This window comes from Burkholderia sp. 4NA327C6, assembly GCF_005502655.1.
Classification (GTDB): Bacteria; Pseudomonadota; Gammaproteobacteria; order Burkholderiales; family Burkholderiaceae; genus Burkholderia; species Burkholderia contaminans.
On the sequence record NZ_SCNZ01000009.1, the window covers coordinates 112,602 to 169,327 of the forward strand.

A 56,726-nucleotide genomic window follows, 5' to 3' on the forward strand; every position below is an offset into this window, starting at 1 on the left:
GCGCACGTCCTTCGCAGCCAGCACGACTTCCGTCGCCTCTTCGCCGATCTTCTTCAGCACCGCGTCGTCGCCCTTGTGGAACAGGCGCGATACGTACGATTGATCGGGATCGCCGCCCTTGCGGCTATCGATCACGGCCGCGAGGCGCAGCAGCGTGTCTTCGGTCGATTGCGTCATTTGTAGATGTGTTCGGGATCTTTCAGCACCGGTTCGACCGCGACCCAGTCGCCGCTGTCGACGGTGCCTTCGAATTTCTGGAAGAAGCACGAATGCCGGCCGGTGTGGCACGCGATGCCCGACACCTGCTCGACCTTCAGCAGCACGACGTCCTCGTCGCAGTCGAGCCGCACCTCGTGCACGTGCTGCACGTAGCCCGACTCCTCGCCCTTGAACCACAGGCGCTTGCGCGAGCGCGAATAGTAGACCGCGCGCTGCGTCTCGATCGTCTTCGCCAGTGCCTCGCGGTTCATCCACGCGAACATCAGCACGTCGTTCGTCGACGCCTCCTGCGCGATCACCGGCACGAGGCCGTTGTCGTCCCAGCGGACCTTGTCGAGCCACGCGGGCAATGCATTCGTTTCCGTATTCATCACAGCCTCACCGGGATGCCCTGGTCGGCCATGAAGCGCTTCGCCTCGCCGACCGTGTGCTCGCCGTAGTGGAAGATGCTCGCGGCCAGCACCGCATCGGCGCGGCCGTCCTTGATGCCGTCCGCGAGATCCTGCAGGCAACCGACGCCGCCCGACGCGATCACCGGCACCGGCACTGCATCCGACACGCCGCGCGTGAGCGCGAGGTCGAAGCCGGACTTGGTGCCGTCGCGGTCCATGCTCGTGAGCAGGATCTCGCCCGCGCCGAGCTCGGCCATCTTGCGCGCCCATTCGATCGCGTCGAGGCCCGTGTTCTTGCGGCCGCCGTGCGTGAAGACTTCCCAGCGCGGCGTCTCGCCATCGGCCGACACGCGCTTCGCGTCGATCGCGACGACGATGCACTGCGAGCCGTACTTGTCGGCCGCGTCGCGCACGAGCTGCGGGTTCGCGACTGCAGACGAATTCATGCTGACCTTGTCCGCGCCCGCGTTCAGCAGGCGTCGCACGTCCTCGACGGCGCGCACGCCGCCGCCGACGGTCAGCGGAATGAAGACCTGCGACGCGACGGCCTCGATGATCGGCAGGATCAGGTCGCGCTGGTCGGACGTCGCGGTGATGTCGAGGAAGGTCAGTTCGTCGGCGCCCTGGTCGTCGTAGCGGCGCGCGATTTCGACGGGATCGCCGGCATCGCGCAGCTCGACGAAATTGACGCCCTTGACGACACGCCCGGCAGTCACGTCCAGGCAGGGGATGATGCGTTTAGCTAGAGCCATGATGTTGCGCCAAATGCCGCGCTGGGACGGCCGGTTACGGAAGCCTCGCGCGAGGCTTCCGGTGGAGCCGCCTGCAGGCAGCCCCGGCGAGCGGGACAACCGCGCTTACGCGTTGTCGAGTTCGCCGTTCAGTTCGTCCGCGCGCTTTTGCGCGGCCGCGAAATCGAGATCGCCGGAGTAGATCGCACGGCCGCAGATCACGCCTTCGACGCCGTGCTCTTCGACTTCGCACAGGTTCTCGATGTCCGTGAGGTTCGACAGGCCGCCGCTGGCGATCACCGGGATGCCGACCGCCTGCGCGAGCTTCACGGTCGCCTCGATGTTGATGCCCTGCAGCATCCCGTCGCGGCCGATGTCCGTGTAGACGATCGATTCGACGCCGTAGTCCTCGAACTTGCGCGCGAGATCGATCACTTCGTGGCCGGTCAGCTTGCTCCAGCCGTCAGTCGCGACCTTGCCGTCCTTCGCGTCCAGGCCGACGATGATGTTGCCGGAGAACGCGGTGCACGCGTCCTGCAGGAAGCCGGGGTTCTTCACGGCAGCCGTACCGATGATCACGTAGGACAGGCCGGCGTCGAGATACTTCTCGATCGTCTCGAGGCTGCGGATGCCGCCGCCGAGCTGTACGGGGATTTCATCGCCGACTTCGTCGAGGATCGCTTCGATCGCCTCGAGATTTTTCGGCTTGCCGGCGAATGCGCCGTTCAGGTCGACGAGATGGAGCCGCCGGGCGCCGAGATCGACCCACTTGCGGGCCATCGCCGCCGGGTCCTCGGAGAAAATCGTGGCCTGGTCCATATCGCCCTGTTTGAGGCGCACACACTGACCGTCTTTGAGGTCGATGGCCGGAATCAGCAACATAGCAATCGGGTGTCGTCGTGGAAAAAGAAAAGAATCCGGCGCGTACCGGCCAATCCGGTACCGCGCCGTCTCGCTAGTTTAGTACAACTCTTTCGGCACATAAGCGCGCAAGCCCCGCGCGACGGGCCTTGCCGGCCTGCCGACTGTGGTTCGCGCACCACGTTTACGGTTTCCAGTGTACGAAGTTGCGATACAGACGCAACCCGACCTCCGCGCTTTTCTCGGGGTGGAATTGGGTCGCGAAGAGGTTGTCCCGCGCGACCGCGGACGTAAACGGCGCGCCGTATGCCGTTTCGCCAACCGTATGCGCCGGGTTGTCCGGCGTCACGTAATAACTGTGCACGAAGTAGAAATACGCGTCGTCGGGCACGCCGTCCCACAGCGGGTGCGGCTGCGACTGGCGCACGCGGTTCCAGCCCATCTGCGGCACCTTGAAGCGCGAGCCGTCGTCCTGCAGGCGGCCGTCGAGCTCGAAACGCACGACCTTGCCGGGCAACAGGCCGAGGCCCTTCGTGTCGCCTTCCGCACTCCAGTCGAACAGCATCTGCTCGCCGACGCACACGCCGAGCAGCGGCTTCGTGCGCGAGGCCTCGATCACGGCCTCCTGCAGGCCCGATTCGCCGAGGCTGCGCATGCAGTCGGGCATCGCGCCCTGGCCGGGCAGCACGACACGGTCGGCCGCGCGGATCGCGGCCGGCGTGTCGACGATCGCCACGTCGGCGGCCGGTTCGGCCTTCTTGAGCGCCTGCGCGACCGAGCGCAGGTTGCCCATCCCATAATCCACAATCGCAATCGAAGTTTTCATCTCAGTGCAGGCAGTAGCGCCCTCAGTCCATTGACGATGAATTCCACCGCCAGCGCCGACAGCATCAGACCCATCAGCCGCGTGGCGATGTTGATGCCCGTGCGGCCGATCCAGTTCGCGATCGGCTCGGCGAGCCGCATCGCGACGAAACACAGAAAAGCCAGGACCGCGCCGATCGCGACCAGCCCGGCCCGCTCATACCAGTGATGCGAGTTCGCCGCATAGATGATCACCGTGCTGATCGAGCCGGGGCCCGTGAGCAGCGGAATCGCCAGCGGTACGACCGCGATGTTGTCCTTCAGCTCGGCCTCGTGGCGCTCCTCCGGCGTCGATCGCGTGTTGCCGATCTGCGCGTTCAGCATGTTGATCGCCATCAGCAGCATGATGATCCCGCCGCCCACTTCGAGCGAGCCGACCGAGATGCCGAAGAAGTCGATGATCTGCTGCCCGAGCAGCGTCGTCACCGTGATCACGCAGAACACCGATACCGACGCGATCCGGATCGTGCGCCGCCGCTCGGCATCCGTCTGCTGCGCCGTCAGGCTCAGGAAGAACGGCACCGCGCCGACCGGGTTGATCAGCGCCAGCAGCGAAATGAACGATTTGAGCAGATCCATCGCAAGCCGGCGCCGCGCGCCGAAGCCGTGAGGTTGTCCTTGACGCTCCGTCCGGTCAGTTCAGGTTCAGAGACTGCCCTTCGTCGACGGGATCTGCCCCGCCGCACGCTCGTCCAGCTCCACCGCTGCGCGCAGCGCACGGCCGAAGGCCTTGAACACCGTCTCGAGCTGATGGTGCGCGTTGATCCCGCGCAGGTTGTCGATGTGCAGCGTGACGCCCGCGTGGTTCACGAAACCGCGGAAGAATTCGATCGACAGGTCGACGTCGAACGTGCCGATCCGCGCCCGCGTGAACGGCACGTGGAATTCGAGGCCCGGCCGGCCGGAGAAGTCGATCACGACGCGCGACAGCGCCTCGTCGAGCGGCACGTACGAGTGGCCGTAGCGGCGGATGCCCTTGCGGTCGCCGATCGCCTTCGCGACAGCCTGCCCGAGCGTGATGCCGACATCTTCGACCGTGTGGTGGTCGTCGATATGCGTATCGCCATGCGCTTCAACCTCGAGATCGACCAGACCGTGTCGCGCGATCTGGTCGAGCATATGGTCGAGGAACGGCACGCCGGTGGCCAGCTTCTGCTGGCCCGTGCCGTCGAGATTGAGCTTCACACGGATCTGCGTTTCGCTGGTATTGCGAACGACTTCCGCCACACGCATGGCAATTCCTTGACTGAGTCGATGTAAATGGGGATTGATCGTTTCGCGCAGCGGCGACCAGAGGCTCAACCGGGCAGCGCGAGTTTCAAAGCGGCCAGCAGGCGCGCGTTTTCGTCGGGAGAACCGACGGTCAGCCGCACGCATTCAGCCAGCAACGGATGCATTTTACTCACGTTTTTGACCAAAACCCGCTCGGTGAGCAGCGCGTCGAACACGGCGGCCGCGTCCGGCACGCGCACCAGCAGGAAATTGCCAGCGCTCGGGAACACCGTCGTGCCCGGCAGCGCGGCCACTTCCTGTGCGAGACGCGTGCGTTCCGCCCGCAGGTCGGCCGCCTGCGCGTCGAGCACGTCGAGGTGGTCGAGCAGGAAATCGGCGGTCGCCTGGGTCAGCACGTTGATGTTGTACGGCGGGCGCACCTTGTCGAATTCGGTCAGCCACGCGGGCGAACCGACCAGATAGCCGAGGCGGATGCCCGCGAGGCCGAGCTTCGACACCGTGCGCATCACGACGACGTTGTCGAACTCGGCGGCGCGCGGCAGCCACGAGCGAACGGCGAACGGCTGGTACGCCTCGTCGATCACGACCAGGCTGTGCCGCGCGGCCGCGACGATCCGTTCGATGTCGGCATCGTCGTACAGCGTGCCGGTCGGGTTGTTCGGGTACGCGAGATAGACGAGCGCCGGACGATGCTCGGCGACAGCCGCGAGCATCGCGTCGACGTCGAGCGTCAGGTCGGCCTTCAGCGGCACGCCGACGAATTCGAGCTGCGCGAGCTTCGCGGACAGTTCGTACATCACGAAGCCCGGCACCGGCGCGAGCACCTTCGCGCCCGGCTTCGCACAGGCCATCGACATCATGCTGATGATTTCGTCCGAGCCGTTGCCGAGCAGCACGTCGCAGCCGGCCGGCACGCCCATCGCATGGCGCAGCTTGTCGAGCAACGCGGTCGGGCGCGGCGCCGGGTAGCGGTTCAGCGCGACCTGCGCGAGACGCTCGCCGAGCGCCGCGGCGAGCGGTTCGGGCAGCGGGTACGGGTTCTCCATCGCGTCGAGTTTCACGAACCCGCTCGCGTCCGGCACCGGGTAGCTCGTCATCGCGAGCACGTCGCGGCGGATGATGTCTTGTGGCGTCGTCATGGTCTCAAGCCGGCGTACGTCGCGCCGGCGTCAATGGGTCGGCAGGGCGGCGGCTGCCGCCCTGCACAGGTGTCTCCCGCCCCGGCCTTCGGGGGCCGGCCGGGCGGCACATCAGCGCCGGCTGCGGCCCCGCGCAGCGTGCGGTCAGTTCTTCATCCGGAACTCGGCGCTCTTCGCGTGCGCCTGCAGCCCTTCGCCGTACGCGAGCTCGGACGCGATCTCGCCGAGCGTCTGCGCGCCTTCCGCGCTGACCTCGATCACGCTCGAGCGCTTGATGAAGTCGTACACGCCGAGCGGCGACGAGAAGCGCGCGGTGCGCGACGTCGGCAGCACGTGGTTCGGGCCCGCGCAGTAGTCGCCGAGGCTTTCGCTCGTGTAGCGGCCGAGGAAGATCGCGCCCGCATGGCGGATCTGCTGGCCCCATTGCTGCGGCTCCAGCGCGGAAATTTCCAGGTGCTCGGGCGCGATGTCGTTCGCGATCCGGCACGCTTCGGCCATGTCGCGCACCTTGATCAGCGCGCCACGGCCTTCGAGCGACGCGCGAATCACGTCCCGGCGCGGCATCGACGGCAGCAGCTCGTCGATCGCCTTTTCGACGCGCTCGAGGAACGCACCGTCCGGGCACAGCAGGATCGATTGCGCGAGTTCATCGTGCTCCGCCTGCGAGAAAAGGTCCATCGCGACCCAGTTCGGATCGGTCGTGCCATCGCACAGCACGAGGATTTCCGACGGCCCGGCGATCATGTCGATGCCGACCGTGCCGAACACGCGGCGCTTCGCCGACGCGACGTACGCGTTGCCGGGGCCGCAGATCTTGTCGACGGCCGGCACCGTCGCCGTGCCGTACGCGAGCGCGCCGACCGCCTGCGCACCGCCGATCGTGAACACGCGATCGACGCCGCCGAGCAGCGCCGCGGCGAGCACGAGGTCGTTCTTCACGCCGTCCGGCGTCGGCACGACCATCACGATCTCGCCGACGCCCGCGACGCGCGCGGGAATCGCGTTCATCAGCACCGACGACGGATACGCGGCCTTGCCGCCCGGCACGTACAGGCCGACGCGGTCGAGCGGCGTGATCTTCTGGCCGAGCACCGTGCCGTCGCTTTCCGTGTACTGCCAGCTGTGCGTGCCGCACTCGATCTTCTGCTTCTCGTGGTACGCACGCACCCGCGCGGCAGCGGCTTCCAGCGCCGCGCGCGCCTTCGGCGCGAGGCCGTCGAGCGCCGTCTGCAGCGCGTCCTGCGGCAGCTCCAGCGCGGCGACGCTCGTCGCGTTCAGCCGGTCGAAGCGGTTCGTGTACTCGAGCACCGCGGCGTCGCCGCGCGACTTCACGTCGGCGAGGATCTGCGCGACCGATTGCTCGATCGCCGCATCTTCGCTCGCCTCGAACGCGAGCAGCGCGCGCAGCTCGGCGCCGAAGCCTTCGCTCGTCGAATCGAGCTTGCGGATGATGATGGACATGGGAGTTCCGTTACGGTGATGCGCTCAACCGCCATTCTGCGACGCGCGTTCGAACGCGTCGAGGATCGGCTTGAGCGCCGTGCGCTTCAACTTCAGCGCAGCCTGGTTCACGACGAGGCGCGACGAGATCGCCATGATCTCCTCGACCTCGACCAGATTGTTCGCCTTCAGCGTGCCGCCCGAGCTGACGAGGTCGACGATCGCGTCGGCCAGCCCGACCAGCGGCGCAAGCTCCATCGAGCCGTACAGCTTGATCAGGTCGACGTGCACGCCCTTCGCGGCAAAGTGTTCGCGTGCGGTTTCGACGTACTTCGTCGCGACGCGCAGGCGCGCGCCCTGGCGCACGGCGCTCGCATAGTCGAAACCGGCCGACACGGCCACCGACATCCGGCAGCGCGCAATGTTCAGATCGATCGGCTGGTACAGGCCCGAGCCGCCGTGCTCGACCAGCACGTCCTTGCCGGCCACGCCGAAATCGGCCGCACCGTATTCGACATAGGTCGGCACGTCGCTCGCGCGCACGATGATCACGCGCAGATCGGGGTTCGTCGTCGGCAGGATCAGCTTGCGCGACGTTTCCGGATCCTCGGTCACCTGCACGCCGGCCGCGGCCAGCAGCGGCAGGGTTTCCTCGAAAATCCGGCCCTTCGACAGGGCAAGGGTCAGCGGCGCGGTCATGCTTGGCTCCCGGAAAGGCGGCGCACGTTCGCGCCGACGGCGGTCAGTTTGGCTTCCATGCGGTCGTAGCCGCGGTCCAGATGATAGATGCGGTCGACCAGCGTTTCGCCGTCGGCACGCAGCCCGGCGATCACGAGGCTCGCCGACGCGCGCAGGTCGGTCGCCATCACGTTCGCGCCCGACAGTTTTTCGACCCCCGTCACGAGCGCGGTGTTGCCGTCGATCGTGATGTTCGCGCCGAGCCGGTTCAGCTCCTGCACGTGCATGAAACGGTTCTCGAAAATGGTTTCGACCACTTGCGCCGTGCCCGTCGCGACCGTATTGAGGGCCATGAACTGCGCCTGCATGTCGGTCGGGAACGCCGGGTATTCCGACGTGCGGATCGTCACCGCCGACGGCCGGCGGTCCATCTTCACGCGCAGCCAGCTGTCGCCTTCCTCGATCGACACGCCGGCTTCGCGCAGCTTGTCGATCACCGCGTCGAGGATGTGCGGGCGCACGCCCGTCAGCATCACGTCGCCGCCCGCCGCCGCGACCGCGCACAGGAACGTGCCAGCCTCGATGCGGTCGGGGATCACCGAATGGCGCGCGCCGTGCAGCCGCTCGACGCCCTGGATCACGAGGCGATCGGTGCCGATGCCGTCGATTTTCGCGCCCATCGCGACCAGCAAGTGTGCGAGATCGCTCACTTCCGGCTCGCGCGCGGCGTTTTCGATCACCGTCTCGCCGTCGGCGAGCGTCGCGGCCATCAGCAGGTTTTCCGTGCCCGTCACCGTGATCATGTCGGTCACGATGCGCGCGCCTTTCAGGCGCTTCGCGCGGGCTTCGATGAAGCCGTGCTCGATGCTGATCTCGGCGCCCATCGCCTGCAGGCCCTTGATGTGCTGGTCGACCGGACGCGCGCCGATTGCGCAGCCGCCCGGCAGCGACACCTTCGCCTCGCCGAAGCGCGCGAGCAGCGGCCCGAGCACGAGGATCGACGCGCGCATCGTCTTCACGAGCTCGTACGGCGCGACGAGGTTGTCGACGCGCGACGCGTCGAGCTGCACGCGGCAGCCGTCGGTCTCGCTCTTCACGCCCATCTGGTTCAGCACCTTCAGCGTGGTACGCACGTCCTTGAGATTCGGCACGTTGTCGAGATCGACCGGATCGGCGGTGAGAAGCCCCGCGCACAGGATCGGCAGCGCGGCATTCTTCGCGCCCGACACGACGATCTCGCCCGACAGGCGGCGGCCGCCTTCGATCACGAGCTTGTCCATCCCATGGCCATGCGCTTCCCCGTTGGCGGCCGGGTGTGCCGTGGCGACGCTCTGGACGGCGTCGCGCTCGTTGACGGTGACTTGCACTCAGTGATTTCCGGTTATGCGTTCTGCCATTCGGCGGGCGTCAGCGTCTTCATGCTGAGCGCGTGAATTTCCTGTTTCATGCGATCGCCGAGCGCCGCATAGACGAGCTGGTGCCGCTGGATCGGCCGCTTGCCTTCGAAGGCCGCCGACACGATCGTCGCGAAGAAATGCTGGCCGTCGCCTTCGACTTCCAGATGCGTGCAGGCGAGACCGCCGGCGATGTATTGCTTGACCTGTTCGGGAGTCGGCAACATGGTGTAAGGCTCCTGTCGGCGCGCGCCGCCCGGATGGCGGCCGCGGCCTGTCGATATCAATGACGCAGTTTGTAGCCGGTCGCGAGCAGCCGCATCGCGATCAGCGCGAGCAGCACGAAGAAACCGGTGACGATCGCGAGGCTCGCGAACGGGTTGATGTCGGACGCGCCGAAGAACCCGAAACGGAAGCCGTCGATCATGTAGAAAAACGGATTGAGACGCGAGATCTCGCGCCACACGGGCGGCAGCGAGTGCGTCGAATAGAACACGCCGGACAGGAACGTCAGCGGCATGATCAGGAAGTTCTGGAACGCGGCGAGCTGGTCGAACTTCTCGGCCCAGATCCCGGCGATCAGGCCGAGCGTGCCGAGGATCGCCGAGCCGAGCAGCGCGAACGCAATGATGAACAGCGGCGCCGCGAAATGCATCGGGACAAACCAGATCGTCACGACGAACACGCCCGCGCCGACCGCGAGCCCGCGCACCACGGACGCGAGCACGTACGCGCCGAAGATGTCGCGATACGACAGCGGCGGCAGCAGCATGAACACGAGATTGCCGGTGATCTTCGACTGGATCAACGACGACGAGCTGTTCGCGAACGCGTTCTGCAGCACGCTCATCATCACGAGGCCCGGTACGAGAAAGCTCACGTACTCGACGCCCGGATACACCTCGACGCGGCCAGACAGCGCGTGGCCGAAGATCGTCAGGTACAGCAGCGCCGTGACGATCGGTGCGCACACCGTCTGGAACGACACCTTCCAGAAACGCAGCAGTTCCTTGTAGAACAGCGTTTGAAAACCACTCATGCCAATCCCTCGATGACGTCTGCCCCGTTCATCACCTGGACGAACACATCCTCGAGGTCGGCCTTGCGGACCTCGATCTCGTCGAACGTGCAGCCCGCCGCGCGGCATTGCGCGAGGATACGCTCGACATCGTCATAGCTCGTCAGGCGCAGCAGGTGCTCGCCCGGCGCGCGGGCGGCCGGGTCGGACTCCAGCCCGCGCAGCTCGGACGGCAGCGCGCCGGTCGCGAGGCGCAGGTAGAGCTGCAGCCCCGCGAAGCGGCGCAGCAGCGCATCGGTGCGGTCGAGCGCGACCACTTCGCCACGGCGCAGCATCGCGATGCGGTCGCACAGCGACTCGGCTTCCTCGAGGTAATGGGTGGTCAGCACGATCGTGTGGCCTTCGCGGTTCAGGCGCGAGATGAATTTCCACAACGTCTGGCGCAATTCGACGTCGACACCGGCGGTCGGTTCGTCGAGCACGATCACGGGCGGCCGGTGCACGAGCGCCTGCGCGACCAGCACGCGGCGCTTCATCCCGCCCGACAGCGCGCGCATGTTCGCATCGGCCTTCTCGGTGAGGTCGAGATTGGCCATCACTTCGTCGATCCAGTCGTCGTTGCGGCGCAACCCGAAATAGCCGGACTGGATTCGCAGCGTCTCGCGGACGGTGAAGAACGGATCGAACACGAGTTCCTGCGGCACGACGCCGAGTGCGCGGCGCGCGCCACGGAAGTCCTTGACGACGTCGTGACCGCGCACCGAGATACTGCCTTCGTCGGCCCGGGCGAGCCCGGCGAGGATACTGATGAGCGTGGTCTTGCCTGCGCCGTTGGGGCCGAGCAGACCGAAAAACTCGCCTTCCTCGACCGACAGGCTGACGCCCTTGAGCGCCTGAAGCGACTTGTAGCGCTTCTTGACGTGACGGATTTCTATGGCTGACATGACTGTGCGCGACGCCAGGGCCGCGACGCCTATTCTGTGCTTGCTGCTAATGAAAATGGGGGCCGGACGCCGATTGGCTGCCCCGCAAAACGCTTGATTATAGGGCAAACCGGCTGGGGGAGCCGGTGCCGGCGGCACGCGGCCTGAAGCTTGCGCGCGCCGGGCGGCGCGGCAGGCTCCGGTCGGACAGCGTCAATGTCGCCCGGTGCCTTCGATGAGCGTGTCGACGCCGTAGGCGCGCGCGAGGCTGGCGAGCTTCGGGGGGAGATTGAGGATGTCGAGGGTCGCGCCGCGCGCTTTGGCGGCACGTTGCCATGCGAGCAGCACGGCGAGCGCGGACGAGTCGAACTGCGTCAGCGTCGCGCAATCGACGGCGGTCGCGCCGCCGCCGATGCGCGCGAGACCGTCCGCGAGCGCGGACTTCGCGCTCGCGACGGTCAGCGAGGAACCGGCTTCGAAGCCGCTCACGACGCTTGCTTGCCGGCGGCAAGTTGCTGGTTGCGCTGCGTGAGGAACTGGATCAGGCCGTCCACGCCGCTTTGCTGGATCTTCTCGTTGAACTGCTGCTGGTACGTCTGGATCAGCCATGCGCCGAGCACGTTCAGGTCATACACCTTCCAGCCGCCGGACGTCTTGTACAGGCGGTAATCGATCTGGACCGGCTGGCCGTTGTTCATCGCGACGGTCTTGACCACGACATCGGTATCGGCCGGATCGGCGCGGAACGGCGGGTACTGGATCTGCTGGTCCGGCTTCAGCTGCGCCAGCGCGCCCGAGTACGTGCGGATCAGCAGCAGCTTGAACTGCTCCTGAACCTGCTGCTGCTGCTCGGCCGTCGCGGTGCGCCAGTTGCGGCCCATCGCGAGCTGCGTGGTGCGGCGGAAATCGGTGTACGGCAGGATGTCCTTGTTGACGATCGTGATGATGCGGTTGGTGTCGCCCTGCTTGATCGTCTGCTGCTTGACTTCGTCGAGCACCTGCTGCGTCGCCGTCTTGATCAGCGCCTGCGGGTTCGACTGGTCGACTTGCGCGTGGGCTGCGCTGCCGAACGAGAACAGCGCCGCGAAAACGGGGATCAGGAACAGTTTTTTCATCATAGTGACCTGCATGAATGAGTCGATGCGGAGGTTGGAGCAGGTAGCTTACGCGCAAGTTCGCGCACGCTACCGACTGAATCGTTTCCGGCTGTAACGAATGTAAATCCGTCAGTGCAGCCGGATGCTCGGGAAGCGGAACCCGCCCGGCGACGGCGGTGCGACCTGCATCGCCGGCACGTTCGTCTCGCTGGCCGGGTTCGGCGATTCGGCCGTGCCCGAAGCCGGTGCGGCCACCGCCGCGCCCGATGCGCCTGCCGGCGCCGTTGCACCGCCCACCGCCGCTGCGCCCGCCGCACCGGCCGCACCGGCTGCCGCCGGTGCCGCGCCGTCGTCCGGCAGGTCGTACTTCGGCAGCGCATCGTTGCTCGACGTCGCGGCCGCCTCGCCGCGCGCGTTGCTGATCAGCATCTGGCGGCGTTGCAGGTACGCGTTACGGACGAACGAATACTTGTCGAGCGCCGCGGCATCCAGCACGTCGCCCGCCCCGAGCAGGTTCGAACGCGTGTTGACGAGGTTGACGCCGAACAGGCCCCAGCTCAGGCCATCCGGCTTCACGTAGGTCAGCGGGTTGCCGACGTAGTCGACGCCCAGGCCCGCCGTGTCGCGCAGCGTGCTCGGCCCGAGCAGCGGCAGCACGAGGTACGGGCCCGACGGCATGCCGTAGCGGCCCATCGTGATCCCGAAGTCGGCCGTGTGCTTCGGCAGCTTCGCGATCGTCGCGACGTCGAACAGGCCGCCGACGCCGAACACCGTGTTGATCACGACGCGCATGATGTCGCCGACGCCGTCGGCAATCCGCAGCTGCACGATGTTGTTCGCCGCGATGTAGACGTCGCCGATGTTCGAGAAGAAGTTGGTCACGCTGTCGCGCACCGGCTGCGGCACCACGTACTGGTAGCCCTTCGCGACCGGCTTCAGCGCATACGTGTCGACCGTGTCGTTGAACTTGTACATCGACCGGTTGAAGCCTTCGAGCGGATCGCCCTTGGTCGGCGTCTGCACGGTCGCGCAGCCGCTCAACGCGGCGACTGCCGCTACCGCCAGCGCGGCCTGCCTGATGCGGATCGTCTGCATGGTCATTCCCTCTTGTTTTCTCTCGTGTGGTTATTGGGCCGCCGAACCGGACGCGGCGGACACCGCCGACGCCGGCACCGCTACCGGTGCGGGTGCGGCCGGCGCACCGGCTGCAGGCTTCGCACCGCCCGCATCGGCGGCCTTGCTGTACAGGAACTGGCCGATCAGGTTCTCGAGCACGATCGCCGATTGCGTCATCGTGATCGTATCGCCCGACTTCAGCATTTCGGTGTCACCGCCCGGATCGAGGCCGATATATTGCTCGCCGAGCAGGCCCGACGTCAGGATCTTCGCCGACGAATCCTTCGGGAACTGATACTGGCCGTCGACATCGATCGTGACAAGTGCCTGGTACGTATTCGTGTCGAAGCCGATCGACTTCACGCGGCCGACCACGACGCCCGCGCTCTTCACGGCCGCGCGCGGCTTCAGCCCGCCGATATTGTCGAATTTCATCCTCACGGAATAGGTCGGCTGAAACGACAGCGAGCTCATGTTGCCGACCTTCAGGGCCAGGAACAGCACCGCAAGGAAGCCCACCACCACGAACAGGCCGACCCAGAAGTCGAGAGCAGTCTTTTTCATCGTCATCCCAAAATTTGGCTTGGCTGAGGCTTAGCTGAACATCAGCGCGGTCAGCAGGAAATCGAGGCCGAGTACGGCGAGCGACGCGAACACGACCGTCTTGGTGGTCGCGCGCGACACGCCCTCGGGCGTGGGCTTCGCTTCATACCCTTGAAACAGTGCAATGAAGGTCACGGCGAACCCGAACACGATGCTCTTGATCACGCCGTTGCCGACGTCGGCCCAGACTTCGACCCCGCCCTGCATCTGTGACCAGAACGCACCCGGATCGACGCCGATCAGCACGACGCCGACCACGTAACCGCCGAGCACGCCGACCGCGTTGAAGATCGCGGCCAGCAGCGGCATCGCGATGATGCCGGCCCACATGCGCGGCGCGATCACGTTCTTGATCGGATCCACCGCCATCATCTCGAGCGCGGTGAGCTGCTCGCCGGCTTTCATCAGACCGATCTCGGCCGTGAGCGACGTGCCCGCGCGGCCCGCGAACAGCAGCGCGGTGACGACCGGCCCGAGCTCACGCACGAGCGACAGCGCGACCAGCAGGCCGAGCGCCTGCTCGGAACCGTAGCGGTTCAGCGTGTAGTAGCCCTGCAGGCCGAGCACGAAGCCGACGAACAGCCCCGACACGGCAATGATCACGAACGAGTAGTTGCCGAGGAAGTGGATCTGCTTCGTGACCAGCCGCGGCCGGCGCAGCAGCGGGAAGAACTCCAGCACGAGGCGCACGAACAGCCGCGTGCCGTAGCCCGCGCGTTCGAGGCCGCCGATGACGTAACGTCCGATCGCGCTGATCATGCGCGCCCTCCGCCGAGCCCGAAATCCGCTGCGAGCGGCGGGCTCGTGTAATGAAATTTGAACGGGCCGTCCGGCGCGCCGTCGATGAACTGCCGCACGCTCGGATCGGTCGACGCGCGCAACTCGTCGGGCGTGCCCTGAGCGAGCACGCCGCCGTTGGCCAGGAAATACACGTAGTCGGCGATCGCGAATGATTCCGGCACGTCGTGCGTGACGAGGATCGACGTCGCGCCGAGCGCCTCGTTCAGCGTGCGGATCAGGTTCGCGGTGATGCCGAGCGAGATCGGATCCAGGCCCGCGAACGGCTCGTCGTACATGATGAGCTGCGGATCGAGCGCGATCGCGCGGGCCAGCGCGATACGGCGCGCCATCCCGCCCGATACCTCGGACGGCATCAGGTCGCGCGCGCCGCGCAGCCCGACCGCGTTGAGCTTCATCAGCACGAGGTCGCGGATCAGGTCTTCGGGCAGGTCGGTGTGCTCGCGCAGCGCGAACGCGACGTTCTCGAACACCGACATGTCGGTGAACAGCGCGCCGAACTGGAACAGCATGCCCATCTTGCGGCGCAGCGCGTACAGGCCGTCGCGAGTTTGCGCGCCGACATCGGCACCGTCGAACAGCACCTGGCCGCGGCGTGCGCGCACGAGGCCGCCGATCAGGCGCAGCACGGTCGTCTTGCCGCAACCCGACCCGCCCATGACCGCAACGACCTGCCCCCGCCCGAAGCGCAGGTTCAGGTTGGACAGGACGAGGCGGTCGCCGTAGCCAAAGTCGACGTCGCGAAGTTCCAGCAGTGACTCGGTAGGAGTGGGGCTCACGGAGCTGACAGTCCTTTTACGCAGAACGCCGAATTATAGGGCCTGCATTGGAATGATGTCGTGAAGCCGTTCCGGGCCCTGCGGTCAATGATTGTCAAATTGTCCGGGAAAACATTGCTGCAGCGCAGCAATAGCGGCCCGATAGTCGGTCGCGCCCGTCACCGCACTGACTACCGCGACACTGCCGACGCCCGTTGCCAGCACGCCCGGCAGCGCATCGAGCCCCACCCCGCCGATCGCGACGAGCGGCGCCCGGGCGCCCGCGAAGCGCGCATAGCGGGCGATCCGGACGAGGCCCTGTGGCGGCGCAGCAACGGCCTTGGTCGCCGTCGCATACACGGGGCCGAGCGCGAGGTAGCTCGGGCGCTCATGCAGCGCCCGCAACATTTCGTAATAACCGTGGCTCGAAAGTCCGAGCCGCAGGCCCGCGCGCGCGATCGCGGCCAGATCGGCCGTTTCGAGGTCTTCCTGGCCGAGATGAACGCCGTACGCACCCTCTTCTGCGGCGATCTGCCAGTGATCGTTGATGAACACGCGCGCATCGGGATAGCGGCGCCCGGCCGCGACCGTGCGGGCGACTTCCCGCCGCATCACGTCCGGCGTCGCGCCTTTCACACGCAGTTGCACGGTTCGCACGCCGCAATCGAGCACGCGCTCGACCCATTCGGCGTCCGGCACGACCGGATAGAGGCCGAGTTGCGCGGGGCACGGCGCGAATGCAGGTTCGGGTGCGGCCGGCAGCCCGGCAACACGCGGGAACTGTGCGGCGTCGACCGGCCACGCATCGGCGGCGCGCATTTCATCGCCGTCGCGCCAGGCCAGCGCCAGCACCAGCGCGTCGATCGGCGCGAAGCCGCAATCGAGGAACGCCGCGAGCGCGGCGATCCAGTCGTCTCCGAGCGGATGCGCGGCGTCGAGTGCGTAGCGCGCGCCCGCCGCGTGAAACACCGCGCCTTGCTCGTCGAATTCGATCGCGACCGCGCCCGGCGCCGCGGGCCGCGACGCAGCCGACGCGCGCGCCTGGGCGGCGCGGTCGCCTGCCGAAACGATCAGCACGTCGCCATCGGCCGGCACGTCGGGCACCGCGACGCAGAGCCGCCACGGCGCAGCACCGCGCGGCCAGTCGCCGAGCCGCGCGCGAATCCGTTCGGCCGCTTCGGCCAGTTCGTCGGCCGGCGGCCAGAATGCATCGGCGAAACGCGCGCTCATGCGCCGCCTCCGTCCTGGTGCCAGAACGGCATCCCGACGACCGGCGTGCTCGCATGCGCGGTCTCGCGCGCATCCATCGGCCCGGCGAGATAGGCGGCGCGGCCAGCCTCGACGCCCTGCGCAAATGCGCGCGCCATGATCTCGGGGTGCGTGGCCTGCGACACGGCGGTGTTCAGCAACACGCCGTCGAAGCCCCACTCCATCACCTGGCACGCATGCGACGGCACGCCGAGCCCCGCGTCGACGATCAGCGGCACGTCAGGCAGCCGCTCGCGCAGCACTCGCAGGCCGTACGGGTTCACGATGCCCTTGCCCGTGCCGATCGGCGCGCCCCACGGCATCAGCGCCTCGCAGCCGACGTCGAGCAGGCGCCGGCCGATCACCAGATCCTCGGTGCAGTACGGCAACACCTTGAAACCGTCCTTGACCAGTTGCGCGGCCGCTTCGATCAGGCCGACCGGATCGGGCTGCAGCGTGTAGTCGTCGCCGATCAGTTCGAGCTTGATCCAGTCGGTGCCGAAGACTTCGCGCGCCATGTGTGCGGTCGTCACGGCTTCGGCGACGGTCTGGCAGCCGGCCGTGTTCGGCAGCAGCGGCACCGCGTGACGCTTGAGCAGGTCGAAGAAGCCGGCTTCGGCCGTGCCGCCCGTCATCTGGCGGCGCAGCGCGACCGTCACCATCCCGGGACGCGACGCGGCGATCGAATCGGACAGCGACTGCAGCGACGGATAGCGCGACGTGCCGAGCAGCACGCGGCTTGCGAAGGTTTCGCCGTACAGCGTCAGCGCGTCGGCGGAGGTGAGGGACGTCATGTCGTTTTCCTGAAAGAGCGGGGACGAACCGGCGGCGCTCAGCCGCCCGCGACCGGGTGCACGACGTCGAGCTTGTCGCCCGCCGCGAGTGCGCGCGCCGCGTGCTGCGTGCGCGCGACGAAGTCGCCGTTCAGCGCGACCGCATACGGCGGACGCGCGCCGTACGCGGCGAGTGCGTCGGCCACCGTGGCGCCGTCGGGCAACGTCAGGTTCTGTTGATTGATCTGGATATCCATGAGGCTTCGTCGAATTCGGTCGGCAGCACGCGTCAGGCCGGCTGGCGCGCGTCGTTGCGGTGATGAAGGAGCGCCGGCCAGCGCTCGGCGTCGCGCCACGCGGCGAACGCATCGGCATCGCCGAACGCGCCGCCGAGCGCGGCTTCGGCGACTGCAACCGCCGCGTGCGCGACTTCCGGCGCGATCATGAAGCCGTGCCGGTACAGGCCGTTGACGGCGAGCGTCGACGCGCCGTCCCAGATCACCGCCGGGCGATGATCGGGCAGCGTCGGCCGGCACTGCGCATTGAGCTCGAGGATGCGCGCCTCGCCGAACGCCGGATGCACGGAGAACGCCGCGCTCAGCAGTTCGAGCGCGGAGCGCACGCTGACGGGCGACATGTCCTCGCCCTCGACCTCGGTCGCGCCGATCACATAGAGATCGCCCTGCTTCGGTGCGATGTACAGCGGGTAGCGCGGATGCAGCAGCCGCACGGGCCGGGTGAGCCCGATGCCGGGCGCGTGCACACGCGCGACTTCGCCGCGGATGCCGCGCAACGCGGGCAGCGCGGGTTTCGCGCCGAGCCCGCGGCAATCGATCGTGAAATGCGCGGCGGGCAGGTTCGCATCGTCGATCGTGACGTGCCAGTGCAGCTCGACGCCGCGCTCGGCGAGGCCGGCCGCGAGCGCACGCAGCGCCTGGCGATTGTCGAGCTGGCCTTCGTTCGGCAGCAGCAGGCCGCGCGCGAAGCGGCCCGCGAGCACGGGCTCGGCCGCGTCGACCTGCGCGCCGGCGAGCGTCACGAAACCGCGGTCGAACAGGTCGGCCGGCGCGTTCGCACGCACGCGCCGCTCGAACAGCGGTGCCTCCGCGCGATCGGCGTGATGCCAGACGACGAGCGTGCCGTGACGCTGGAAGAAGACGGGTTCGGGCAGTTCCGCGAGCCACTGCGGCCAGCGCGCGAGCGACGCGGCGCCCAGTTCGGTGATCAGCAGCTCCGCGCTCGCCGCCTCCGCGAGCGGCGCGAGCATCGCGGCCGCGATCCACGCGGCCGACTGCTCGCCGTCCGGGCCGCCGCGCTCGTAAAGCGCGACGCGGTGCCCGTCGCCCGCGAGCCGCCAGGCGATCAGGCGGCCGACGAGGCCGCCGCCGAGCACCGCGAAATCGGGTCGGGAATCCCGGGCGTTCATCGCGCGCCCTCCGCACGAGCACGCACGACGAGCGTCGACGCGCACGCGCCGCCGCATGCGAACGCACGCGGCATCGGGCCGGAAACCATGCAAAAGACTGAAGATTGTGCGGTCATCATTCCTTCCGTAACGCGCAAGGCGCGTACCCAAAAGGACGAAACCGGCAGCAAAGGCCGGCCGGGCGGGACAAGGGCGCTGACCATGTGGGATGGCAGCCAGCGCGACCCGGCGGGATCAGAAACTTCCCTCGCCGGTATTACCCGGATCGGGTGCGAAGGGTCTTTCTCAGCCTCATCGCGCTGCCCGGAACATCTGCCGGCCGCGCCACGAAGCACCCCTGTTTCGTCGTCGGCCATTAGACCATAAAAGCGGAAAGCGCCGCAAACTGTCCCCCTTGCGGCAAATTCGCCGTCGTGCCGCGCCGCTCTGGCACAATGCCCGCAGGCCGGCCGCGCGAGCGGCCGGTTGCCGCGTCACCGCCGGCCTTAAGTGCCGTTTAAGACGCGCGGGCGAACATCCGGACGCCCGTCGTCAGTCGGCGCCGCGTCCCGGCATGCCGTATCGCGGCGCGCGCCCGGCTTCGCCCGGCCCGCGCGCCGGCTACTCATCAGGAAGCACATGACCCAATCGATCGATCCCGTCCGCTCCGCCTCCGACGCGCCGCAGGACGACCGCCCGGTATCCGCATGGAGCCTCATCAAGCCCTACTGGGTATCGTCCGAATGGAAAATCGCGTGGGGCCTGCTGGTCACGATCATCGCGATCAACCTCTGCGTGGTCTGGATCAACGTCCGGCTGAACAAGTGGAACGCGGAGTTCTACAACGCGCTGCAGTCGAAGGACGTCCACGACTTCCCGAACCTGCTGATGCAATTCTCCGCGCTCGCGTTCGCCTTCATCATCCTCGCCGTGTACGGCCGCTACCTGCGGCAGATGCTCGGCTTCCGCTGGCGCCAGTGGCTCACCGACCGCTTTCTCGGCCAGTGGCTCGGCGATCGCGCGTTCTACCGGATCGAGCGTGACCGCCTCGCCGACAACCCCGACCAGCGGATCACCGACGACCTCCAGTCGTTCGCGACGACCACGCTCGCGCTGTCGCTCGACCTGCTGTCGACGGTCGTCACGCTCGTGTCGTTCATCACGATCCTGTGGTCGCTCGCCGGCGCGCTGACGATTTCGCTCGGCGCGACACCGATCGCGATCCCCGGCTACATGGTGTGGGCGGCCGCGCTGTACGCGGTGGTCGGCTCGCTGATCATCCAGAAGGTCGGCCATCCGCTCGTGTCGATCAACTACCAGCAGCAGCGCGTCGAGGCCGACTTCCGCTTCGGGCTGATCCGCGTGCGCGAGAACGCCGAACAGATCGCGTTCTACGACGGCGAGAAGACCGAGACCGGCAACGCGCAAAACCTCTTCGCGCGCATCCGCGACAACTGGTGGCGCGTGATGAAGTACACGAAGCGGCTCACGTTCGTGCTGAGCTTCTACGGGCAGATCGCGATCATCTTCCCGCTCGTCGTCGCCGCGCCGCGCTATTTCGCGGGCGCGTTCTCGTTCGGCGTGCTGATGCAGATCTCGTCCGCGTTCGGCACCGTCAGCGATTCATTCTCGTGGTTCATCAACAGTTACTCGACCCTCGTCGAGTGGCGCGCCACCGTCAACCGTCTGCGCGAATTCAAGCGCGTGATGGGCACGTCGCACCTGAAGGAAAGCCTGTCGCCCGCGACCGAGCACGGCGGCATCAACCTGCACTACGTCGACGACGCGAAGCTGTCGACGTCGTCGCTCAAGCTCGCGCTGCCGAACGGCAACGCGCTCGCGACCATCGGCAGCGTCACGATCGAGCCCGGCTCGCGCTGGCTCGTGGTCGGCAAGTCGGGTTCCGGCAAGAGCACGTTCATGCGCGCGCTCGCGGGCCTGTGGCCGTTCGGCGACGGCGCGATCGATGCACCGGTCGGCGCGCGGATGATGTTCGTGCCGCAGACGAGCTACCTGCCGATCGGCACGCTGAAGGCCGCGCTCACCTATCCGGCGACGGCCGACGCGTTCAGCGACGAAGCCTGCCGCGACGCGCTGCGCGCATGTCGCCTCGAGGATTACGTCGACCGCCTCGACGAGACCGCGCACTGGACCCGCGTGCTGTCGCCGGGCGAACAGCAGCGCCTGGCCGGCGCGCGCGTCCTGCTGCACAAGCCCGACTTCCTGTTCCTCGACGAAGCGACCAGCGCGCTCGACGCCGACAACGAAGCGCGCCTGTACCACCTGTTCGCCGAACGGCTGCCGAAGGCCGCGATCGTCAGCATCGCGCACCGCGAATCGCTGGCCGCGTTCCACGTCGGCACAATCAACGTCGAGCGCGTGAACGACAGCGACAAGGTCGCGGCTTGAGCGCACGCGCCGCGCACATCGCACGGATTGCGCTGATCACCGGCGCGGGTTCCGGGATCGGCGCGGCGCTCGCGCGGCGGCTCGCGGCGCCCGGCATCGCGCTGGCGCTGCACGCGCGCGGCGCGGACGAAGCGGCGCGCGCCCGGCTTGCCGATGTCGCCCACGCGTGCACGGCGGCCGGCGCGGCATGCGTCACACTCACCGGCGATCTCGGTGAGGCGGGCGTCGCCGCGTCGCTCGTCGATGCAACCGCGTCACGCTTCGGCGGGCTCGATCACCTGGTCGCCAACGCGGGCTTCGCCGCCCGGCAATCCTTTTCCGGTCTTTCCGCGGACGCGCTCGCGTCCGCCTTCGCGGCAATGCCCGGCGCGTTCTCCGCGCTCGCGGGCCGCGCGCGGCCGCTTCTCGAAGCGTCGGTGGCGCCGCGGATCGTCGCGGTCAGCTCGTTCGTCGCGCACCGCTACCGCGCCGACGCCCCGTTCGCGGCCACCGCCGCGGCGAAGGCGGCGCTCGAATCGCTCGTGCGCTCCGCCGCTGCCGAATTCGCCGCGCGCGGCATCACCGTCAACGCGGTCGCGCCCGGCTTCACGCGCAAGGACCACGGGCCGAGCGCCGGCAACGCCGCCGCGTGGGCGCAGGCCGAACAGGCGACACCGCTCGGCCGGATCGCCGAACCCGACGACGTCGCCGCGCTGATCGCGTTCCTGCTGTCGGACGCCGCGCGACAGATTACCGGCCAGGTCATTCATGTCGACGGTGGCCTGACGCTCTGAAGCAAGGGCTTGCGCGCCGTGCCGGCGCACGGGCCGTCACACCGTTGCCCGGGCCTGCATGGCGCCCGAGCGCGACCGGATCGGGCCATCACGCTTTCCCCGAACGCACGCGCACCGCCCTCCCCGTTCTTTGCGCCGCCACACACCCGTACTCACCTTTTTGGCACCCCGCATCCCGCCCGTAAAATAGCCGCCAGACGGCAGCGCGAGACGAGACAAAAGAGGGGGGCGGCAAGCATGCAGGCATTCCAGTGGTTCAACGAATTGTCGACGCGCGAGCGCAGGACGCTGTATGCCGGCTTCGGCGGCTACGCGGTCGATGCGTTCGACTTCATGATCTATTCGTTCCTGATTCCGACGCTGATCGCCACCTGGGGCATGACGAAGAGCGAGGCCGGGATGATCGCGACGAGCTCGCTGATCTCGTCGGCGCTCGGCGGCTGGGTCGCCGGCATCCTCGCCGACCGCTACGGCCGCGTGCGCGTGCTGCAGTGGACCATTGCGACCTTCGCGCTGTTCACCTGCCTGTCCGGTTTCACCCATTCGTTCTGGCAACTGCTCGCGACACGCACGCTGCAGGGCTTCGGCTTCGGCGGCGAATGGTCGGTCGTGACGATCATGATGGCCGAGACGATTCGCTCCCCCGAGCATCGCGGGAAGGCGGTCGGCACCGTGCAGAGCAGCTGGTCGTTCGGCTGGGGGGCGGCCGCGATCCTCTACTGGGCGTTCTTCGCGCTGCTGCCCGAGCAGGTCGCGTGGCGTGCGTGCTTCTGGATCGGCATCGTGCCCGCGCTGTGGATCCTGTACATCCGCCGCAACGTCACCGATCCCGACGTTTACACGGCCACCCGCCGCGCGCGCGACGAAGGTCGCGTGTCGGGCCACTTCCTCGAGATCTTCTCGCTGCCACACCTGCGCGCGACGCTGTTCGGCAGCGCGCTGTGCACCGGGATGCTCGGCGGCTACTACGCGATCACGACGTGGCTGCCCACCTACCTGAAAACCGTCCGCCACCTGTCGGTGTTCAACACGAGCGGCTATCTCGTCGTGCTGATCGTCGGCTCGTTCGTCGGCTACGTGGTCGGCGCGATCCTGTCCGACCGGCTCGGCCGCCGCGCGTCGTTCATCCTGTTCGCGATCGGCTCGTTCTCGCTCGGCATGGCGTACACGATGCTGCCGATCACCGACACCGCGATGCTGCTGCTGGGCTTCCCGCTCGGCATCGTCGTGCAGGGGATCTTCGCGGGCATCGGGGCTTATCTTTCGGAGCTGTATCCGGGTGCGATCCGCGGTTCGGGCCAGGGCTTCTGCTACAACCTCGGGCGCGGGCTCGGTTCGTTCTTCCCGATCCTCGTCGGCTCGCTGTCGCAGTCGATGTCGCTCGTGAAGGCGATCGGCCTCGTGGCGGGCGGCGGCTACCTGCTCGTGATCGTCGCCGCGCTCGTGCTGCCGGAAACGCGTGGCAAGTCGCTCGTCGACGGCCCGGCCGTCGCGTCGTGAGCGGCCTCTTCGTTCCGGAAACCGCATGCACGTGATCGTTCTCGGCGCCGGCGTGATCGGCGTCACCACCGCCTGGCACCTGCGCGAAGCAGGCTGCGACGTCACCGTGATCGAGCGCGAGTCCGATGTCGCGCAGGCGACGAGCCTCGGCAACGCGGGCGTGATCGCGCCCGGCTACGTGACGCCATGGGCCGCGCCGGGGATGCCCGGCAAGATCCTCAAGTACCTGTTCAAGCCCGCTTCGCCGCTGATTTTCCGGCCGACGCTCGACGCCGCGCAGTGGCGCTGGATCGCGCGCTGGCTGCGCGAATGCGAATTCGAGCGGTTCCGCGTGAACAAGCAGCGGATGCAACGCGTCGCGTATTACAGCCGCGCGTGCCTGCATGCGTTTCGCGACAGCCATCCGTTCGACTACGGCGCAAGCCGCGGCTACCTGCAACTGCTGCGCGGCGCGTTCGACGTCGAGATGGTGCAGCCCGCGCTGAAGGTGCTGCGCGACGCCGGCATCGCATTTCGCGAACTCGACGCGGCCGGCTGCACGGCAATCGAGCCGGGCTTGCGGTGGGCACGACAGGCGCCCGTCGGCGGCATCTACCTGCCCGACGACGAAGCCGGCGACTGCGCACGCTTCACGCGCGAACTGCGGGCGCTGTGCGAAACCAACGGCGTGACGTTCCGCTTTCGCACGGGAGTGCAGGCGCTCGACGTTGAAGCCGGCCGGGTGCGCGGCGTGCGAATCGTCGGCAACGGCAACGGCGGCGAGGACGGCGGACCGCATCCGCACGCATCGAACGCCGGCGGCCAGCACCGCGACGCGCGGCTTGCGGCCGATGCGATCGTCGTCGCGCTCGGCGTCGACAGTGCCGGCCTGCTGCGGCCGCACGGCATCGACGTGCCGCTGTATCCGGTGAAGGGCTACTCGGCGACGCTCGCCGTCGTCGACGACGAAAAATCGCCACACGCCGCGCTGATGGACGAATCGCTGAAGACGGCGATCACGCGTTTCGGCCCGACGCTGCGCGTCGCGGGTACCGCGGAACTCGGCAACCGGCACGCGGCGCTGCGCCAGCAGGCGCTCGATACGCTGATGAAGGTGCTCGACGACTGGTTCCCGCACGCGGCCGATCGGGCATCGGCACGCTTCTGGGTCGGCCGCCGGCCGATGACGCCCGACGGGCCGCCGCTGCTGGGCGCGAGCGGGATCGACGGACTCTGGCTGAACGTCGGCCACGGCTCGACGGGCTGGGCGATGTCGATGGGGTCGGGGAAGGTGGTGGCGGATCTCGTCACCGGGCGAGAGCCGGAGATCGATCTGTCGGGGTTGACGCTCGCGCGCTACGGGTAGCAGGCCGTGCGGCGCGCAACGTCACCGAAGCGCGGCAACCCACCCGCATGACGCAAGACAACGATGACGGCGGCCCATCGCCAGGTCTCGCCACAACGGCTCAACCCGCCGCCTCGCCATCCGCCCGCGCAATCGGCGCCGATACGATCGGCCGATGCGACACGCCTTCATGCGACAGCCGGCTTTCGAACAGCGTGAGCGCGTCGAACCGCAGCGCGACCGGCCGCTTCACCGCACCGCCGTGCGCCGGCTGCCCGAGCGCATCGTGCGGCAGCCGCGCGAGCGTCACATGCGGGCGGAACGGCCGCCGGTCGGCCGGCACGCCGAGCTCGCGCAGCTTCGCCGACAGCGCCGCATTCAACGCCGCACACGCCGGCTCGGCGGCCAGTTCCGCGACGATCAGCCGTGCGCGCGGCAGGCTCGGCCACCACGCGATTCGTTCGACCGGCATCAACGGCAGCGCATGCGCGGCCGCAAGCGCCGGCAGGCACGCGGCCAGTTCGTCGCAGCACACCCGCTCGATCGCCCCGACGAACGCGAGCGTCACATGCAGTTGCGCGGGCAGCGGACGCCGCGCGCCCCGGGTAACCGGCAACGCGTGCAGCGCGTCGCGCGATGCCGCATCGGGCATCAGCGCAACGAACACGCGCAGCCGGTCGCCGTTCATGACTCGCTCGCCACCGCGCGCGGCACGCGCGTCGGATCAGTCGCGACCGGACGCTGCGGCAGCGGGCCATGCTCGCCCCACACGTCGATCGGCAACACGTTCGCGAGTTCCGGAATCGTGTTGCGCGTGAACACCGGATCGGCCACGCCTTCCGCGCGCTGGCGGCGATAGTCGCGCCATGCCGCGTGCGCGTACTTGCCGAGCGCGAGGATCGCGATCAGGTTGATGATCGCCATCAGCCCCATGCTCGTGTCGGCCATCGCCCACACGAGCGGCAGTTGCCCGACGCTGCCGAACATCACCATCGCGAGCACCGCGACGCGGAACAGCGGCAGCACGCCGCGCCGCTTCGTGATGAATTCGACGTTGCCTTCCGCATACGCGTAGTTGCCGATCACCGACGAGTACGCGAAGAAGAAGATCGCGAACGCCATGTAGATGCCGCCCCAGTCGCCGACGTGGCTCGCGATCGAGCGCTGCGTGAGCGCCGCGCCTTCCATGCCGGTGCCCAGCTCGTACTGGCCTGACAGCAGGATCACGAAGGCGGTCGCGCTGCAGATCACGATCGTGTCGACGAACACGCCGAGCATCTGGATCAGCCCCTGCACGACCGGATGCCGCGTGCTGGCCGTTGCCGCCGCATTCGGCGCGCTGCCCATGCCGGCCTCGTTCGAGAACAGCCCGCGCTTCACACCCATCGCAACCGCTTGGCTCACTGCATAACCCGTCAGGCCACCCGCCGCCTGCTCGAGGCCGAACGCGCTCTTCACGATCAGCGCGATCACGCCCGGCACCAGCGCGATGTGCGTCGCGACCGCATAGACCGCCAGCGCGAGGTAGCCGATCGCCATCAGCGGCACGATCACCTGTGCAACCGCCGCGATCCGGCGGATCCCGCCGAAGATGATCGGCGCGGTCAGCAGCACGAGCCCGAGACCGACGCTCGCGCGGCTCCAGCCGAACGACGTGTCGAACGCATCGGCGATCGCGTTGGCCTGCACCGCATTGAACACGAAGCCGAACGCGAGGATCAGCGACAGCGAGAACAGCACGCCGAAGCCGCGCGAGCGCAGGCCCGTCTGGATGTAGTACGCGGGGCCGCCGCGATAGCTGCCGTCCGGGTGCGACACCTTGAAGATCTGCGCGAGCGTCGCCTCGACGAACGCGGACGACATCCCGACCAGCGCCGTCATCCACATCCAGAAGATCGCGCCGGGCCCGCCAACCGTCAGCGCAACCGCGACGCCGGCGATGTTGCCGGTGCCCACACGGCTCGCGAGCCCGGTCGCGAACGCCTGGAACGACGAGATGCTGCCCGGCTCGCCCTTGCTGCCGACCAGCTTCACGCTGAGCAACAACGCCTTCAGCTGGATCATCCGGAACCGCAACGTGAACCACAGGCCTACGCCGAGCAGCAGCGCAATCAGCACGTAGTTCCACAACACGCCGTTGACGGCGTCGATCAGCCCTTGCACGAGTGCTTCCATCCAGAATCCTTGTAAATAGGGTCGGTCACAGGTGACGGCCGCTCGCTTCACGGCCCGAGGGGCGACATGATATGACAATTTGCAAGGATCATTACAAAACGAAAGATTTGAGATGACGGGAAATTGCGATCGGATGTGATCAGATTAGGCGACGCTTCGCGAAAATGCGGAGGTACCAGGATCAGGAAACCGCAATACGGAGCGGAGTCGTGATATGTCCGGCGCGGTGGAAAACGCACCGAAACGCCGGCCGGCCGCCCGATACGGAGCGCGCAGCGCCCACGCGGCCCGTCACCGAATCGCGCGCACAAAAAAACCGGGCGCCCTTTCGGACGCCCGGTTTCTACGACGGCTACCGACCCGCGCTTAACGCGGCAGGTTCGAATGCCCCATCAGGTAAGCATCGACCGAGCGCGCGCACTGGCGGCCTTCGCGGATCGCCCACACCACGAGCGACTGGCCGCGGCGCATGTCGCCCGCCGCGAACACCTTGTCGACCGACGTGTAGTACGAACGATCGCCTTCGGTCGCCGCACGCGCATTGCCGCGCGCATCCTTCGCGACGCCGAATGCCTCGAGCACCGGTGCCGCCGGCTGCGTGAAGCCCATCGCGAGCAGCACGAGGTCGGCTTTCATTTCGAACTCGGAGCCCGGCACTTCCTGCATCTTGCCGTCCTTCCACTCGACGCGCACCGCGATCAGCTTCTCGACCTTGCCGTTCTTGCCTTCGAGACGCTTCGTCGCGACCGCCCAGTCGCGCTCGCAACCTTCTTCATGCGACGACGACGTGCGCAGCTTGATCGGCCAGTACGGCCACACGAGCGGCTTGTTTTCCTCTTCCGGCGGCTGCGGCAGCAGCTCGAACTGCGTAACCTGCTTCGCGCCATGACGGTTCGACGTGCCGACGCAGTCCGAACCCGTGTCGCCACCACCGATCACGATCACGTGCTTGCCCTTCGCGAGCAGCTGGTCGACGAGCTTGTCGCCCGCGTTCACGCGGTTCTGCTGCGGCAGGAAGTCCATCGCGAAATGCACGCCCGCGAGCTCGCGGCCCGGCACCGGCAAATCGCGCGGCGTTTCCGAACCGCCCGCGATCACGACCGCGTCGAATTCTTCCTTCAGCGTGTCCGGCGAGATGGTTTCCTTCGCGAGACTGCCGATCGACTCGGGCAGCGGATCCTTGCCGATGAACACGCTGGTGCGGAACGTCACGCCTTCCGCTTCCATCTGGCGCATGCGGCGGTCGATCAGCCACTTCTCGAGCTTGAAGTCGGGGATCCCGTAACGCAGCAGGCCGCCGACACGATCGTTCTTCTCGAACACCGTCACGTCGTGGCCCGCACGCGCGAGCTGCTGCGCGGCGGCGAGGCCCGCGGGGCCCGAGCCGACGACCGCGACCTTCTTGCCCGTCTTGTGCTCGGCCGGCAGCGGCTTCACCCAGCCTTCCGCCCAGGCCTTGTCGATGATCGCGTGCTCGATCGACTTGATGCCGACCGGGTCGTTGTTGATCCCGAGCGTGCACGCTGCCTCGCACGGCGCCGGGCAGATGCGGCCCGTGAATTCCGGGAAGTTGTTGGTCGAATGCAGGACTTCGATCGCCTGCTGCCAGTCCTGGCGGTAAACGAGATCGTTGAAGTCCGGAATGATGTTGTTGACCGGGCAGCCGTTGTTGCAGAACGGGATGCCGCAATCCATGCAGCGCGCGCCCTGGACCTTCGCGTCCGCGTCGGTCAGTGCCGCGACGAATTCCTTGTAGTGCTTCACGCGCGTGAGCGGTGCTTCGTACGCCTCGTGGCGGCGTTCGAACTCCAGAAAACCGGTTGCCTTGCCCATAAGGTGCTCTTCTGTTCGGTGTATCGGGTGGGGGAGCCGCGCGCGGCAGTCATGCGCGCGCGGCATTCGCTAAGTCGTTCGTCGCTCAGGCGGCCAGTTCTTCCTTCGCCGCCTTCTTCGCACCGATCTCGCCCAGCGCGCGCTTGTATTCGTGCGGGAACACCTTCACGAACTGGCGGCGCGCCGCGTCCCAGTTTTCCAGCAGCGACTTCGCGCGCGGCGAACCCGTGAACTGGAAATGACGCTCGACGAGCCCCTTGAGCAGCGCTTCGTCCGTCGTGCCTTCGTGCCAGAGCGCGCGATCGACCGTGCGCTCCTGCTCGGCCTGCTGCAGCACCGGCTCGAGCGCGACCATCGACTTGTTGCACTTGGCCGCGAACGTGCCTTCCGGATCGTAGATGTACGCGAGACCGCCCGACATGCCGGCCGCGAAGTTGCGCCCGGTCTCGCCGAGCACGACGACCGTGCCGCCCGTCATGTATTCGCAGCCGTGGTCGCCCGTGCCTTCGACGACCGCCGTCGCACCCGAGTTGCGCACGCAGAAGCGCTCGCCCGCCACACCGCGGAAGAACGATTCGCCTTCGATCGCGCCGTACATCACCGTGTTGCCGCAGATGATGTTTTCCTCGGACTTGCCGCGGAAGTCGTTGGTCGGGCGGATGATGATCCGGCCGCCCGACAGGCCCTTGCCGACGTAGTCGTTGCCGTCGCCGACGAGGTCGAGCGTCACGCCCTTCGCGAGGAACGCGCCGAAGCTCTGGCCGGCCGTGCCCTTCAGCTGGATGTGCACCGCGTCGTCGGCCAGGCCGTCGTGGCCGTGCTTCTTCGCGATCACGCCCGACAGCATCGCGCCGACCGTGCGGTTCACGTTGCGCACCGGCTGGATGAACGACACATGCTCGCCGTTCTCGATCGCGGCCTTCGCCTTCTCGATCAGCACGTGGTCGAGCGCGCGCTCGAGGCCGTGATCCTGCACGTCGACGTGACGCGGCGCGACGTCCTCGCACTCTTCCGGCTGATAGAACACACGCGAGAAGTCGAGGCCCTTCGCCTTCCAGTGCTCGATGCCCTTGCGCGTATCGAGCAGGTCGGCACGGCCGATCAGGTCGTCGAACTTCGCGATGCCGAGCTGCGCCATGATCTCGCGCACTTCCTCGGCGACGAAGAAGAAGTAGTTCACGACGTGCTCGGGCTGGCCCTTGAACTTCGCACGCAGCACCGGATCCTGCGTCGCGACGCCGACCGGGCACGTGTTCAGGTGGCACTTGCGCATCATGATGCAGCCCTCGACGACGAGCGGAGCCGTCGCGAAGCCGAATTCGTCCGCGCCGAGCAGCGCGCCGATCACGACGTCGCGGCCGGTCTTCATCTGGCCGTCGGCCTGCACGCGGATGCGGCCGCGCAGGCGGTTCAGCACCAGCGTCTGCTGCGTTTCGGCGAGGCCGAGTTCCCACGGCGTGCCTGCGTGCTTGACCGACGACAGCGGCGATGCGCCCGTGCCGCCGTCATGGCCGGCGATCACGACGTGATCGGCCTTCGCCTTCGCGACACCTGCCGCGACCGTGCCGACGCCGACTTCCGACACCAGCTTCACCGAGATGCTCGCACTCGGGTTCACGTTCTTCAGGTCGTGGATCAGCTGCGCCAGATCCTCGATCGAGTAGATGTCGTGGTGCGGCGGCGGCGAGATCAGGCCGACGCCCGGCACCGAGTAACGCAGCTTGCCGATGTATTCGGACACCTTGTGGCCCGGCAGCTGGCCGCCTTCGCCCGGCTTCGCGCCCTGCGCCATCTTGATCTGGATCTGGTCGGCCGATGCGAGGTACTCGGCGGTGACGCCGAAGCGGCCCGACGCGACCTGCTTGATCTTCGAGCGCAGCGAATCGCCGTCCTTCAGCGGAATATCGCTGACGATTTCATCGCCGATCACCGACTTCAGCGTCTCGCCCGACTTGATCGGAATGCCGCGCAGTTCGTTGCGATAGCGCTTCTCGTCCTCACCGCCTTCACCGGTGTTCGACTTGCCGCCGATCCGGTTCATCGCGATCGCGAGGGTTGCGTGCGCTTCCGTGCTGATCGAACCGAGCGACATCGCGCCCGTCGCGAAACGCTTGACGATGTCCTTCGCCGGCTCGACGTTTTCGATCGGAATCGCCTTGGTAGGCTCGACCTTGAACTCGAACAGGCCGCGGAACGTCATGTGACGCTTGGTCTGGTCGTTGATCAGGTGCGCGTATTCCTTGTATGTCTGGTACGAGTTGCTGCGCGTCGCGTGCTGCAGCTTCGCGATCGAATCCGGCGTCCACATGTGGTCTTCGCCGCGCACGCGGTATGCGTACTCGCCGCCCGCGTCGAGCATGTCGCGCAGGACCGGGTTGTCGCCGAACGCGTCGCGGTGCAGGCGGATCGCTTCTTCCGCGACTTCGAACAGGCCGATGCCGCCGACCTTCGAGGCCGTGCCCTTGAAGTACTTCTCGACGAGGTCGCTCGACAGGCCGAGCGCTTCGAAGATCTGCGCGCCCGTGTACGACATGTACGTCGAGATGCCCATCTTCGACATCACCTTCTGCAGGCCCTTGCCGACCGCCTTCGTGAAGTTGTAGACGGCCTTCTCCGGCGACAGGTCGCCCGGCAGGCCTTCGGCCATCTTCGCGAGCGTTTCCATCGCGAGGTACGGGTGCACGGCTTCCGCGCCGTAGCCCGCGAGCAGCGCGAAGTGGTGCGTCTCACGCGCGGAGCCCGTCTCGACGACGAGGCCCGTGCTCGTGCGCAGCCCTTGCTGGACGAGGTGCGTGTGGATCGCCGACGTGGCGAGCAGCGCAGGAATCGCGACGTGCTCGGCGTCCGTCTTGCGGTCCGACACGATCAGCATGTTGTAGCCCGACTTCACCGCGTCGACGGCTTCCGCGCACAGCGACGCGAGACGCGCCTCGATGCCTTCCTTGCCCCAGGCGACCGGGTAGCAGATGTTCAGTTCGTACGCGCTGAACTTGCCGCCCGTGTACTGGTCGATCGCGCGGATCTTCGCGATGTCCTTGAAGTCGAGCACCGGCTGCGACACTTCGAGACGCATCGGCGGGTTGATGTTGTTCGTGTCGAGCAGGTTCGGCTTCGGGCCGATGAACGACACGAGCGACATCACCATATTCTCGCGGATCGGGTCGATCGGCGGGTTCGTGACCTGCGCGAACAACTGCTTGAAGTAGTGATAGAGCGTCTTGTTCTTGTTCGACATCACCGCGAGCGGCGAATCGTTGCCCATCGAGCCGACGGCTTCCTCGCCCTGCTGCGCCATCGGCGCCATCAGGAACTTCAGGTCTTCCTGCGTGTAGCCGAACGCCTGCTGGCGGTCGAGCAGCGCGGCGCCCTGCGTGCGGCCGGCCGCGACTTCCTCGGCCTTCGGCTCGATCTCGTCGAGCTTGATTCGCACGGCGTCGATCCAGCTCTTGTACGGCTTCGCGTTCGCGAGGTTGTCCTTCAGTTCCTTGTCGTCGATGATGCGGCCGTGTTCCATGTCGATCAGGAACATCTTGCCCGGCTGCAGGCGCCACTTCTTGACGATCTTCGATTCGGGGATCGGCAGCGTGCCGGCTTCCGACGCCATGATGACGAGGTCGTCGTCGGTCACGATGTAGCGCGCCGGGCGCAGGCCGTTACGGTCGAGCGTCGCGCCGATCTGGCGGCCGTCGGTGAACGCGATCGCGGCCGGGCCGTCCCACGGCTCCATCATCGCGGCGTGGTATTCGTAGAACGCGCGGCGGTTCTCGTCCATCAGCGTGTGCTGTTCCCACGCTTCCGGGATCATCATCATCACCGCATGCACGAGCGGGTAGCCGGCCATCACCAGCAGTTCGAGGCAGTTGTCGAACGATGCGGTATCCGACTGGCCCGGGTAGATCAACGGCCACAGCTTCGGCAGGTCGTCGGCGAGCACGTGCGACGCGATCGCGCCGGTACGCGCGTTCAGCCAGTTCACGTTGCCCTTCACGGTGTTGATCTCGCCGTTGTGCGCGATCATCCGGTACGGGTGAGCCAGTTCCCACGCCGGGAACGTGTTGGTCGAGAAGCGCTGGTGCACGAGCGCGAGCGCCGACACGACGCGCGCGTCCTGCAGGTCGCGGTAGTACACGCCGACCTGGCCCGCCAGCAGCAGCCCCTTGTAGACGATCGTGCGCGCCGACATCGACGGCACGAAGTATTCCTTGCCGTGCTTGAGCTTCAGCGCCTGGATGCGGTGGCTCGCGGTCTTGCGGATCACGTACAGCTTCCGCTCGAGCGCGTCCGTCACCATGATGTCCTTGCCGCGGCCGATGAAGATCTGGCGGATCAGCGGCTCGCTCGCCTTGACCGTCGGCGAGATCGGCATCGCATGGTCGACCGGCACGTCGCGCCAGCCGAGCACCACCTGCCCTTCGGCCTTCACCGTCCGCTCGAGCTCCTGCTCGCACGCGAGACGCGACGCGTTTTCCTTCGGCAGGAAGATCATGCCGACCCCATATTCGCCGGCCGGCGGCAGATTCACGCCCTGCTTCGCCATTTCCTCGCGATAGAACGCGTCCGGAATCTGGATCAGGATGCCCGCGCCGTCGCCCATCAGCGGATCGGCGCCGACCGCGCCACGGTGATCGAGGTTCTCGAGGATCTTCAGACCCTGCTGGATGATCTCGTGGCTCTTCTTGCCCTTGATGTGAGCGACGAAGCCGACGCCACAGGCGTCGTGTTCGTTTTGCGGGTCGTACAGACCTTGTGCGGCGGGCACCGCGGCGAGCGGCTGCTGGTGGTCGTTCATGGGGACACCGTCGTAAAGGGGGCCTGGAGGCCGTTGAACCATTTTCTTGTTGCCGTCGATCCCGCTCCCGACGGGAGACGGCACGGCCGACAGTGGATGGGCATGCTTCGCCCGGGCCACCGGAATTCGGAATATACGCGACGAATCAAAGGAATAGCAACAAAAACCGCTTGATCGAACCCCAATTAAACGGACGCCTCGATCTGGTGCCGTTTTATTGGGGCCGTATCGTTTTGGTGCAAAAAGAAGCGGCGCCCGCAGCGCCGCCTCCTGAACCGCCGTTCCTGCGTTACTGCTGGATCGGCGGCGTGTTTTCACGCACCTTTCTGGGGCGTCCGCGCGGCAGCGGCGACACGCGCCGGTTCGCGGTACGCGCCGCCCACTCGCGGTAATTCTCGCCGCCGAGCACCCAGCCCTTCAACGTCGCCTGCTGCAGCTGGTCGGCCTGCCGCTCGTCGAGCGGCTGTTCGCACAGCTCCTTGTACGCGCGCTGGCGGTCGAACGGCGTATTGCCGAGCGCCCAGTAGAGCGGATGGTCGGTGATCAGGCTGTCGACGGTGAGCCCGACGTGGTGCCGGTAGCTCGACCAGCGATAGGCCTCGGGCGTCGCGACGAGCTGCGCGCGCACCGGGCTCATCTCGACCACGCGGCTCGCGAGCAGGAAATAGCGCTCGCCTTCGATCACGGTCGCGCGATAGCGGCCTTCCCACAGGGTGCCGCGCCGCGAGTAGCGCCGGTTGAAATGCGCGACGTAGCGACGGCCGACGGCCTGCATCGCTTTCGGCAGGCTCGCTTCGTCGCTCGGCGTCACGAGCAGTTGCACCTGGCGCGGCAGCAGCACGTAGGCATGCACCGACAGGTGATGATCGCGTGCGGCGGCCTTCAGGCAATCGATGAAGAGTTCGTAGTCCTGGTCGTCGACGAACGCGGGTTGCTGATCCAGGCCGCGCAGTATCACGTGCTGCGGCTGGTCGGGAACGTAGAGTCGTGCTAACCGTGCCATGCTGAATGTCCGTTTGAACGCGTTAGGAAATACCCGGGGGTCCGAAATGCGCACCTGCGTTGAATCCCTGTCCCCGCTGGGCGCGAAAGCGTACGGTCGTACGAAACCTAGGGAGAAAACTCTAACTTACGAGCTTGTTTGGTTTTAAACGCAGTCGTCATAATGAGCACGCCTTTGATCGGAGGAGACACAATGAAACGAAAACTGGCCATTACGGGGGCCGCAGCGCTCGCATTCACGTTTGCGGGCGGTACGGCACATGCACAATCCGCAGGTGATTTCTACGTCAGCACCGGCTGGTTCCACCTTGCGCCACAGGACAGCAGCGACCCGCTGTTCGTCTACGGCGTAGGCGGCACGCCCATCAACCAATCGATTCCCAACACCGGTGCCGGCATCAACGACGCTGATACGCTTGGGCTCGCAACGGGCTACTTCATCACCGACCATATCTCCACCGAGCTCGTTATGGGGATACCGCCGAAGTTCGACATTACCGGCAAGGGTCAGTTCGAAAGATTCGGCGTACTCGGCCGTGCGTACCAGTGGAGCCCCGCCGTACTGCTGCGCTACCACTTCAACGACGCCAACGCGAAGTTCCGTCCGTATGTCGGCATCGGCGCGACGTACGTCTGGTTCACCGGTGCAAAGATCACGAACAGCAGCTTCGAGAACGGCGTGCTCGGCGGCCCGACCAGCGCCACGACCAGCAACCAGTGGGCGCCTGTCTTCAACGCCGGCTTCACGTACAACTTCACGAAGCACTGGTTCGCAGGCCTGTCGCTCTCGTACATCCCGGTCAGCGTGACGGCGACCTTTACGACGGCCCGCCGGACGCCGGTCGGCACACTGACGGAAACGTCGAAGGCCCACATCTCGCTGAACCCGATCGTCACGTACCTGAACGTCGGCTACCGCTTCTAAGCGTAGTCGAATATTTGGGGAATGGTTAATCCTGCTGCAATTTGTAGCGGATTTTTCCTGGCGTAACGTCTCCACGATGCAAAACGCCCCGGCGGAAATCCCGTCGGGGCGTCGTTTTTTCGCGTCAGGCACGTTCCGCGCAAGGGTTTCGCCGGGCGCTGGCGCGGCTCACGCCGTGGCCGGGGCCGTCAGACAACGTCGATGTCGTCCAGCGCATCGGGCGCGATCAGGTCGATGCGGTCCGTGCAGACGGCATCGACGCCCCAGCGCGCGAGTTCGCGTGCCCGTTCGAGGTCGTTCACCGTGTAAACCAGGATGCGCAGCCCGGCAGCCTTGATCGCGCGCACGAGCGGTTCGTCGAGCCGGCTGTGGTCTGCATGCAACGATACGCAGGCCAGCGCATCGATCACCTGCGCATGCCAGTCGTCCGGCACGACTTCGTAGAGCATCCCGCGCGGCAGGCCCGGCACGGTCGCGCGCGCCTGCTGCAATGCGTCGAACGAGAATGACGACAGCAGCGGCGCCACGGCGGCATCGCGCCAGTACGCGGCCGCGTCGGCCGCCACGCGCCGCCCCGTTTCGCGCTCGCGCCCGGGGCACGGCTTGATCTCGACGTTCGCGGCCAGCCCGTGCGCGATGCAGCGCGCCGCGGCCGCCTCGAGCGTCGGCATCCGTTCGCCCGCGAAGCGCGCATCGCGCCACGCGCCCGCGTCGAGCGCGGCCAGCGCCGCATAACGCATGCCCGCCGCCGCTCCGTGGCCGTTCGAGGTCCGGTCGACCGTGTCGTCGTGCAGCAGGAACGTCACGTCGTCGGCCGACAGCTTCGCGTCGAACTCGACCATCCGGTGACTGCGCCGCGCGCCCTCGTCGAGCGCGGCAAGCGTGTTCTCCGGCGCGAGCGTGCCGCCGCCGCGATGAGCGACGACGCGCGGATAGGGCCAGTCGGTACGGGTGATCATCGTCGGTCTCTCGGCGGATGCAGCGGTTTCAGCCGGCACGCTTGCCGGTCTCGGGATCGAAGAAATGCAGCCGGTGCGCAGGCAGCGCGGCCGCCAGCGCCGTGCCGCGCGCGGGGCGATCCGCGTGCGGCAGGCGCACCGCGACGTCGTGATTGCCCCAGCGGCCGTGCGCGAGATTGTCCGCGCCGAGCAGCTCGCACGAATCGACCGGCAGCGTCGCCTGGGCGACGCCCGGCTGCGGCGTCATGTGTTCCGGCCGCACGCCGAGAACCCAGTCGCGCCCGACGGCGATCTCGCGGCCGATGCCGGGCGCGCCGGAGACCGGCAGCGCGGGGCCGCCGCCCGCGACCGTGAAGGTCGCACCGTCTTCCGACAGCCGGCCGTGCATCAGGTTCATCGCGGGAGAGCCGATGAAGCCCGCGACGAACACCGTCGCCGGTTTCTCGTACACGTCGACCGGCGCACCGATCTGTTCCGCGTAGCCGCGGTTCATCACGATCACGCGCTGCGCGAGCGTCATCGCCTCGATCTGGTCGTGCGTCACGTACACGCTCGTCGTCGCGAGCCGCGCATGCAGCCGCTGGATCTCGAGCCGCATCTGCACGCGCAGCTTCGCATCGAGGTTCGACAACGGCTCGTCGAACAGGAACACCGACGGCTCGCGCACGATCGCACGCCCCATCGCGACGCGCTGCCGCTGGCCGCCCGACAGCTCGCGCGGCCGCCGCGCGAGCAGCGGCTCGAGTTCGAGGATCTTCGCGGCCGCCGCCACCCGCGAGTCGATCGTCGCGCGCTCGATCCCGCGGATCTTCAACCCGTAGCCCATGTTCTGCGCGACCGTCATGTGCGGGTACAGCGCATAGTTCTGGAACACCATCGCGATGTCGCGATCCTTCGGCTCCAGCGCGTTGACGACGCGCTCGCCGATCGCGATCTCGCCGTCCGTCACCGTCTCGAGCCCCGCGATCATCCGCAGCAACGTCGACTTGCCGCAGCCCGACGGGCCGACCAGCACGATGAATTCGCCGTCGGCAATCTCCACGTCGATGCCATGCAGCACGTGCTGCTTGCCGTCGTAGGATTTCCTGACGCCCTTCAAGCTCAGCGCAGCCATTCTTGGTCTTTCTCCCGGTTGCCGTCCGTCATTCATTTCTCGGAATCGACGAGGCCGCGCACGAACCAGCGCTGCATCGCCAGCACGACGACGAGCGGCGGGATCATTCCCAGCAGCGTCGCCGCCATCACGTATTGCCATTCGGTCGCGGCGTCGCCGCTCGCGATCATCGTCTTGATGCCCACCACCGCCGTCGACAGCGAAGCCTCGGTCGTGATCAGGATCGGCCACAGATACTGGTTCCAGCCGTAGATGAACGTGATCACGAACAGCGCCGCGATGCTCGTCTTCGACAGCGGCAGCACGACGTCCCAGAAGAACCGCAGCGGCCCCGCGCCGTCGATGCGCGCGGCATCCATCAACTCGTCGGGCAGCGTCATGAAGAACTGGCGGAACAGGAACGTCGCGGTCGCCGATGCGATCAGCGGCAGCGTGAGCCCCGCGTAGGTGTTCGTCAGATGCAGCGTCGACACGACCTGCACGGTCGGGAAGATCCGCACTTCCACCGGCAACATCAGCGTGACGAAGATCAGCCAGAACGCCGTGTTGCGGAACGGGAAGCGGAAATAGACGATCGCGTACGCGGACAGGATCGACACCGCGATCTTGCCCACCGCGATGCCGAGCGCCATCGCGAAGCTGTTCACCAGCAGGCGGCCGAACGGCGCCGTCGTGCCGCCGCTGCCGTGCCCCCAGATGTACGCGACGTTCTCGAACAGGTGCGTGCTCGGCGCGAGCGACAGCGGCACCGTGAACACTTCCTGCGCATTCATCGTCGCCGCGCAGAACGCGACGTAGACGGGAAACACGATCAGCACCACACCCGCGATCAGCACCGCGTGGCAGAACAGGTCGAAGCCCTTGCGATTTTCGATCATGCGTATTGCACCCTGCGTTCGACGAAGCGGAACTGGATCACCGTGAGTCCGACGACGATGATCATCAGCACGACCGACTGCGCACCCGAGCTGCCGATGTCGAGCCCCTGGAAGCCCTCCGCGAAGATCTTGTAGATCAGCGTCTTCGTGCTCTGCGCCGGGCCGCCGCCGGTGGCTGCGTCGATCACCGGGAACGTGTCGAAGAATGCGTAGACGAGGTTCACGACCAGCAGGAAGAAGCTGGTGGGCGACAGCAGCGGCAGCACGATGTTGAAGAAGCGCCGCACCGGCCCGGCGCCGTCGATCGCGGCCGCCTCGATCAGCGAGCGCGGGATCGCCTGCAGGCCCGCGTAGAAGAACAGGAAGTTGTAGCTCACCTGTTTCCACACCGACGCGAGCACGACCAGGATCATCGCCTGGCCGCCGTTCAGCGCGTGGTTCCACACGATGCCGCTCTTCGCGAGCGCATAGGTGATCAAGCCGATGCTCGGGTTGAACAGGAATGCCCACAACACGGCGGCGATCGTCGGCGCGACCGCATACGGCCAGATCAGCAGCGTGCGGTACACGCGCGCGCCGCGAATCACGCGATCGGCGCACGCGGCGAGAATCAGCGACACGACCAGTCCGCTCACCGTAACGAGTGAACTGAACACCAGCGTCGTGCGGAACGAATCGAGATACAGCGGATCGGCGAACAGGTGCGTGAAGTTCGCGAGGCCGACGAATTCGCTCGACGTGCCGAACGCGTCCTGCATCTGCGTCGACTGCCACAGCGCGACGCCGGCCGGCCACAGGAAGAACACGGCGGTGATCGCGAGCTGCGGCGCGATCAGCAGGTACGGCAACAGGCTCGTACCGAAACGGGAACGGGATTGCATCGCGGATATCCGGTCAGGCGCAACGGAAAGGTGGCCGTGCCGCCGGCCGGCGCGTGCATCCGGGCAGGATGCGACGCGGCCGGCGGCACGGTGCGATGCGGGCTCAGCCGCCCGACTTCTCGAAGCGGCGCAGCAGTTCGTCGCCGCGCGACGCGGCCGAATCGAGCGCGTCCTTCGGCGACTTCTTCTGCGCCCAGACCTGTTCGAACTCCTCGTCGACCACCGTGCGGATCTGCGGCATGTTGCCGAGACGCAGCCCCTTCGTGTACGGCAGCGGCGGCTTGTTCAGCATCTGCTTGATCGCGGTTTCGGCGCTCGGGTTCTTCGCGTAGAAGCCCTGCTGGCGCGTGAGGTCGTACGCGGCGGTCGTCACGGGGAGGTAGCCCGTGTCCTGGTGCCATTTCGCGGCAACCGCCGGGGAGGCCACGAACGCGAGGAATTTCGCGACGCCCTTGTAGGTCGCCGGATCCTTGCCCGCCAGCACCCACAGGCTCGCGCCGCCGATGATCGCGTTCTGCGGCGCACCCTTCACGTTCGCGTCGTACGGCATCATGCCCGTGCCGTAGCTGAACTTCGCGAACTTCTGCACGTTCGCGAGCGCGCCCGACGACGTCGTCAGGATCCCGCAGTCGCCGCTGTAGAACTTCGCCGACGCTTCATCCTTGCGGCCCGCGTACGTGAACGTGCCGTCCTTCGCCATCTGCTGCAGGAACGAGACGTGTGCGATCTGCTGCGGCTTGTTGAACTCCAGAACGGCGTCGGCGCCGTCGAAGCCGTTGTTGCGGCTCGCGAACGGCAGCCCGTGCCACGCGCTGTAGTTCTCGAGCTGGATCCAGCCCTGCCAGCCGGTCGTGAACCCGCATGCCATCCCCGACTTGCGCAGCTTCTCGGCATCGGCCTGCACGTCGGCCCACGTCTTCGGCGGCTGGTTCGGGTCGAGGCCGGCCTTCTTGAACGCGTCCTTGTTGTAGTACAGCACCGGCGTCGAGCTGTTGAACGGCATCGAGACGAGATGGCCCGTCTTCGCGTCGCTGTAGTAGCTCGCGATGGTCGGCACGAACCCTTTCTCGTCGAGCGGCACGCCGGCCTGCTTGAACACGTCGTAGACCGGCACGACGGCCTTCTTCGCCTGCATCATCGTGGCCGTGCCGACTTCATAGACCTGGAGGATCGCCGGCGCGTTGCCGCTGCGATAGGCGGCGATGCCGGCCGCGAGCGCCTGGTCGTAGGTGCCCTTGAATACCGGCACGATCTTGTAGTCGCTCTGCGACGCGTTGAACTGGTCGGCGATCGCATTGACCCGCTCGCCGAGCGCGGCTTCCATCGCATGCCAGAACTGGATTTCCGTCGCGGCGAGCGCCACGTGCTGTGCCCCGAACATCAGCGCGCCGCCGAGCGCGATCGAACGAACCAGTGTCCCCGCAGGCTTCTTCTTCATCGACCTCTCTCCTATGAAAACGTTACCAACAGCGTGTGCAACATTTCCGTCGCCATTGAACCGGCGAAGTCTAGTGATCGTTTGTGACAGTCAGTTGTCGCTGATGACGAACAGGCGCTGATATTCCTTCAGCGCGAAGCGGTCGGTCATGCCGGCGATGTAGTGCGCAACGAGGCGCGGCTGCTGCGCGGCGTCGTCGGACTGGTAAGGCGGCGGCAGCAGGCGCGGATCGTCGATGAACGCATCGAACAGACCGGTGACGACGCGCTGCGCCTTGCTCGCCATGCGCATCACCTTGTAGTGGCGATAGAGGTTCTTGAAGAGGAAACGCTTGAGGGCGGCCGCCTGTGCGGCGACAGATTCGCTGTGCGACACGAGCGGCGGCGCGGCGCGCACGTCGTCGAGCGACGCGGGCGCGACGCGCGCGAGATTGCGCGTGGTTTCGTCGATCAGGTCGACGATCAGCGTGTTGATGATGCGGCGCACCGTCTCATGCACGAGGCGGCGGCCTTCGAGATTCGGGAATTCGGCGAGCGCCGCCTCGTAGTGGCGCTGCCACAGCTCGACTTCCGCGAGTTGCCCGATCGTGATCAGGCCGGAACGCAGGCCGTCGTCGACGTCGTGGTTGTTGTACGCGATCTCGTCCGCGATGTTGGCGAGCTGCGCTTCGAGCGACGGCTGGCGGCCCTGCAGGAAGCGCTCGCCGAGTGCGCCGAGCTTGCGCGCATTCTCGCGCGAGCAGTGCTTCAGAATGCCTTCGCGCGTCTCGAAGCACAGGTTCAGTCCGTTGAACGCGCCGTAGTGCTCCTCGAGCTCGTCGACGACCGCCAGGCTCTGCAGGTTGTGCTCGAAGCCGCCGTGGTCGCGCATGCAGGCATTCAGTGCGTCCTGCCCGGCATGGCCGAACGGCGTATGGCCGAGGTCGTGCGCGAGCGAGATCGCTTCGACGAGATCCTCGTTCAGGCGCAGGTTGCGCGCGACCGAGCGCGCGATCTGCGCGACTTCGAGACTGTGCGTGAGGCGTGTGCGGAACAGGTCGCCTTCGTGATTGACGAAGACTTGCGTCTTGTATTCGAGCCGGCGGAACGCGGTCGAATGGACGATGCGGTCGCGGTCGCGCTGGAATTCGGTGCGCGCCGCCGGCGGTGCTTCCGGATGGCGACGGCCGCGCGACTGCGACGCGTGTGCGGCATACGGAGCGAGATGGGCTTCCAGCGCCGCCAGCGTCGGCGGCTCGGCAACCGGCGCAACGGATGCGCGACCGGCTTCGGGCAGTGTGCTGCTGGATGTCTCGCTCACGTCTCCTCCATGTCAGGGGCGCCGGGGCATCCGGGCCGCCGTTAGCGGGTGGTCTGCGCCAGTGTAGCGGACACGGCTTCGTCCGGCGCCTGCGTGATCAGCGTATCGCCGAATCGCTTCAGCAGGATGAACTTGATCGCACCGGCCTCGGCCTTCTTGTCGACGCGCATCAGGTCCATGTAACGCGCGTCGCCGAGCGCGGGCCCGCGGGTCGGCAGATGCGCGGCCGCGATCACCGCATCGAGGCGCTGCCGCGAAGCTTCGTCGAGCAGGCCGAGCCGCACCGACAGGTCGCCCGCCATCACCATCCCGCAGCCGACCGCCTCGCCGTGCAGCCACTCGCCGTAGCCGAGCCCGGCCTCGATCGCATGACCGAACGTATGGCCGAAGTTCAGGATCGCGCGCAGGCCGCCTTCGCGTTCGTCGGCTGCCACCACGCTCGCCTTGATCTCGCACGAGCGCTTCACCGCATGCGCGAGCGCAGCCGGATCGCGACGGTTCAGCGCGTCGACGTTCGCCTCGATCCAGTCGAAGAACTCGGCATCGGCGATCGCGCCGGTCTTGATGACTTCGGCGACGCCGGCCGCCAGTTCACGGTCGGGCAGTGTCGTCAGCGCGCCGATGTCCGCGATCACGGCCTGCGGCTGGTAGAACGCGCCGATCATGTTCTTGCCGAGCGGGTGGTTGATGCCCGTCTTGCCGCCGACCGACGAGTCGACCTGCGACAGCAGCGTCGTCGGCACCTGGATGAACGGCACACCGCGCATGTAGCACGCGGCCGCAAAGCCCGTCATGTCGCCGATCACGCCGCCGCCGAGCGCGACGAGCGTCGTCTTGCGGTCCGCGCGGTCGGTCAGCAGGCCGTCGAAGATCAGGTTCAGCGTTTCCCAGTTCTTGTACGCCTCGCCGTCCGGCAGCACGACCGTCGACACGCGCTTGCCGAGCGGCGCAAGCGCCGCGCGCAGGGCATCGCCGTAAAGCGGATCGACCGTCGTGTTCGTGACGATCGTGACGGACGAACCCTTGATGTGCGGGGCGAACAGCTCGGCGCGGCCGATCAGGCCGGCGCCAATGTGAATCGGGTAGGCGCGGTCGCCCAGGTCGACGTTGACAGTAATCATGCTTGTAGCGGTTTGGCGATGACGCCGGCCAGTTCGAGTTGCATCAGCACCATGTTGACGAGACCGTTGACCGACGGACGGCCGGTCTCGATGACGAAATCCGCGCATTCGCGGTACAGCGGGTCGCGTACCTCGTACAGCGCTTCGAGGCGCCCCTTCGGATCTTCGGTCTGCAGCAGCGGGCGGTTCTTGTCCTTGCGCGTGCGCAGCCACAGATCGTGCGGATTGGCGCGCAGGTAGACGACGATGCCATGGCTTTTCAGGCAATCGCGGTTTTCCGGGCGCAGCACCGCACCGCCGCCCGTCGCGAGCACGATGTTCTCGCGCTGCGTGAGATCGGCGATCACCTGCGTTTCGCGATCGCGAAACCCGGCCTCGCCCTCCATCTCGAAGATCACCGGAATGCGCGCGCCCGTGCGGGCCTCGATTTCGTGGTCGGAGTCGAAGAACGTCCTGTCGAGACGACGCGCGACCGCACGGCCCACGGTGGTCTTACCCGCTCCCATAAGGCCGACGAAAAATACGTTTGCATGTGGGTCCCGCGCTTGCAACGGCTTCCTCTGCTTCAATCTTGCTGGTGTGTGGCGCAGCTTACTGGCAAAGCGGCTGCCTTGTCGAGCCTGCGCCGGCGGCTTCCGGCCCCGTTTTCTCGGCATCCGCGCCGCCCGCGCCGCGCGCATTGCAGCGCGCATCGACGACGGTCGGCGTGATGAAGACGACCAGTTCGTTACGCTGATCGCGTTGCGCGCGGTGCCGGAAAAGCGCGCCCAGAAACGGTATTTTGCCCAAGAGCGGCACGCGCGTCACATCGTTCCGGTTCAGTTGTTCATAGATCCCGCCGATCGCGACCGTCCCGCCGTTCTCGACCTCGACGCGCGTCTGGACGTGTTTCGTATGGATCGCCGGACCGGCTGCCGTCGGCTCGCCGATGCTGTCCTTCGTCACGTCCAGGTCGAGCACCACGCGCCCGTCGGGCGTGATCTGCGGCTCGACCTCGAGCTTGAGCGTCGCCCGGCGGAACTGCACGCCGCTCACGCCGTTGCCGACCTTCGCCTGGTACGGCAGCTCCGAGCCCTGTTCGACGATGGCCTTGACGCGATCGGCGGTCACCACGCGCGGACTCGAAACGATCTGGCCCCGACCTTGCGCCTCGAGCGCGCTCAGTTCGACGTCGAGCACACGGCTGAGCGGCGCGGCAAACAGCGTGAAGCCGGCGGTTGCCGCTTCGAAGCCGCCGAGCGGCCGCGCAGCCAGGTCGAGCGCGTTGCGGGCACCGGTCGCAAACGTCGCGCTCTCGCCCGACGGCGGCCGCCCCTGCGCCCTCAGCGCGACGCGCGCGCCGAGGTTGCGCGAAAACCCCTGCTCGCCCTCGACGATGCGAGCCTCGATCCGGACCTGCCGCGACGGCCGGTCGATCGCCTCGATCAGGCTCGCGATCTGGTCGAGACGCGGCGCGAGATCGGTGACGAACAACAGGTTCGTGCGCGGATCGGCCGCCGCGGCGCCACGCTTCGACAGCAGGCGCTGGCCGGTCGCGCCGGCCAGCAGTCGTTGCACGTCCTGCGCACGCGGGTAGTGCAGCGCGAACGTCCGGCTCGCCAGCGGCTCCAGATCGGCGGCCCGCGCGTGCATTTCGAAACGCTCGCGTTCGCGCGCGGCCAGCTCGGCCGCCGGCGTGACCCATATCACGTTGCCCCGCCGGGACATCGCGAGCCCGTGCGTATCGAGCAGCGTGTCGAAGGCATCGCGCCAACGCACATTGTTCAGACGTAACGTGACGGTGCCGCGCACCTGCTCGCCGACGACGATATTGAGTCCGGTGAACCGCGCGAGTGCGTCGAACGCGGCCGTGAGCCCTGCTCCCTGCAGATTCAGCGAGATCCGCCGCGTGTCGTCCGCGTCGCCCGGTTGCCGGGCCGCAGCGCCCCCCATCCGGGCCGGCGGCGCCAACGGGATCGGCGGCCCCTCCAGCCCGGGTGCCGGGTTGGTGGCCTCCGCCTGATGTGCTGCGCGAGCCGCCTGGTCGAACGGCGGCGGGCCGGCCTCCGTCGCTACGGTGTGATCCGCACCGTCCACCGCGCCTTGTGGCAACGGCAGGCCCGGCACCTGCATATCGAACGACGCGGCAGGCCAGACGGCCGGCAGCGGCGGCAATGACGCGCTTGCACCGGCCGCGGTCAATCCGGCCCAGACGGCGAGCACCCGGCTTCCGTGCTTGATCATGGCCGCCTCCCGTCGTCCAGCATGACCCGGTACGCACCGTCCGCGGTCGCGAGCGTCACGGCGACGGGATCGACTCGCACCACCCGCGCGGCCCCGAGGGTGTCGCCGGGGACCACGGCCGTGAACGCACCGTTACCGTCGTCGAACAGCGCAAGACCGGTACGCCAGTCGCGAATCGTGCCGGCCAGGCGGGCAGCCGCCCCCTCCGCTTCGGACGCACCTGCCTCGCCGAACGGATCGGCGCCGCGCACGTCGGCCAGAACCGGCGCCTCCCCGCCCTTGGACGCTGGCGCCGGCAACTCCGGAAACACGTCGACGGACATTTCCACGCGCGCGGCCTCCTTTTCCCGTTCGACACGCAGCGCGGACGGCACTGCCAGCACCGAGAAGCGGGCCAGCCCGCCGACCATCTGCAGCAACGCGTGAAAACCGCCGTCCGCGACGATACGCACCGTGCGCCTGCCGTCCGGCACCGCGCCATCGGCGCGCAGCGGTTCGATCGATACGTCGCGCAGCCCGCTCGACGCGGCGCGATCCGCCAGTTCCAGCATCAACGCAGCCCATTCCGGCGTACGCGGCGCGAGATTGCCGTGCGCCGCCGCCGGCTGCACGCCGCGTTGCCGTGCAGCGGCTGCCAGGACACGCCGCGCGTCGGCCTCCCGCATCTGCGCCGCTGCGAGCAACGCGCGGCTATGCGCGAGCCCGCTCCAGTCGGCAGCATTCGCCAGATGAATGCCACCCACCAGCACGGCCGCGAATGCGAGGCCGCAGCCCGCGACGTGCGCAGCCGCCGGCGACACGCGCCGCATGCCGCCCCGCCATCCGTCACCGCGCAGTGCGGACCGATGCGCGAGCGCGGTCATGCGCCACCTCCCGGCGCTTCCCGGGACGCCACCGCGTCGAGCCAGCGCAGCCGGACCGAGAACCGGAACGGCATCCCGCCCGTAACGACCGGAGCATCGGAAGCAGGCTTCAACACATCGATGTCGATCCGCCAGCCACGTTGCTCGCGTGCCATCCCCGCGAGCCATCGCGCAGCCGCCCGGTAGCTCGCGGCGCGTGCATCGATCACGGCGCCGGCGGACGTCGTGCGCAGCGCGTCGAGCCGGACGGTGCCGTCGCGCACCTGCGCCAGTGCGGCCAGCAGCCCTGCGACGTGCCGATAAGGCGCGGCAAGCGCGGCCGCCTGCGCGTCGCGTTGCGCGGCAACGGCCGCGGCCTTGGCAGCGCGCGTCGCGGCCCCCACCTGCGGCTGCAACTGCCGCAGCCGCGCCTCCACACTCTCGCGCTCGGCATCCACGCGCCACCGCGCCCCGGTGACAACGCCCGCCCACAGGCCGACGCCGAGCGCACCGAACAGAATCGCCGCACCGCACTGCGCGGCCCGGCGACGTCGCAACGCCTGCGCCAGCCGTTCACGGTATGGCAGCAGGTTGAAACCGCCCGGCTCCGCACGACAGGCCGTCATTCCCATACCCCGCGCAATGCCAGCCCGAACGCGACGGCCCATGCCGTGCCGCCCGGCATGCCGGCGGGCGGGCACGGTTGCCCGCTCCAGCCCGTGCAGTCGAACGACACCGCAACCGCGCCGAGCACGTCGCCAATCTCGGCGACAGACGTATCGAAGCGGGCGATACACCGTTCGTCCCCGGACACGAGTACGCAGCACACCGCCCCGAGCGCGCGCTGGCGCAATGCATCGGAAAATGCCCCCGGCACGGCGCCGGACAGCGTCAGCACCGGTACGGCCAACGGGCCGTCGATTCGCCAGCCGTGCACGCCCGAGTCATGGAACCAGAGTGCCGCGTAGGGGCCCGCCTGCGCGTCGGGTTCGAATTGCGCGGCATAGCGCAACGCACGCAGCGCCGCGGCCGACTCGCCGTCGACCACCGTCAGGTCGACACCGGCCTGGGCGGCCACGTCGATCCGCCGTTCGAGCAGCGCCAGCGGGGCCACGGCAACCTCGATCTCGCCTGCTCCCGCGCCGCCCTCCTGCCGCCAGTCGAACGCGAGACTGTCCGGCGCCAGCCCCGAGATGCGTTCGGCCGCCTGCCGCGCGGCATCCTCGATGTCGCCGCGCCCGGCCAGATCGAGCGTCGCGGTCCGCATCTCGTCATCGTGCAACGCCATCACGCCACGCGCGTCGCACCGCACGCCGGCCGCCGACAGCCTCGACACGGCGGCGGCCAGCGCACGCGCGACCGCCGCCCAGCGCGCATCCTCCGGGCCGCCCGCCAACCCGACCGGCTCCCGCTCGAGCCCCTCGACGCACACGTCCGCGCCCCGGCCGCGCCGGCTCAGCACGACCACCCTCACCTCATCCGCACCGACGTCGATTCCCGTCGACCGGTGCCCACCCTGCCCAAACCGTGCTCGCCATCGTCCCGCCATCCCAGTCTCCTGAAAACGTCGCGGCCCGTGCCGCGTTTCCGAGACCTGATTCTGCAAATCGGCGCGTGCGGCCGACAGTCGGCCTAACGGCCAGCATCCGCTCGCGACGGGCATGCGCGGGCTATGCTGGAAGCACGCCAGGCCGCGTCTTCGCGGCGGCCGCCCCCCGCGTCAGGACCGGTCTTACCGGGCAGCTATAATCGCGGGACTGTTTTCCGGTATGCCTATGCAATCCACGACTCCTACGTCCCCGCCTCCCGCCCCGGAGCCGAAGAAGCGGCCCTGGTGGCAAAAAGTCCTGCTCGGATTCGCCACGATGTGCATAGCGCTCGTCGTGGCCGGCGGGCTCGTGCTCGGCTACGCGCTCGTCGTTGCGTGGCCGAACATGCCGTCGCTCGACGCGCTGACCGACTATCGGCCGAAGGTGCCGCTGCGTATCTATACGTCCGATCACGTGCTGATCGGCGAATTCGGCGAAGAGCGCCGCGACGTCGTCCATTTCAAGGACGTGCCCGACTCGCTGAAGAAAGCGATCCTCGCGATCGAGGACGCGCGCTTCTACGATCACGGCGGCGTCGACCTCACCGGCATCGTCCGCGCCGGCTTCGTCGCGCTGACGAACGGCCATGCGTCGCAGGGTGCGAGCACGATCACGATGCAGGTCGCGCGCAACTTCTTCCTGTCGAGCGAGAAGACCTACACGCGCAAGATCTACGAGATGCTGCTCGCGTACCGGATCGAGCGTGCGCTGACGAAGGATCAGATTCTCGAGGTCTACATGAATCAGATCTATCTCGGCCAGCGCGCGTACGGCTTCGCGAGCGCCGCGCGGGTCTACTTCGGCAAGGACCTGAAGGACATCACGCTGGCCGAAGCCGCGATGCTCGCGGGGCTGCCGAAGGCGCCGTCCGCGTACAACCCGGTCGTGAACCCGAAGCGCGCGAAGGTGCGCCAGGAATACATCCTGCAGCGGATGCTCGAACTGAACTTCATCTCGCGCGAACAGTACGACGAGGCCGTCGCACAGCCGCTCGTCGTCAAGGGGCCCGGCCGCGATTTCAGCGTGCACGCCGAGTACGTCGCGGAAATGGTCCGACAAATGATGTACGCGCAGTACCGTGAGGAAACCTACACGCGCGGCTTCAACGTCGTCACGACGATCGACTCCGCGGACCAGCAGGTCGCGTACACCGCACTGCGCAAAGGCATCATGGATTACGAACGCCGGCACGGCTACCGGGGGCCGGAAGGCTTCATCGAGCTGCCGGCCGGCGCCGACGACCGCGAACAGGCGATCGACGATGCGCTGCTCGAACACCCCGACAACGGCGAACTGATCGCCGCGGTCGTCACGGCCGCCAGCCCGCGCCAGATCACGGTCGCGTTCATCGACGGCAGCAATGCGACGATCGAGGGCGACAACCTGCGCTTCGCGTCGGGCGCGCTGTCGGCCAATGCGCAGCCGAATCGCCGCATCCGCCCGGGCGCGATCGTCCGCGTCGTGAAGAACGACACCGGCAAGTGGTCGATCACGCAGTTGCCGCAGGTCGAGGGGGCATTCCTGTCGATCGTCCCGCAGGACGGCGCGATCCGCTCGCTCGTCGGCGGCTTCGACTACAACAAGAACAAGTTCAACCACGTCACGCAGGCGTGGCGGCAGCCGGGTTCGTCGTTCAAGCCGTTCATCTATTCGGCGTCGCTCGACAAGGGCCTCGGGCCGGCAACCGTGATCAACGACGGCCCGCTGTATTTCAGCGCCGCCGAAACGGGCGGCCAGCCGTGGGAGCCGAAGAACTACGGCGGCGGCTTCGAAGGCCCGATGTCGATGCGCACCGCGCTGCAGCGCTCGCGCAACCTCGTGTCGATCCGGATCCTGAACCACATCGGCACGAAGTACGCGCAGCAGTACATCACCCGCTTCGGCTTCGACGCCGAACGCCATCCGGCCTACCTGCCGATGGCACTCGGCGCGGGCCAGGTCACGCCGCTGCAGATGGCGGGCGCGTACTCGGTCTTCGCGAACGGCGGCTATCGCGTCAATCCGTACCTGATCGCCGAAGTCACCGATCCGAACGGCGCGATCGTCGTGCGCGCGCAGCCGCTCGTCGCCGAGCAGAATGCGCCGCGCGCGATCGACCCGCGCAACGCGTACGTGATGAACAGCCTGCTGCAGAGCGTCGCGCAGCGCGGCACGGGCGCACGGACCAACGTGCTGAAGCGCACCGACCTCGCGGGCAAGACCGGCACGACGAACGACTCGCACGACGCGTGGTTCGCCGGCTACCAGCACACGCTCGCCGCGATTGCGTGGATCGGCTACGACAATCCGCGCAGCCTCGGCGATCGCGAAACGGGGGGCGGCCTGTCGCTGCCGGTCTGGATCGACTACATGGGCGCCGCGCTGAAGGGCGTGCCCGAGTTCAAGCCGACGGTGCCTGACGGCGTCGAGTCGCTCGGCGGCGAGCTGTACTTCACCGAGTTCGCGCCAGGCCACGGCTTCGTGTCGACGGTCGGCGTACCGCAGGCGCCGGCCGCGCAGAACGTCGACGCCACCGTGCCGCACGTCGACGAGCAGGAAAAGCAGGACATCATGAACCTGTTCGCGCACTGACCACCGGCCCGGACATGAAAAAAGCGCCCCCGCGGGGCGCTTTTTCTTTGGCTGCGCGTCGACGCGCAGCCCCGGCTTCGGCCGGAGCGGTTACGGCGCGCTGAACGTGATCGGCAGGCCGGCCTGCTGCGTCGCGTATTCGGTGAGCGCCGAGAAAAACTCGGTACCCGTGCGCGTATCGCGCCATTCGCCATCGATGAAACGGTAGTGGAAACCGCCCGCCTTCGCGGCGATCCACACTTCCTTCATCGGCGGCTGCAGGTTGACGATGATCTTCGAGCCGTTCTCGAACGTCAGCGTCAGGACGCTGCCGTTGCGCTCGAGATCGATGTCGTGGTCGCCGTCGTTGGCGTCGTCGACGGTACGCTCGACGGCCGCCAGCACGGCCTCGGCACGGGTCAGGTATTCGGTATCGGACATGCTAAACTCTATCGGTTCAATTGTTCAGGGACGATCATGCGAGTCGTTTTCCGGATGAGCGCGATTGTAGCGGCTTTGGCGATTCTTGCCGGCTGCGGTCAAAGCGGCGCGCTCTATCTGCCCACCGTGCCTCCGATGCCCAAGCCACTCCAGCAGCAGGACACACCGCCGTCGGACGTGAAGCCGACCGATGAAAACGCATCGTCCGACAGTGTGCCCGATTCGTCCGGCACGCCGCTCACGCTGTCACCCGAATTGTCGAGCAGCGCATCGTCCATGCCTGCACCGGCGTCGAGCCCGGCCGTCGCGAAGTAACGGCGCGCCGCCTGCAAGGCTCACGAAACAAGGCGATGACTTCCCGGTCATCGCCTTTTGTTTTTTCAGGCTGCGCCGTCACGCGCGCACGCGCCGCCATCCCCATGCGATGAGCCGCCAGCCGAGCAACGCGGCCACGATTGCCGCATAAAGCTTCGGCTGCGCGAGATTGTGCTTGCCGGCCCTCATCCACCAGAAGTGCAGCACACCGAATAGCGCGATCGCGTAGATCGCGCTGTGCAGCATCGCCCAGTGGCGGCCCAGGCGGCGCACCATCGCACGCGGCGACGTTGCCGCGAGCGGAATCAGCAACACGAACGCGGCAAAACCGACCGTGATGAACGGGCGCTTGCCGACGTCCTTCAGGATCGCGACGACGTCGAACCACTTGTCGAACCACAGGTAGGTCGTGAAGTGCAGCGTCGCGTAGAAGAACGCGAACAGCCCGATCATCCGGCGAAAGCGCAGCAGCGTGGCGAACCCCGTCATGCGCCGAAGCGGCGTGACGCCGAGCGTGATGCACAGGATCACGAGCGTCCAGAGACCCGTCGAGCGCGTGATGAACTCGATCGGATTCGCGCCGAGCCGGTCGGTCAGCCCGAACAGCACGAGACGCGCGAGCGGATAAAGGCCGGCCGCGAAAACCAGCACCTTGGCCGGCGCGAGCCAGCGCGGTGCGGCGGGACGGACCGCGCCGCTCCGTGCGGCACGGGCAGCCTGGCCAGCGCGGGCTGTAGGCGCGGCCGTCAACGTCGAAGGGGGCATGTCGTTTCTCACCGTCGCCCTCAGAAATTCTTCTTCAGGTCCATGCCCTGGTACATCGACGCGACCAGGTCGCCGTAGCCGTTGAACATCAGCGTCTTGCGCTTCGGCGTGAAAAAGCCGTCCTCGCCGATGCGCCGCTCGGTCGCCTGGCTCCAGCGCGGATGATCGACGTTCGGGTTCACGTTCGAATAAAAGCCGTACTCGTTCGCGGCGTACGTGTTCCAGCTCGTCTTCGGCTGCTTGTCGACGAAGCGGATCTTCACGAGCGACTTCGCGCTCTTGAAGCCGTACTTCCACGGCACGACGATCCGCACCGGCGCGCCGTTCTGGTTCGGCAGCACCTGCCCGTAGACGCCCATCGTCAGCAGCGTCAGCGGATTCATCGCCTCGTCCATCCGCAGCCCTTCCGAGTACGGCCAGTCGAGCACGGGCGTCGAGAGGCCAGGCATCTGCGACGGATCGGCCAGCGTGACGAACTGCACGTATTTCGCGTTGCCGGTCGGCTGCACGCGCTTGATCAGCTCGGACAGCGGCACGCCGATCCACGGGATCACCATCGACCATCCCTCGACGCAGCGCAGCCGGTACACGCGCTCCTCGAGCGGCGCGAGCTTCAGCAGCTCGTCGAGATCGAACACCTTCGGATGCAGCACCTCGCCCTCGACGCTCACACGCCACGGGCGCGGCCGCAGCGTGCCGGCGTTCTGCGCGGGGTCGCTCTTGTCGGTGCCGAATTCGTAGAAGTTGTTGTAGGTGGTGATGTCCTTGAACGGCGTCACCTTGTCGGCTGCGACGAACTTCGGATTCGTCTTCGCCGCAAGCTTCGCGGCCCGCGCATCGGGCGACGCATAGGCGGCCCATGCTGCGCCGCTGCCACCGAGCAGCCCGCCCGCCGCCGCGAGGCCGGCCGCCTGCAATACGCGCCGCCGGTTCTCGAACACCGCACGCGGCGTGATTTCGCCGGGTGCAATATCGCCGCCGGTCAGTACGTTCCGCAAAGGGCGTTTGATCCACATCGTGCTGCTCCTCCTGCCTGCGCCGCGCGCAGTTTCATGAGCGTTCGACCCGACCCGTCCCGCGCCGTTCGACGCCCGGACCGCCCGCCCGTTACAAAAGAAAACCGCCGGGCACGCAATGCACCGGCGGTTTCATAGTCGGACGAACAGCGGAAATCTTACAGCTTGCCGTAGCTGTGCAGCCCGGACAGGAACATGTTGACGCCGAGGAACGCGAAGGTCGTCACGAGCAGGCCCGTGAGCGCCCACCATGCGGCCACCGTGCCGCGCAGGCCCTTCATCAGGCGCATGTGCAGCCACGCCGCGTAGTTCAACCACACGATCAGCGCCCAGGTTTCCTTCGGGTCCCAGCTCCAGTAGCCGCCCCATGCTTCGGCGGCCCACAGCGCGCCGAGGATCGTCGCGATCGTGAAGAACGCGAAACCGACCGCGATCGACTTGTACATCACGTCGTCGAGCACGTCGAGCGTCGGCAGGCGATCCGCGAGCACGCCGCGCTCCTTCATCAGGTACGCAACCGACACCATCGCCGACAGCGCGAAGCTGCCGTAGCCGATGAAGTTCGCCGGCACGTGGATCTTCATCCACCAGCTTTGCAGCGCCGGTACGAGCGGCTGGATCTGCTGCGCGTCGCGCGCGACCGAGTACCACATCAGGAAGCCGACGGCCGCGCTGATCACCAGCAGCACGAACGCGCCGAGCGCGCGCGTGCCGTAGTGGCCTTCGTAATACAGATAGAGCAGCGCGGTGATCAGGCTGAACAGGACGAACACCTCATACAGGTTCGACACCGGAATGTGCCCGACGTCCGCCCCGATCAGGTAGGACTCGTACCAGCGCACCATCAAGCCGGTGAAGCCCATCAGCACGGCGACCCACGTGAGCTTCTGTCCGATCGCGGAACCCGACGCCGAGCGCGCGAGCAAGCCGATCCAGTAGAAGATCGTCGCAAGCACGAACAACGCGCTCATCCACAGGATCGCCGACTGGCTCGACAGGAAGTACTTGAGAAAGAACGCCGAATCGGCGCGCGCGAGATCGCCCTGGTAGATCTGGATCGACAACAGCGCCAGCACGGCGATCGACGCCATCATCAGCCGCGCGGGCTTCCAGCGCCAGCCGAGCGCGATGAGCGCCGGCACGGTGCCGATCATCACCGCCTTGTCGTAGTAATCCATGTGCGCGTTGTAGTGCACGAGCGCATAGCCCGCGCCCACCACGAGCGCCAGTGCGAACAGCCAGTCGAGCAGCGACAGGCGCGCGAGGAACGGACGGTCGTCGAACAGCGGCCCCGTAACCGGAGCCTGGGCCGACGCCCGATGGGAAGAGGAAACTTGCGTGAGATCCATGATGTTACCGGGTGGAATTCTCGGAATCGGAACCGGCGCCGGCAGGCGCACGGGCCGTCGATGCCGCACCGGCCGGCGCGGCGTCGCGAGGTGCGGCGTGCAAGGCGGCACCGGCCGCGTCGCGCGTCTGCACGAATTCTTTCTCGAAATCGAAGGTCTTGCGGGCCGTGGACATTGCCATCACCACATCGACGCCCGAACCGGCGTCCTTCAACCAGAACCAGAGGCGCCGCTCGCGCACGTAGAACATCGAGAAGATGCCGGCGACCAGCAGCAGGCTGCCAAGATACACCAGATTCTTGCCGGGTGCGCGCGTCAACTGAAATACCGAAGCTTGCACCTGCTTGAACGAGTCAAGCTGCAAATAGACCGGCGATCCATACAAAAAGCTGTCGGATAGCGCATTGATCGCGTTCTGCACGAAGCGGATCGTGTCGGTGCCCTGCTGCGCCGCCGGCTCGCCCGCGCGCTCGCGCGCGATCTGCCAGACCTCCCACATCGAGCCCTCGAGCATCCGCAGCAGCAGGCTCGCGGCCTTCTCCTGCTCGGCCTTCGGCACCGAGCGGTCGATGAACGTCGCCACGGCCTGGAAGCCGCCGATCGGCTGGCCGTCGGCGCCACGGCCGACGCTGTCGTCGCCCGCCGCAAAAAGGGTCAGCACCTTCAGCGCGCTGTCCTGCAGGCGGCTGCGCAACGATGCGTCCATGCCCGGCAGCGAACGCTGCGCGAAGCGCGCAGCGGCCTCGGTGCGCGCGGACGGATCCTCGAGCGCGGCACGCAGGTGCATCCATTCGCCGATCGAATCCTGGCTGTCGGCCGGAATCCGCATGTAGCGGAACGGGTCGTTCGGGCTCGCACGCACGCCGGCGAGGAACACGCGCTCGCCGTTCATGTCGACGGGCAGCATGTAGTTGTTGAATTCGCGCGCCTGGCCGTCCTTGCCGCGGATCTTGTACTGCACGGACGGGCCGATGTTGTGGAGCTGCGTCGGCTTCGACGTCTTCGCGCCGGAGCCGAGGCGTTCGTCGAACGCTTCCTTCAGCGAGCTCGTCGTCGCGACCCCGCGCACGTCCGGCTTGCCGTTCGCGTCGGCCATGTTCTCGACGTTGATCGCACGGAAATCGGAGAACTCGATCGTGTCGCCGTCGTTGCCCGGCATCTGCAGCGGCGCCGAACTGCCGATCGTCCCCTTCACGGGGAAGGTCTTCGCGTTGCCGCCCGTCATCGGGTAGGCCGTCATCTGCATCTGCGAGCCGCCGTCCTGGAAGCTCGACTGGTAGATCGACACGCCCTTGTACGTGAACGGCTTGTTGACCTCGACGCGCGCCGGGATCTTCTGGCCGGTCTCGCGATCGATCACGACGATGTCGCTCGCGAACAGCTTCGGCATGCCCGTCGTGTAGTAGTCGACGATGAACTTGTTGAGCTGGATCGAGAACGGCAGGTCCTGGATCAGCGAGCCGCTCGGCTGGTTCAGGATCGCGGTCGACACGAACTGCCCCTCGGGCACCCACGCGTAGCCGCGGAACGTCGGGTTCGACGCGGACAGGCGATGGTCGGGCGAGATCTCGCTGATCGTCGCGCTCGTGTTGACCGGGCTCTTGCCGAACATCCACATCTGGAATTTGATCGGCAGGTTGCTGTCGAGCAGGCCGCCGATACAGATCACGACGATCGCGAGGTGCGCGGAGATGTAGCCCCACTTGGTCATGGCACCACGCTTCGCGGAGATCAGCGTCGCGCCTTCGTTCTCACGCACGATGTGCTTGTAGCCGGCCTTGGTGACGAACGCGGCGAGCGTCGCCGTGACGGTCGCGCGCGTGCCGGACGTCGTGTATTCGGCCTTGTGGTGGAACGCCCGCAGGCTGCCTTCGCGAACCTTGTCCTTCCAGCTCTTCGCATCGGCGAGCATCTTCGGCGCGTTGCGGATCACGCACAGCGAGATCGACACGACGAGGAAGATCAGGATCAGCATGAACCACCACGCGCTGTACACGCTGTACAGGCCGAGCGAGCGGAAGATGTCCGCCCAGAACGGCCCGAACTGGTTCACATAGTTCGGATACGGATCGTCCTGGGTCAGGACCGTGCCGATGATGCTGGCAATCGACAGCACCACCAGCAGCGCAATCGCGAAGCGCATCGAGCTCAGCAACTCGACCGCGCGCTTGGACGCACCCTGACCCGACTTCGACTGCAACCCCGACGTGGTAACGCTCATTCAAACTCCGACTCGGGGGAAACAGCCCCCAACGCTCACTTTGATTATTGCCCCCGAAGGGGCGGCCAGCACGCTCGTGACAGCCGGCGCGCGCTGACAAAAAAGAAGGGCGAGGCAACCGCTACGATGCGGCGCCCCACCCTTTTCTTGTTCTGACTCCGGCCGCCCTTCGGGCGCCCGGTCATTCCATTCGCGGCTGACCGCTCAACGCAGGCCCGCGATGTAATCCGCGACGGCCTTGATCTCGTTGTCCGACAGCCGCGTTGCGATCTGATGCATCGCCTCGTTGTTGTTGCGCGCGCCGG

54 protein-coding genes and 1 riboswitch (2 of these 55 cut by a window edge) are annotated in these 56,726 nt (G+C 67.2%); of the genes, 7 read left to right on the forward strand and 47 right to left on the reverse strand.

The window, feature by feature from the left end:
- The 24 genes from FFS49_RS12005 to FFS49_RS12120 form a co-directional block, all read right to left on the reverse strand.
- Positions 1-177 carry the beginning of a phosphoribosyl-ATP diphosphatase gene (locus FFS49_RS12005; RefSeq protein ID WP_006485344.1) on the reverse strand. It extends 189 nt beyond the left edge of the window, so the window shows 177 of its 366 coding nt (coding positions 1-177); the start codon lies at positions 175-177; its stop codon lies off the left edge, out of view.
- Complete coding sequence (hisI, locus tag FFS49_RS12010) at positions 174-590, reverse strand: phosphoribosyl-AMP cyclohydrolase (protein WP_105816463.1); 417 nt, start codon at positions 588-590, stop codon at positions 174-176. The genes FFS49_RS12005 and hisI overlap by 4 nt, the downstream gene beginning before the upstream one ends.
- On the reverse strand, positions 590-1,363 hold the full coding sequence (gene hisF / locus FFS49_RS12015; protein WP_039366643.1) for an imidazole glycerol phosphate synthase subunit HisF: 774 nt from the start codon (positions 1,361-1,363) through the stop codon (positions 590-592). The genes hisI and hisF overlap by 1 nt, the downstream gene beginning before the upstream one ends.
- A gap of 105 nt (positions 1,364-1,468) precedes the next feature.
- A complete protein-coding gene (hisA, locus tag FFS49_RS12020; RefSeq protein WP_039366646.1) occupies positions 1,469-2,224 on the reverse strand; it encodes a 1-(5-phosphoribosyl)-5-[(5-phosphoribosylamino)methylideneamino]imidazole-4-carboxamide isomerase in 756 nt (251 codons plus the stop codon).
- A gap of 163 nt (positions 2,225-2,387) precedes the next feature.
- Positions 2,388-3,029, reverse strand: coding sequence for an imidazole glycerol phosphate synthase subunit HisH (gene hisH / locus FFS49_RS12025; RefSeq protein ID WP_011350730.1), 642 nt, complete (start codon positions 3,027-3,029; stop codon positions 2,388-2,390).
- The gene (locus FFS49_RS12030) at positions 3,026-3,646 is read right to left on the reverse strand and encodes a YchE family NAAT transporter (protein ID WP_039366649.1); all 621 of its coding nucleotides are present in this window, start codon (positions 3,644-3,646) and stop codon (positions 3,026-3,028) included. The genes hisH and FFS49_RS12030 overlap by 4 nt, the downstream gene beginning before the upstream one ends.
- A 66-nt stretch (positions 3,647-3,712) precedes the next feature.
- Positions 3,713-4,300 carry an imidazoleglycerol-phosphate dehydratase HisB gene (gene hisB, locus FFS49_RS12035; RefSeq protein ID WP_011350728.1) on the reverse strand — a complete coding sequence of 196 codons (588 nt, stop codon included), beginning with the start codon at positions 4,298-4,300 and terminating at the stop codon, positions 3,713-3,715.
- Positions 4,301-4,365: 65 nt separating this feature from the next.
- The gene (gene hisC / locus FFS49_RS12040; RefSeq protein WP_046544794.1) at positions 4,366-5,439 is read right to left on the reverse strand and encodes a histidinol-phosphate transaminase; all 1,074 of its coding nucleotides are present in this window, start codon (positions 5,437-5,439) and stop codon (positions 4,366-4,368) included.
- Positions 5,440-5,583: 144 nt separating this feature from the next.
- Entirely contained in the window at positions 5,584-6,900 is a 1,317-nt protein-coding gene (gene hisD / locus FFS49_RS12045) for a histidinol dehydrogenase (protein WP_105816462.1), read from the reverse strand.
- Between the two features lie 24 nt (positions 6,901-6,924).
- On the reverse strand, positions 6,925-7,578 hold the full coding sequence (gene hisG, locus FFS49_RS12050) for an ATP phosphoribosyltransferase (RefSeq protein WP_011350725.1): 654 nt from the start codon (positions 7,576-7,578) through the stop codon (positions 6,925-6,927).
- Positions 7,575-8,924 carry a UDP-N-acetylglucosamine 1-carboxyvinyltransferase gene (gene murA, locus FFS49_RS12055; RefSeq protein WP_046544792.1) on the reverse strand — a complete coding sequence of 450 codons (1,350 nt, stop codon included), beginning with the start codon at positions 8,922-8,924 and terminating at the stop codon, positions 7,575-7,577. Before murA ends, hisG begins: the two co-directional genes overlap by 4 nt.
- Positions 8,925-8,938: 14 nt before the next feature.
- Entirely contained in the window at positions 8,939-9,178 is a 240-nt protein-coding gene (locus FFS49_RS12060) for a BolA family protein (protein ID WP_006477131.1), read from the reverse strand.
- Positions 9,179-9,234: 56 nt separating this feature from the next.
- Positions 9,235-9,990: an ABC transporter permease gene (locus FFS49_RS12065; RefSeq protein ID WP_039366662.1), complete on the reverse strand. Its 756-nt coding sequence runs from the start codon at positions 9,988-9,990 to the stop codon at positions 9,235-9,237.
- Positions 9,987-10,913, reverse strand: a complete 927-nt coding sequence (locus FFS49_RS12070) for an ABC transporter ATP-binding protein (RefSeq protein ID WP_011350722.1) — start codon at positions 10,911-10,913, stop codon at positions 9,987-9,989. Before FFS49_RS12070 ends, FFS49_RS12065 begins: the two co-directional genes overlap by 4 nt.
- A 192-nt stretch (positions 10,914-11,105) precedes the next feature.
- Complete coding sequence (locus FFS49_RS12075) at positions 11,106-11,381, reverse strand: STAS domain-containing protein (protein ID WP_039366665.1); 276 nt, start codon at positions 11,379-11,381, stop codon at positions 11,106-11,108.
- Positions 11,378-12,007, reverse strand: coding sequence for an ABC transporter substrate-binding protein (locus tag FFS49_RS12080; protein ID WP_039366807.1), 630 nt, complete (start codon positions 12,005-12,007; stop codon positions 11,378-11,380). The genes FFS49_RS12075 and FFS49_RS12080 overlap by 4 nt, the downstream gene beginning before the upstream one ends.
- Positions 12,008-12,118: 111 nt before the next feature.
- Positions 12,119-13,084 (reverse strand): VacJ family lipoprotein, encoded by a 966-nt coding sequence (locus tag FFS49_RS12085; RefSeq protein WP_039366809.1) that lies wholly within the window; start codon positions 13,082-13,084, stop codon positions 12,119-12,121.
- 30 nt (positions 13,085-13,114) lie between these two features.
- Positions 13,115-13,675 carry an outer membrane lipid asymmetry maintenance protein MlaD gene (gene mlaD / locus FFS49_RS12090; RefSeq protein WP_039366668.1) on the reverse strand — a complete coding sequence of 187 codons (561 nt, stop codon included), beginning with the start codon at positions 13,673-13,675 and terminating at the stop codon, positions 13,115-13,117.
- Positions 13,676-13,699: 24 nt separating this feature from the next.
- Positions 13,700-14,467 (reverse strand): lipid asymmetry maintenance ABC transporter permease subunit MlaE, encoded by a 768-nt coding sequence (mlaE, locus tag FFS49_RS12095; protein ID WP_039366670.1) that lies wholly within the window; start codon positions 14,465-14,467, stop codon positions 13,700-13,702.
- A complete protein-coding gene (locus FFS49_RS12100; protein ID WP_071335451.1) occupies positions 14,464-15,285 on the reverse strand; it encodes an ABC transporter ATP-binding protein in 822 nt (273 codons plus the stop codon). The genes mlaE and FFS49_RS12100 overlap by 4 nt, the downstream gene beginning before the upstream one ends.
- A gap of 84 nt (positions 15,286-15,369) precedes the next feature.
- Positions 15,370-16,494, reverse strand: coding sequence for a thiamine phosphate synthase (thiE, locus tag FFS49_RS12105; protein WP_105816460.1), 1,125 nt, complete (start codon positions 16,492-16,494; stop codon positions 15,370-15,372).
- Positions 16,491-17,306: a thiazole synthase gene (locus FFS49_RS12110; protein WP_071335449.1), complete on the reverse strand. Its 816-nt coding sequence runs from the start codon at positions 17,304-17,306 to the stop codon at positions 16,491-16,493. Before FFS49_RS12110 ends, thiE begins: the two co-directional genes overlap by 4 nt.
- 38 nt (positions 17,307-17,344) lie before the next feature.
- Positions 17,345-17,542, reverse strand: coding sequence for a sulfur carrier protein ThiS (gene thiS, locus FFS49_RS12115; protein WP_039366679.1), 198 nt, complete (start codon positions 17,540-17,542; stop codon positions 17,345-17,347).
- Between the two features lie 32 nt (positions 17,543-17,574).
- Positions 17,575-18,711, reverse strand: a complete 1,137-nt coding sequence (locus FFS49_RS12120) for an FAD-dependent oxidoreductase (protein ID WP_039366682.1) — start codon at positions 18,709-18,711, stop codon at positions 17,575-17,577.
- Between the two features lie 225 nt (positions 18,712-18,936).
- A riboswitch (TPP riboswitch) is annotated at positions 18,937-19,060 on the reverse strand.
- A gap of 269 nt (positions 19,061-19,329) precedes the next feature.
- Between FFS49_RS12120 and FFS49_RS12130 the strand changes: the two genes are divergently transcribed.
- From FFS49_RS12130 to FFS49_RS12145, 4 genes are all read left to right on the forward strand, one after another.
- A complete protein-coding gene (locus FFS49_RS12130; RefSeq protein WP_039366685.1) occupies positions 19,330-21,099 on the forward strand; it encodes an ABC transporter ATP-binding protein/permease in 1,770 nt (589 codons plus the stop codon).
- Positions 21,096-21,872 carry an SDR family oxidoreductase gene (locus FFS49_RS12135; RefSeq protein WP_105816459.1) on the forward strand — a complete coding sequence of 259 codons (777 nt, stop codon included), beginning with the start codon at positions 21,096-21,098 and terminating at the stop codon, positions 21,870-21,872. The genes FFS49_RS12130 and FFS49_RS12135 overlap by 4 nt, the downstream gene beginning before the upstream one ends.
- 237 nt (positions 21,873-22,109) lie before the next feature.
- Positions 22,110-23,372: an MFS transporter gene (locus FFS49_RS12140; protein WP_039366691.1), complete on the forward strand. Its 1,263-nt coding sequence runs from the start codon at positions 22,110-22,112 to the stop codon at positions 23,370-23,372.
- Entirely contained in the window at positions 23,332-24,717 is a 1,386-nt protein-coding gene (locus FFS49_RS12145) for a D-amino acid dehydrogenase (RefSeq protein ID WP_226285476.1), read from the forward strand. The genes FFS49_RS12140 and FFS49_RS12145 overlap by 41 nt, the downstream gene beginning before the upstream one ends.
- 100 nt (positions 24,718-24,817) lie before the next feature.
- Here FFS49_RS12145 and thpR read toward each other — a convergent pair whose 3' ends face one another.
- The 5 genes from thpR to FFS49_RS12175 all read right to left on the reverse strand — a co-directional run bounded on the left by thpR (position 24,818) and on the right by FFS49_RS12175 (position 34,496).
- Positions 24,818-25,384 (reverse strand): RNA 2',3'-cyclic phosphodiesterase, encoded by a 567-nt coding sequence (gene thpR / locus FFS49_RS12150; RefSeq protein ID WP_105816458.1) that lies wholly within the window; start codon positions 25,382-25,384, stop codon positions 24,818-24,820.
- Positions 25,381-26,871 carry a sodium:alanine symporter family protein gene (locus tag FFS49_RS12155; RefSeq protein ID WP_046544783.1) on the reverse strand — a complete coding sequence of 497 codons (1,491 nt, stop codon included), beginning with the start codon at positions 26,869-26,871 and terminating at the stop codon, positions 25,381-25,383. Before FFS49_RS12155 ends, thpR begins: the two co-directional genes overlap by 4 nt.
- A gap of 366 nt (positions 26,872-27,237) precedes the next feature.
- Positions 27,238-28,704 carry a glutamate synthase subunit beta gene (locus tag FFS49_RS12160; RefSeq protein WP_039366713.1) on the reverse strand — a complete coding sequence of 489 codons (1,467 nt, stop codon included), beginning with the start codon at positions 28,702-28,704 and terminating at the stop codon, positions 27,238-27,240.
- 85 nt (positions 28,705-28,789) lie between these two features.
- Positions 28,790-33,493: a glutamate synthase-related protein gene (locus FFS49_RS12165; protein WP_039366715.1), complete on the reverse strand. Its 4,704-nt coding sequence runs from the start codon at positions 33,491-33,493 to the stop codon at positions 28,790-28,792.
- A gap of 289 nt (positions 33,494-33,782) precedes the next feature.
- Complete coding sequence (locus FFS49_RS12175; RefSeq protein WP_006477151.1) at positions 33,783-34,496, reverse strand: transposase; 714 nt, start codon at positions 34,494-34,496, stop codon at positions 33,783-33,785.
- Positions 34,497-34,688: 192 nt separating this feature from the next.
- Here FFS49_RS12175 and FFS49_RS12180 point away from each other — a divergent pair, with 192 nt between their 5' ends.
- On the forward strand, positions 34,689-35,420 hold the full coding sequence (locus FFS49_RS12180) for an OmpW family outer membrane protein (RefSeq protein WP_039366719.1): 732 nt from the start codon (positions 34,689-34,691) through the stop codon (positions 35,418-35,420).
- Positions 35,421-35,608: 188 nt separating this feature from the next.
- Here the strand turns inward: FFS49_RS12180 and ugpQ are convergent, their stop codons facing one another.
- The 12 genes from ugpQ to FFS49_RS12240 all read right to left on the reverse strand — a co-directional run bounded on the left by ugpQ (position 35,609) and on the right by FFS49_RS12240 (position 47,724).
- Positions 35,609-36,379 (reverse strand): glycerophosphodiester phosphodiesterase, encoded by a 771-nt coding sequence (gene ugpQ / locus FFS49_RS12185; RefSeq protein ID WP_105816457.1) that lies wholly within the window; start codon positions 36,377-36,379, stop codon positions 35,609-35,611.
- Positions 36,380-36,407: 28 nt separating this feature from the next.
- A complete protein-coding gene (locus tag FFS49_RS12190) occupies positions 36,408-37,493 on the reverse strand; it encodes a sn-glycerol-3-phosphate import ATP-binding protein UgpC (RefSeq protein WP_039366725.1) in 1,086 nt (361 codons plus the stop codon).
- Positions 37,494-37,525: 32 nt separating this feature from the next.
- Positions 37,526-38,371: a sn-glycerol-3-phosphate ABC transporter permease UgpE gene (gene ugpE / locus FFS49_RS12195; RefSeq protein ID WP_105816455.1), complete on the reverse strand. Its 846-nt coding sequence runs from the start codon at positions 38,369-38,371 to the stop codon at positions 37,526-37,528.
- Positions 38,368-39,252: a sn-glycerol-3-phosphate ABC transporter permease UgpA gene (gene ugpA, locus FFS49_RS12200; RefSeq protein ID WP_105816454.1), complete on the reverse strand. Its 885-nt coding sequence runs from the start codon at positions 39,250-39,252 to the stop codon at positions 38,368-38,370. The genes ugpE and ugpA overlap by 4 nt, the downstream gene beginning before the upstream one ends.
- Before the next feature lie 103 nt (positions 39,253-39,355).
- Complete coding sequence (gene ugpB, locus FFS49_RS12205) at positions 39,356-40,690, reverse strand: sn-glycerol-3-phosphate ABC transporter substrate-binding protein UgpB (protein ID WP_105816453.1); 1,335 nt, start codon at positions 40,688-40,690, stop codon at positions 39,356-39,358.
- A gap of 90 nt (positions 40,691-40,780) precedes the next feature.
- Positions 40,781-41,965 carry a deoxyguanosinetriphosphate triphosphohydrolase gene (locus FFS49_RS12210; protein WP_224756009.1) on the reverse strand — a complete coding sequence of 395 codons (1,185 nt, stop codon included), beginning with the start codon at positions 41,963-41,965 and terminating at the stop codon, positions 40,781-40,783.
- Positions 41,966-42,030: 65 nt separating this feature from the next.
- On the reverse strand, positions 42,031-43,110 hold the full coding sequence (gene aroB / locus FFS49_RS12215; protein WP_039366738.1) for a 3-dehydroquinate synthase: 1,080 nt from the start codon (positions 43,108-43,110) through the stop codon (positions 42,031-42,033).
- Positions 43,107-43,661 (reverse strand): shikimate kinase AroK, encoded by a 555-nt coding sequence (gene aroK, locus FFS49_RS12220; protein WP_039366741.1) that lies wholly within the window; start codon positions 43,659-43,661, stop codon positions 43,107-43,109. Before aroK ends, aroB begins: the two co-directional genes overlap by 4 nt.
- A gap of 40 nt (positions 43,662-43,701) precedes the next feature.
- Positions 43,702-45,333 (reverse strand): type IV pilus secretin PilQ, encoded by a 1,632-nt coding sequence (pilQ, locus tag FFS49_RS12225; protein WP_105816451.1) that lies wholly within the window; start codon positions 45,331-45,333, stop codon positions 43,702-43,704.
- Positions 45,330-46,196 (reverse strand): pilus assembly protein, encoded by an 867-nt coding sequence (locus FFS49_RS12230; RefSeq protein WP_105816450.1) that lies wholly within the window; start codon positions 46,194-46,196, stop codon positions 45,330-45,332. Before FFS49_RS12230 ends, pilQ begins: the two co-directional genes overlap by 4 nt.
- A complete protein-coding gene (locus tag FFS49_RS12235) occupies positions 46,193-46,801 on the reverse strand; it encodes a fimbrial protein (RefSeq protein ID WP_224756008.1) in 609 nt (202 codons plus the stop codon). Before FFS49_RS12235 ends, FFS49_RS12230 begins: the two co-directional genes overlap by 4 nt.
- Entirely contained in the window at positions 46,798-47,724 is a 927-nt protein-coding gene (locus FFS49_RS12240; RefSeq protein WP_039366753.1) for a hypothetical protein, read from the reverse strand. The genes FFS49_RS12235 and FFS49_RS12240 overlap by 4 nt, the downstream gene beginning before the upstream one ends.
- Before the next feature lie 220 nt (positions 47,725-47,944).
- On the opposite strand from FFS49_RS12240, the gene FFS49_RS12245 reads away from it, so the two are divergent.
- Positions 47,945-50,335, forward strand: a complete 2,391-nt coding sequence (locus FFS49_RS12245; RefSeq protein ID WP_071335437.1) for a penicillin-binding protein 1A — start codon at positions 47,945-47,947, stop codon at positions 50,333-50,335.
- Positions 50,336-50,425: 90 nt separating this feature from the next.
- Here the strand turns inward: FFS49_RS12245 and cyaY are convergent, their stop codons facing one another.
- Positions 50,426-50,755, reverse strand: a complete 330-nt coding sequence (gene cyaY, locus FFS49_RS12250; RefSeq protein ID WP_039366759.1) for an iron donor protein CyaY — start codon at positions 50,753-50,755, stop codon at positions 50,426-50,428.
- Positions 50,756-50,791: 36 nt separating this feature from the next.
- Between cyaY and FFS49_RS12255 the strand changes: the two genes are divergently transcribed.
- Entirely contained in the window at positions 50,792-51,070 is a 279-nt protein-coding gene (locus FFS49_RS12255; protein ID WP_081421163.1) for a lipoprotein, read from the forward strand.
- 78 nt (positions 51,071-51,148) lie between these two features.
- Here the strand turns inward: FFS49_RS12255 and msrQ are convergent, their stop codons facing one another.
- The 5 genes from msrQ to FFS49_RS12280 form a co-directional block, all read right to left on the reverse strand.
- Positions 51,149-51,835: a protein-methionine-sulfoxide reductase heme-binding subunit MsrQ gene (gene msrQ / locus FFS49_RS12260; RefSeq protein ID WP_105816447.1), complete on the reverse strand. Its 687-nt coding sequence runs from the start codon at positions 51,833-51,835 to the stop codon at positions 51,149-51,151.
- A gap of 20 nt (positions 51,836-51,855) precedes the next feature.
- A complete protein-coding gene (gene msrP / locus FFS49_RS12265) occupies positions 51,856-52,851 on the reverse strand; it encodes a protein-methionine-sulfoxide reductase catalytic subunit MsrP (RefSeq protein WP_039366768.1) in 996 nt (331 codons plus the stop codon).
- Between the two features lie 158 nt (positions 52,852-53,009).
- Positions 53,010-54,200 carry a c-type cytochrome biogenesis protein CcsB gene (gene ccsB / locus FFS49_RS12270; protein ID WP_046543638.1) on the reverse strand — a complete coding sequence of 397 codons (1,191 nt, stop codon included), beginning with the start codon at positions 54,198-54,200 and terminating at the stop codon, positions 53,010-53,012.
- A gap of 4 nt (positions 54,201-54,204) precedes the next feature.
- A complete protein-coding gene (locus FFS49_RS12275; protein WP_105815681.1) occupies positions 54,205-56,421 on the reverse strand; it encodes a cytochrome c biogenesis protein ResB in 2,217 nt (738 codons plus the stop codon).
- 204 nt (positions 56,422-56,625) lie between these two features.
- A protein-coding gene (locus FFS49_RS12280) for a c-type cytochrome (protein WP_011350684.1) crosses the window boundary here: on the reverse strand, positions 56,626-56,726 show its end. It continues 553 nt past the right edge of the window; only the last 101 of its 654 coding nucleotides appear in the window; the start codon falls outside the window, past its right edge; the stop codon is at positions 56,626-56,628.

Coding starts and splice junctions, on each gene's coding strand:
- cyaY (WP_039366759.1), bottom strand. CDS start 50,755: ATGTCCGATACCGAATACCTGACCCGTGCCGAGGCCGTGCTGGCGGCC.
- FFS49_RS12110 (WP_071335449.1), bottom strand. CDS start 17,306: ATGACGTCCCTCACCTCCGCCGACGCGCTGACGCTGTACGGCGAAACC.
- thiE (WP_105816460.1), bottom strand. CDS start 16,494: ATGAGCGCGCGTTTCGCCGATGCATTCTGGCCGCCGGCCGACGAACTG.
- FFS49_RS12070 (WP_011350722.1), bottom strand. CDS start 10,913: ATGTCAGCCATAGAAATCCGTCACGTCAAGAAGCGCTACAAGTCGCTT.
- mlaE (WP_039366670.1), bottom strand. CDS start 14,467: ATGATCAGCGCGATCGGACGTTACGTCATCGGCGGCCTCGAACGCGCG.
- hisD (WP_105816462.1), bottom strand. CDS start 6,900: ATGTCCATCATCATCCGCAAGCTCGATTCGACGAGCGAAGGCTTCGGC.
- hisI (WP_105816463.1), bottom strand. CDS start 590: ATGAATACGGAAACGAATGCATTGCCCGCGTGGCTCGACAAGGTCCGC.
- FFS49_RS12255 (WP_081421163.1), top strand. CDS start 50,792: ATGCGAGTCGTTTTCCGGATGAGCGCGATTGTAGCGGCTTTGGCGATT.
- pilQ (WP_105816451.1), bottom strand. CDS start 45,333: ATGATCAAGCACGGAAGCCGGGTGCTCGCCGTCTGGGCCGGATTGACC.
- hisF (WP_039366643.1), bottom strand. CDS start 1,363: ATGGCTCTAGCTAAACGCATCATCCCCTGCCTGGACGTGACTGCCGGG.
- FFS49_RS12230 (WP_105816450.1), bottom strand. CDS start 46,196: ATGACCGCGCTCGCGCATCGGTCCGCACTGCGCGGTGACGGATGGCGG.
- hisH (WP_011350730.1), bottom strand. CDS start 3,029: ATGAAAACTTCGATTGCGATTGTGGATTATGGGATGGGCAACCTGCGC.
- aroB (WP_039366738.1), bottom strand. CDS start 43,110: ATGATTACTGTCAACGTCGACCTGGGCGACCGCGCCTACCCGATTCAC.
- hisA (WP_039366646.1), bottom strand. CDS start 2,224: ATGTTGCTGATTCCGGCCATCGACCTCAAAGACGGTCAGTGTGTGCGC.
- FFS49_RS12275 (WP_105815681.1), bottom strand. CDS start 56,421: ATGAGCGTTACCACGTCGGGGTTGCAGTCGAAGTCGGGTCAGGGTGCG.
- FFS49_RS12065 (WP_039366662.1), bottom strand. CDS start 9,990: ATGAGTGGTTTTCAAACGCTGTTCTACAAGGAACTGCTGCGTTTCTGG.
- hisC (WP_046544794.1), bottom strand. CDS start 5,439: ATGACGACGCCACAAGACATCATCCGCCGCGACGTGCTCGCGATGACG.
- thiS (WP_039366679.1), bottom strand. CDS start 17,542: ATGGATATCCAGATCAATCAACAGAACCTGACGTTGCCCGACGGCGCC.
- FFS49_RS12060 (WP_006477131.1), bottom strand. CDS start 9,178: ATGTTGCCGACTCCCGAACAGGTCAAGCAATACATCGCCGGCGGTCTC.
- FFS49_RS12085 (WP_039366809.1), bottom strand. CDS start 13,084: ATGCAGACGATCCGCATCAGGCAGGCCGCGCTGGCGGTAGCGGCAGTC.
- FFS49_RS12245 (WP_071335437.1), top strand. CDS start 47,945: ATGCCTATGCAATCCACGACTCCTACGTCCCCGCCTCCCGCCCCGGAG.
- ugpE (WP_105816455.1), bottom strand. CDS start 38,371: ATGATCGAAAATCGCAAGGGCTTCGACCTGTTCTGCCACGCGGTGCTG.
- FFS49_RS12030 (WP_039366649.1), bottom strand. CDS start 3,646: ATGGATCTGCTCAAATCGTTCATTTCGCTGCTGGCGCTGATCAACCCG.
- FFS49_RS12180 (WP_039366719.1), top strand. CDS start 34,689: ATGAAACGAAAACTGGCCATTACGGGGGCCGCAGCGCTCGCATTCACG.
- FFS49_RS12140 (WP_039366691.1), top strand. CDS start 22,110: ATGCAGGCATTCCAGTGGTTCAACGAATTGTCGACGCGCGAGCGCAGG.
- FFS49_RS12235 (WP_224756008.1), bottom strand. CDS start 46,801: ATGACGGCCTGTCGTGCGGAGCCGGGCGGTTTCAACCTGCTGCCATAC.
- ccsB (WP_046543638.1), bottom strand. CDS start 54,200: ATGGATCTCACGCAAGTTTCCTCTTCCCATCGGGCGTCGGCCCAGGCT.
- mlaD (WP_039366668.1), bottom strand. CDS start 13,675: ATGACGATGAAAAAGACTGCTCTCGACTTCTGGGTCGGCCTGTTCGTG.
- ugpQ (WP_105816457.1), bottom strand. CDS start 36,379: ATGATCACCCGTACCGACTGGCCCTATCCGCGCGTCGTCGCTCATCGC.
- FFS49_RS12080 (WP_039366807.1), bottom strand. CDS start 12,007: ATGAAAAAACTGTTCCTGATCCCCGTTTTCGCGGCGCTGTTCTCGTTC.
- FFS49_RS12175 (WP_006477151.1), bottom strand. CDS start 34,496: ATGGCACGGTTAGCACGACTCTACGTTCCCGACCAGCCGCAGCACGTG.
- thpR (WP_105816458.1), bottom strand. CDS start 25,384: ATGAACGGCGACCGGCTGCGCGTGTTCGTTGCGCTGATGCCCGATGCG.
- FFS49_RS12120 (WP_039366682.1), bottom strand. CDS start 18,711: ATGAACGCCCGGGATTCCCGACCCGATTTCGCGGTGCTCGGCGGCGGC.
- FFS49_RS12160 (WP_039366713.1), bottom strand. CDS start 28,704: ATGGGCAAGGCAACCGGTTTTCTGGAGTTCGAACGCCGCCACGAGGCG.
- FFS49_RS12130 (WP_039366685.1), top strand. CDS start 19,330: ATGACCCAATCGATCGATCCCGTCCGCTCCGCCTCCGACGCGCCGCAG.
- hisB (WP_011350728.1), bottom strand. CDS start 4,300: ATGCGTGTGGCGGAAGTCGTTCGCAATACCAGCGAAACGCAGATCCGT.
- FFS49_RS12240 (WP_039366753.1), bottom strand. CDS start 47,724: ATGGCGGGACGATGGCGAGCACGGTTTGGGCAGGGTGGGCACCGGTCG.
- msrQ (WP_105816447.1), bottom strand. CDS start 51,835: ATGCCCCCTTCGACGTTGACGGCCGCGCCTACAGCCCGCGCTGGCCAG.
- msrP (WP_039366768.1), bottom strand. CDS start 52,851: ATGTGGATCAAACGCCCTTTGCGGAACGTACTGACCGGCGGCGATATT.
- ugpB (WP_105816453.1), bottom strand. CDS start 40,690: ATGAAGAAGAAGCCTGCGGGGACACTGGTTCGTTCGATCGCGCTCGGC.
- ugpA (WP_105816454.1), bottom strand. CDS start 39,252: ATGCAATCCCGTTCCCGTTTCGGTACGAGCCTGTTGCCGTACCTGCTG.
- hisG (WP_011350725.1), bottom strand. CDS start 7,578: ATGACCGCGCCGCTGACCCTTGCCCTGTCGAAGGGCCGGATTTTCGAG.
- FFS49_RS12190 (WP_039366725.1), bottom strand. CDS start 37,493: ATGGCTGCGCTGAGCTTGAAGGGCGTCAGGAAATCCTACGACGGCAAG.
- FFS49_RS12155 (WP_046544783.1), bottom strand. CDS start 26,871: ATGGAAGCACTCGTGCAAGGGCTGATCGACGCCGTCAACGGCGTGTTG.
- FFS49_RS12165 (WP_039366715.1), bottom strand. CDS start 33,493: ATGAACGACCACCAGCAGCCGCTCGCCGCGGTGCCCGCCGCACAAGGT.